Genomic DNA, 57,671 nt, shown 5'->3' with positions numbered 1-57,671 from the left:
CACCCATATGAACGACCGGTATCCTTGTTGAAATTTGAATATACATATCTGCCGGCTTCCCCATTGATCTCATATGCAGAGCCGTCTTTGTAAACTAAAGGGGGAAAAGGGTCTTTTCTTCCCCACTGATACATTAGTCCGGCAGATTTATTCCAATCGTTACCTAAAAATTCTGCATTGGTCGCTCCCAGATTTCTGTTCATCCATTGAAATGTATAGGGCGAGCCATCTCTGTTTGTTAAATTATTAAACAAATATGGATTGAGAGTTGCAGTGGTAAAAGTTGTTAAATTGGCAGGAAGTAATCCTAATTCATACCCTTGTCTGTAAGTTGAACCTCCGGCTTCAACATCATCGGTTACCCAAATGTGCCAACTCCAATATATAGGGTCAGTAGAGTTTCCGTTGTTTCCTATGTGAAAAGTAACTACGGCATTTCCTTTTCCTTTTGCTTTATCTATTAAAATCTTAATTTTTGACAGGTCTGGTGTTGCTCCAGAGACAATGTCCAGTTTATAAGAATTTGGCTGAGGGGTTTTGATCAAGCCGGAATTATCCTCCCAATATACATATGCAGATGCTTGTCCTCCTGAAATGGGAGTCCCTAATGATAAAATATTATCAGTGGTATTTGCCCACATGGCATAAGCTTTTCCTACGGGAATGTATAACCCGTCATTGTTTTTTGAGGGGTCAAAAATATAACTATTTGGAGCTTTGGTCCAATCTTTTACAGTATTGTCCGGTTGCGCCCCAGTATTGATCACAATACAATTGCTTGCACAATCGGTGGGATCATATGCTGTAGAGTTTCCAAAAACCCCCACATATTTGATGAATTTCCTAACCTGAGCTTCTATCTCGGACAAAGGTCTGGAAGTCCCATTCCAACTTGCTGTTACTTGTCTGTTTCTGATAGCGCCAACTCCATATAATGAAGCTTTGGAAGTGTTACTTAAAAAGAAATTTTCAGAACCAGGTCCTCTGTCTTTTCCATAGAGAGGGGGATAACCATAATCATTCACGGTATTGTAATTGCTTAAGGCATCAATTGTTACATAGCTTCCGTTAGCCTTATAAACTCTCAATCCTGTTACCTTACTGATAACTATTACAACAGGCTCCTGGTCTGTGATGACATCGGTCAGTTTATTGCTGATATAGTTATAAAGGTTGTAATATCTGTTAACTAATGCATTGGGGTTTTTAAAATCCAAATATCCTCTTCCCCAACCTTCTCCTCCTTCTTCCGGAGGCAAAAACCAATTGCTGAAATTAATGAAGAAACCTGCGCTGGAGAATTTGCCGGCAAACATATAAACAGGATCATGATAAGAGTATTCAAAAGGACTGGTATCACTTCCTTGATATATGTATTTTTGAGAACTTGCTATTGTTTCGAGATTATTAGGATTCTCGATTTTGATTGCAGGTGAATTTATATCAGTATTATCAATTGTGCCGTTTCCCTGGATTGATAGAACGATATTGTCCAGTTTTTTGTTTAAATGTTGGGATGTGACTCTATCCTTTACTCCAGAGACTGTTCCGTCAGGGTTTAATAAAACTGTTCCATTTTTCTTGGGAGTGAATAGAATTGTATATTCATTTTCATCCAATTCACAGTTGTTCGAGCTATAATCAGACTGTTTGTAATGACTTACTTGTTTATCCCAAGAGATGGATTGCCAGTTTGTAAGATTGGTATTGGAACTTAATTCTATCTTCATATTTCGCAAGCTCACGGTAGATGCTGGTAACTCAAAAGTAGCCGTAAGGTCTTGATTGTATTGGATATTTGCAGTGAATGACTTGCACCATATTCCTATCCAATTTCCTTGCGCATTTTTGTATTTGATGGTAACTTTTACATCATCCGTAGTAATTGGTTTGGTAAACTTTCCTTTAATTACGACTGCTCCGTTCTGGTTGATGACTTGATTGACTTCAATGTTTGAATCTAGGTCTACTGTGCTTTGGGCATTAATAGGTATCTGTATTAGACTCAAAAATAGAAATAAGAATTTTAAAAAAGATTTTTTTTCCATTTTTTCATGTTTTTGTTGATTGTGTTTATGCGTTCTATTCTTCTTTCTAATGATTTTTCATATTTTTTTTCTTAATTATTTGTTTGCTAATTAATATGTTTGGTATTACTTTGTAGTTATGTTATTATATTTTATGCAAATATTAATATTATAGAATAATTTCACAATAAGTAAATAAAATATGACTACCAAAAACACACTTGATGATTTAGAAATTTGCCCTATGCAAAAACTTTTGAAACTATTTTCCGGTAAACTAAAGCCTGAGATATTTTTTCTGGCAACAAAATCTACTTTAAGATTTAATAGTCTGTTACGCGAACTGGAAGGTTCAAATAAACAGTCACTATCAATTGCTTTAAGGGATTTGACAGAAGCGGAATTACTCAAGAAAATTATTATTAGTAAAAAACCTTTACATATAGAATATCATCTTACAGAAAAAGGAAGGTCTTTAATTCCTGTCTTTGATCAGTTGGAAGGGCTATTTTAAATTAACTTCCTTTTAGAACTCATTATACCCGTTTTTTTTAGAAATGGGTTTATTGATGTTGTATGTCGATAAAAAGACAGATTGTAAAATAATTTTTTACCAACTTATTCAAAAATAAAAAAAACAGGAGAAAGAATTGATTTTTTGAAGAACAATTAAATGTTAATACGAGATTTCAAAAAATATATTCTCTGTGATAGATATGAAAATATTATAAAACAATTATATTTGCATTCATTTTTAACAAAAAATATTTATAGACAAATGAAAGAGCTAATCGAAAAGATCAATGCAGAGTTTGATGCATTCTCAAAAGAAGCGGAACAACAATCAGAAAAAGGAAACAAAGCAGCTGGGACAAGAGCCAGAAAGTCAGCTTTGGAACTTACAAAGCTTTTTAAAGAATTCAGAAAAGTTTCTGTGGAAGAATCTAAAAAATAATTCTTATTCTAACAGGATAAGTTTTTTATTTGTAGACAATTAAAGCCCTTTAATTTATATTAGAGGGCTTTTTTGTTTGAAATAATGTAACTGATTTAAAAGTATTTATAATTTAGATGTATATTTAAATAATCCAATACACATATTGAATGAAAAATAATTCTCAGATCAATTCTAGAAGTAAAGAAATTACAACCAAATATTTCCAATTTTTAGATCAGCATATCAATGATGTTGTCAATGGAAGAGTTTTGGAGTTCATGGAGCTTAATCAAATTGCATCCGAGTTGGCGATTTCCCATCAACATTTGACAGATACGATACGAAAAGAAACAGGAGAACATCCATGCCATTTTTATGATGAAAAAATAATTCTTATGGCAAAAGAACTTTTAAAAGACAAAAAAGTCTCTATTGCAAATGTTTCTTTATCATTAACTTACGACCCTTCTAATTTTTCCAAATTCTTTAAGAAATGGACGGGAATGACACCTGGTGAATTTCGGAAAAAGATGTAATAATTTCCGAAATTCTTCTATATTCCGAAAAGTTCACCATGTAATTGTGATTTTCATTGTTGACTTTTGTATGATTAACATTTAAAAAAATTATAAGAATGTCAACACAAGATGTAAAAGGTAAAGTTGTTTTAATTGCCGGGGGCGGGAAAAACCTTGGTGGATTATTAAGTAAAGATTTTGCTGCAAAAGGAGCTAAATTGGCGATACACTACAACAGCGAAAGTTCTAAAGCGGAAAGTGAGAAAACCTTAGCAGAAGTTCAGGCTTTGGGAGCAGAGGCATTTTTGTTTCAAGGAGACTTGACCAAGGTAGAAAATATCACCAAATTCTTTGATGAGACTATTGCTAGGTTCGGAGGTATCGATATCGCTATTAATACTGTTGGGATGGTACTTAAGAAGCCATTTACAGAGACTACTGAAGCAGAATATGATACCATGTTCGGGGTTAATTCCAAGTCAGCCTATTTCTTTTTGCAAGAAGCTGGGAAAAAACTGAACGACAATGGTAAGATCTGTACGATTGTAACTTCTTTATTGGCGGCTTATACAGGACTTTATTCTACCTATGCCGGTGCAAAAGCCCCTGTAGAGCATTTCACAAGAGCGGCTTCTAAAGAATTTGGAAGCAGAGGGATTTCCGTAACGGCGGTTGCGCCTGGTCCTATGGATACACCTTTTTTCTATGGTCAGGAAAGCGACGATGCTGTAGCTTATCATAAATCTGCAGCAGCTTTAGGAGGTTTGACAGACATCAAGGATATTGCCCCGTTGGTAGAGTTCTTGGTAACAGAAGGTTGGTGGATCACTGGTCAAACGATCTTTGCTAATGGTGGTTACACTACCAGGTAATAATTGATTTTTCAAAATTAATGTAGAATGGATAATTGTGATTTAATATTAAATTCGGTTATCCATTCTTTTTACTATAAAGAACTATTATATGATACTGAAAATCATTAACTCTATATTGATTCTTGTCGCACTGTTCATGGGAGTTAAGCAAGGGTTCGCTATGTTCTCTGGTAAAGCGGAGATGATGGAGATGTTCAGCAAATGGGGATTTTCCAGGACGGGATTGGCTGTTAACGGTGCTGTTACAATGATTGCTGCTATTATGCTGATTTTCCCGAAAACATTTGTCTGGGGCAATTTTATCATGGCTGCCGGGATTCTCTTGATTATCTGCTTCCACCTGATAGATAAAGATCTGAAAGGAGTAATGATCGAATTACCATTTTTATTACTGAATCTGATCATCATCTACCTGCAACACCCTTTCAAAGATGGCTTTTTATCATGAGACTTTTATCTTTTATGCTGATAATAGGTTTTACCATTTCGACATGTGCGCAAAAAACTGAAAAAACAATTGCAAATCAAAAACAACAAATAATGGACTACAACAAAATAACAAATGAGACTGTAAAAAAAGCCGTTGAAGCTTTAGAAAACGGAGACAAAAGCTGGTACTCTTACTTTACGGAAAATCCTACAATGACCGATGATGGTAATAAGGTTGATTTCAAATCATTCTTCGCAAAAGCTTTGGGAGAGGAAAAATTTCTTAGCATTGATAAAGTTGAGAATGATGGTAAAGATGTCTATGGAAATTTCAAAGCTGGAAAATGGGGTACATTTAAGGTTTTCTTTAAGTTTCATCAGAATACTGAGGGAAAATTCGATCGCTTAGATATTGGCCAAGCTAATTAATCTTTAAAAATACAGATGATGAATAATTATCAAACCATATTCGACCAACAAAAAGAGTTTTTTTATACAGATGTTTCCAAAACTTACGAATGGAGGATCGATCAGCTTGACAGATTGGAAAAAATGCTTACGGATAATCAGGAGGTTTTTTGCCAAGCACTGAAGGCAGATTTTAACAAGCCTCCGTTTGAACAACTTTTCGAGATCACTGTTCCGTTAGGTAATATAAAGTATTATAGAGAAAATTTAAAAAGCCTGATGTCTCCTGAACAAGTGGCAATACCTAGAGGATTGGAAGAAACGGGCAACAAAGGAATCATATATAAAGAGCCTTACGGTGTTACATTGGTCATAGGACCATTCAACGCGCCTATATTGTTGTTATTAGATCCGGCTATTGCAGCATTGGCGGCGGGGAATCCTGTCATTCTCAAACCTGCAAATACGACGCCTACCGTTGCCGCTCTCTTTCAGGAGCTGATTCCTAAATACTTTGAACCGGAAGCTGTTAATATAGTTACTGGCGGAAGAGAGGAGATCACAGAGTTGTTGCAGCTTCCTTTTGATTTTATTTTTTTCACCGGGAGCTCTGCGGTCGGCAAGGTTGTAATGCGTGCAGCTGCCGAAAATCTTACACCTGTCATTCTGGAACTAGGGGGACAGAACCCAACTGTGGTAGATGAGACAGCCAACCTGGATATTGCTGCAGACCGTATTGCTTGGGGGCATATGGCTATTTCAGGGCAATGGTGCATTGCTCCGGGCTATGTTTACGTTCATGAGAATATTGCCGGTCAGTTTCTTGATAAGCTGAAAGCGGCCGTCGCAAAAATGTATGGTACAGATCCACAACAAAGTCCCGATTTTGCAAGGATGATCAGCGAGCATGATACAGAAAGGGTCGCTTCATATATCATTCCTGAGAAAGTAGTTCTGGGAGGGCGATATGATATAAAAGACAGATATGTGGAACCTACTATTTTATATCCTAGTACTTGGGATGACCCGGCCATGCAGCAAGAGATCTTTGGTCCTGTATTTCCTGTTTTGGTTTATAATGATCTGAAAGAAATAGTCGAGATAATTAAGCGTAAGCCGAAGTCTTTGGCTGCATATTTCTTTAGTAAAGATCAATCCAATATAGATTATTTTCTGAATTCGGTGTCTTTTGGAGGAGGCTGTATCAATCAAACCAATCTGCATTGCTGGATAGATAGCCTGCCATTTGGGGGTGTAGGCTATGCTGGAATGGGGAAATACTATGGAAAAGCTGGGTTTGATGCTTTAAGCAATACCAAAGCGATGCTAATAGGCAATCCCGACCTGGAGCTGGATGTTTTCCCTCCTTATGCAGGAAAAGATATTGCTAAAAATCTAAGTGTTTTTGGATAGTTACTGATTGTATGAGCAGAGTGGTATTAGATCGTCTGAGTAAAAGAAAGTACGAGCTATTGCTTTTAGCATTGATACAACATCTATTTGTAGGGATTTTCCTTACGGACCTAGATTTTTATACACGGGTCATATGGCCGGTCAATATGTTGTTATTGGGGTTGGGAAGTATTTTTATATTTACGGGAAAGATGGGGTGGCGTCATTGGTTTCGCAATATTCATTTTATAATTGTATTGTTGTTGCCTATAGGAATTCCTTTTTTCAAAGATATACCTTGGTATTTTACTTTTCTTAATATTAATTATGTCATATTTTTTGTATTTCTGTTTTTAGAGTTACTTCGTTTTTTGTTAAGGCCCGGATACATTAATAGCGATATTATTTCTGCATCGGTATGTGGTTATTTTTTATTGATAGAAATTTCAACATTCTTATTACAAACCTTTGAATATCATAATCCCCAGTCTTTTAAAGGAATTGACACTTCATCACCTGCCAGCATTTTCATTGATTTGGTATATTTTTGTTCTATAACCTTCACCAGCATCGGTTTTGGAGATATTACTCCGAATATGCATATTACTAAATTAATAACAGCTTTTATCGGCATAAGCGGACAATTTTACACAGTTGTGCTGGTTGGGATTTTAATTAGTAAATTTTCATCCAAAAATTAATTTTATATGAATATAAGTTCTCACTATAAACTTCAGCATTTTATTCCCTGGACAAGGGTTAAGATATATAAAATGCTTATTCTTAGTATCATCCCGACTCTTTTGTTTTATTTCCTTGACTGGAAGTGGCTTGCTATTCCTTGGGTGCCGGTTGCGTTGTTGGGAACTGCTACAGCTTTCATTTCAGGGTTTAAAAATACACAGACCTATAACAGGACTTGGGAAGCGAGGCAGATCTACGGTGCGATCATCAACAACAGCCGGGCTTTTGGTATAATGGTGAAGGATTTTGTGAGAGAGGACGATGAACATCAGGCTAAGATCCATCAAGAGATCATCTATCGTCATTTTGCTTGGCTTACTGCGCTGAGGTTTCAGTTAAGAGAGGTCAAGAGCTGGGAAAATGTAAAAACGAAAAGCTATAATCTGGAATATCTCAAACACTACAAAGTTCCTGAATGGGAAAGTACTCTGGATGAAGAGTTGAAGACTTTTCTTAATGAGGAAGAAAGACAATATATCCTATCAACAAAAAATAGGGCTACACAGATCATAGCTATACAATCTTCACAGCTCAGAAAACTGAATCAAGAAGGTAAGATATCAGATTATAATTATGTGGCTCTGGAAAATCAGTTGAAAGAACTTTATGATCAGCAAGGGAAATGTGAGCGTATCAAAAATTTCCCTTATCCAAGACAGTTCTCAAGCATCAATCTCTATTTTACCAATGCACTTTGTTTATTGTTACCTCTGGGTTTTATAGGAGAGATTTCAAAAATGATAGAAAAGTTTGGTGAGAATATCATTTGGCTTGTAGTTCCTTTCAGTGTATTGCTGGGCTGGGTTTTTCTTGTATTGGAACAGATAGGGGAGAGCACAGAAAATCCATTTGAGGGAAGTGCCAACGATATTCCGATCACACAGATCAGCCGAAATATAGAAATAGACTTGCGCGAAATGCTTGGAGAGAAAGAGTTACCTCCGGCAATACAACCAAATAATAATATTTTAATGTAAGTAAAAAAACACAAACAAAATTATGAGTATAGAATCTGTTAGAAAATGGTATCCACAAGCATTAACGTCTATTGATACCGTGAATCGTCTTTTAGATACAATCGAAAAACATTTAGGTCTTAAACCATATCAGCTCATGCATGCAGATAGTATGTGTTGCGATGATGTGAATGCCATACAATATCCGCCAAGGGCATATGAGATGCTGGGACCTTTTCATTTGGGAGGTTTGGACGGATACCCATTTGCAGGTATCACGGGGATGAATGCCTTTGCCCATCATGTTCCGGAAGACGGAGCGGTGATCATATTTTATGCACCACATATCGGAATTACCAAAGATGGAACTATTGGTGAGATAAGCAGAATAGGACAATCCGATAATTCTGCGTGTTGCGGCGCTGCGAAAGGTGCATTAGGAAAACTGGCAAATGATCAAATCATTGAGGGGAATATAACCTCTCTTGATTTCCAGATGAATACCATAGAGCAGATCTTCCTTCATCAGAAAAATCGTATCATGACTGCTGAAAACCAAATATTTGAAGCTACAGAGGTAATGTATGAAGCTATAGATGACAGGATAGAGGTTCTGGTACGAGAAACAAATTACCCTTGTAAATATGTGATTCTGGTAGGGGCTATCTTTATCAATGGTGATAAAGATATGGGATCTTTCTGCCAGTATAAGAAATTCGAGTATATAGATCTGGAGACAAAGGAGAGGAGAAGTCTGATGGATGAATATTATCAGTAAAAAAATGGTTCAAATTATTATTTGAACCATTTTTTTTATATTAATACGTTTTCATAGATTGGTATTTTTAAAAAACTTTTATAAAATGTTATCATCAAAGTGATATTGTTTTCAGAATAGATCTCTAGCTTAGCAGTAGAAAGTAAGTTTGTTTTTCTGACATATATGTCTTCTTCATTTTTTTTAAACCCCTTTTTGTACAAAATCAGATCGGTTTCTTCTCTTGTTTTGCCAATAAGTTCTTTCAAGGTCATTTTGATATTGGATTTGTATCTTTTTGATGTGTACATGTGTTGGTAGTTTTTTTAGTGAATAAAGACTGTCTATGAAACCATAAACAGCCTTTATTCCAATTAGATAAAATGAAGAAGGATTTTTTTACTCTTTGATAACCTTAAAGGATTGAGCGCTTTCATCAGAAAAGATAACAGAAACAATATAGTTACCGGTTTTCAGTGTAGAAAGGTTTATGTCCCCGGATTTGTTATTAAATGATAAATTATTCATGACAATTTTACCATCCAAAGAATATATTGCTAATGATCTGATGTTCTTTTCAGACGAGATCTTCAATATATCTTTAATAGGATTTGGATAATATCTAAGAGTCGATTTATTGGATTCATCAGTAACAGACATGGTGGCACAATTGAGGTCGGAATAGGTCGCCTCCAGAACTCCAAGGTCTTGTGGCAATGATCCGGATACTACTTCTGTAGTTCCGTTAGAAACTGTGTAAACAGGTGTGTTATCTCCAAATGTTCCCATAGATTCTATATAAAATGTGAGTGGGCCTTCTGCCAATGCAGTTTGTGTGTCATCGTATCCTGCACCATATCCTCCTCCGGAAAGTACAACATCTCCAGCACTGTTTTTCAAGGACCAGCTCACTTCGTCCCCCATTCCTAAGAAGTCAAAAACATGTACTGTCCATTGGCAACCAGGAATATCCGAACAACTAACGGATTTTGATCTTGTATCAGAAGAGTAGGTACAGTTATCCGCAAGATTAAGCTGAAATCTAATAATTTGGTCAGTGGTAGCAGATATGGTCACAGAGCCAGTACCATACTTGATAACCTCTGTTCCGGTTTCATTGGCAATTGTTATAAAATCGGTACTTACAGAGCTTGTAAAAGTGTATTTTTTGCCTGCCGTCAACTGTACCAGAGAATATTCTCCCGTAAGGGCAGAAGAAGTAATGGTTTCTGTTGTTCCATTGCAGGACGGTGTATATAGAACCGAAGGATTGATTCCATTAGGACTGCTGAGACAACCTGGTGCATAAGGAAGTTCATCAAGATGTACAACCCAGCCTGCCGCAAACAATGTGGGAGCAGTATTGTCGAATCCGCAAATGTATTTGCCATCAGGAGAGACGCCCATTCCTGTTCCTAATCTTCCATCGAATGTAGTGATATTCACACCTTTTAGAGCTAAATAATCTTTTAGAAGTATAGGTTCGTTCATTCCTTCATGATATACGATAACATTACGGCTTCCAAGGCTTCCTTCGTAACCTATTGCTAGACCATTTTCTGAAATACTTGTAAAAATAGGGTTGGTTATAGTAGTTGTGGATCCGAAAGTTTTATAGGTATTTGTATTAATATTATATATGAATGCTTTATTACCTATATATCCTACAATTTGCCCTGCATTGTTTATATCTGCTGCTTCGCCTTGGCCATATTCAGATGCAGATGTATCAATATCAATATAATGCAATGTGCCGTTTGGTTCAAAATAAGCCGGAACCCAATATGTACCCGAGTTAAAAAGATCTTCTCTGTCTACAAACCCAGAGACGTACCCTGCATCATTGATGCCCTGGCCTCTTCCATATTCCCAAAGATTATCTCCATCAGTAAGTTTAGTAAGCGTATTGGTTTCTGTATTATATATAAAAGGATAAGATCCGGAAGCCCCTACGGAGATCTGGCCGGTTACATATTTGCTGTTTTCTGAAATGGCAGTTGCATTTCCAAACCAGCTGTTTCCTGGTACATCTCCAGGAAAATAGCCAATAGCCGTCCATATGCCATTTTTCCTATAGGCAGCCTGGTCCAGGTTAGATCCGTCTGTAGCAGAATAGGGCATTTTGCCAGCTACATTTCCTGTATTGTTCAGTCGATTGGTAGCAGAAGCACCAGTTTCTATTGAACTGCTGACATTGCTGGTATAATCATAATAACCACCCGGGTGAACACCAATACCGTTACTATTGATATCGTACAAACGGGTTCCCCAGCCATCAAGTACCCTCAAACTAGTTTGAGCATTTGCACCACTTAGAAATAGGCAGGCAGAGAGCAAGTAAATTTTTTTCATAATATTTTTCATAATAAAAGTTTAATACTCTACCAAAATTGCGGTATTTGGACTGTCTACAAAATCATGTCATGCAAGGAATTCCGAAATTATCTTTCAAAAATAATGAAACTTATAACTCTGTTTCTTTGGAGTCATTTTTTAATTGAGAGATGAAATAGGATGGGGTTACGCCTGTTTCTTTTTTAAACACGACAGCAAAGACCTCTCTTGAAGCGAATCCACAATCTTCTGCCAAGAAGCTGATCTTATATTCCCTATACACAGGATTATTGTAAAGCATTTCTGTAATGTACTGGATTCTTAGCCCGTTGATGTAATTGTTAAAATTCTTTCCCCTGTATTCCTTTATGATGTCAGAAAGATATCGTGTATTGGTATTGAGGTAATTGGCCACATAAACACGACTGACTTCTTTTTTGAGAAATTTTTTAGAACTTTCAAATTTTGCTAATTTTTCCAGCAGATTTTTTGTCGTAGCATCTGTGATTGCAATTCCTTTATCTTGGATGGGATCTTGGGACTTTGATTTGCTTTTTTCCTCTACCTTGATCTCATTTATGATCGCCCTATATTTTTTATGAAGGATACTTTTATTTTTTTTCCATAAAAATAATCCGCCCAATATCATGATAAGAGCCAATGCACTTGAGAATAAGATGATCTTTTGAAGGTTGCTATTGTAATTTTCCTCTCTTTTTATATTTGTTTTTTTGATGAGATTGTTGCTCCCTTGACTTTTGAAATGAGTAATACTGTCACTGATATTAGTGTATAAAGCCATATACTTTATTAAAGAATCTTTACGATTTAAACCCTCATAAGAATTAGTTAGCACCATGTAGGCTACCATTCTATCATTTGGGGATTTTTGTTTTTTTTCTAGCTTTAGAACTTCATAGGCGTGCTCTATGGCGTTACTGTATTTTTCCTGCTCTACATAAAATCTACCCAATGCATTTAGAATTGGTATTTTATTGATTTTAATTTTTGTGAATTTTCTATTATTGATAATGCTTAGAGATTTTTTGAGATACTGCTCTGCAAGGTCTAACCTTTGTGGTTTATGGACACCGGCATAGAACATTCCTATATCCATATTGAGATAGGATATCATGTCGTATTTTTTATCTGGATGTATATTGTCTATGCTTTCGTCTATTTGTTCAGCCTCCCACAAACTTTTTTTAAGGTATGTCAAGATAGTATCCTGGGGTGCTTTGATCGGAGCATAATAACAACTTACCAGACTTTCATATACAGATGACATATGATAATGCTGCTTATCCTTTTCAGGATATTTTTTTATTGTTTCTATGGCTTTCTGAAACTCTTTATAGCTCTCGTCAAAATGGTTCAGATAGGAAAATGATATACCTCTTTGTATGTAAGCGCCCGCAAGATATTCTGTGTCAGTGGGTTTTGTTGCTATTTTTTCTGTCTCGTAGCTATATTCTATCGTTTTCTCATCTTCTCCTTTTTCATGGAAAATACGCATCAGAAATCCATTGCTTTGCAAAATGCCTTTTTTGTAATCAATTTTTTTGGAGGCATTATGTGCTTTTAAGAAAAGTTTTAGTGATTTATCCGAGTTGGTCAAATAGATTTTTTCAGCGGACTCCAAAATGGCATCTATCGTTTTTTGTGTTGTCAGTTTTTCATCGGTTTGGGTGTAATAAAATCCGAAAATCAAACAAGAAAATATAAGAATAATTTTTTTCATAATTGCACGGTATTTGAGGGCGCAAATAAACTGCTAAATTTAAAAACTGGTATATGACTTATTGTGATATTTTCCTACTTTATCTTGTGTTTATTATTGTGTAATTATTTGGTTTTTAAGTAGATTGACTGTATTTAATTCTTTTTTTTATTAATATGTTTTTTTAAGAAAATCACAATTATTGATATACGTTGTAGCCTTTTTTGCCGAAATATAAAACAATTTAAAAATATAAATTTATATGTCTTATTTGATTTTTACGTGCGATTCTAATAATATAAAATTTTATGAATGAAGTTTTGATATTTATATAGCAAATGTATTTCCAATATGTTATTTAAATGCTTTTTTTATCCATTTTTTTTGTTAAAAATTGCAAAAATAGTAATTATGGTAGTTTTACAAAGTTTCCAGAATTAATAATTAATCATATTATTTCTTAGTCAACCAATACGCTGCCTTATAAATGTGTATATGTTTTAATAGGTAATTATTTAGATTGGATTAGGTAATATTTTACCTGTGAAGGAAATTTGGCTTTGCTTTTTCTTGGCGGCATTTTAAAGACAAATACCCAAATATTAAAAATGAATTAATAGCCTTTATTAATCGGATTTTCTAACTGTCTTTATAGAAGATATATTCCGAATATCTAACTCCAAATTCTTTTTATGTATCATAATATCATATAATATTGTAGAAAATTATTAAGGCCAATTATTAAGGTCTTTAAAATTTTTCACACAAATGATGAACATAAAAGCAATCACTGAGGTATTATATGTCTTCCAGAGGAAGATAACCTTTGTGATTGTTTTTTTTGCAGCGGCAACATTGCTATTTGCCGCTGGTTCGGAGAGGTCTATAAACGATGATGAGGTCTCACAAAGCTCAGAAAAAGATACAATTAATATTCCGGATACTTCCAAGGTAGAAGTATTTGTGAAAAATGGAACAACTATCATCAATATTGATAGCATTAAAGGTAATTTGAGCATTACTTACGAAAAAGCACTTGAAAGTACAACAAAAAATAAGATTGCCAAAAAAAGTTTTCGGTTAGAAGGTAAGAAAATAGCCAAGGAATATGTGAAGATTCCAACTAAGCAATTTAAAGTAAAAGTATCCGCAGGTAGTCCCCATTCTTTGTTCGCTCTTTCTCTTTACATTGGAAATAATTTTGTGATTCCATCTTCACAAACACAAATAAAAGCTATTTCTTATGAAGGGAATTATAAAAATACATTTTTTACAATACCAAAGGCGGTTACAATAAACTTTGATTTTGTAAATGCTTTTGTGACAGAATACCATTCTGGTTATTTCTTTTCAAGACCTCCTCCGTCAATATCCTGAATTTTTTAACGAACATTTTCTTCTAGTTGGTCTTAAGTCCGGACCAATCAGGGATTCTTATACCCATTAATTCAGATATTCTGCAAAGTCGGAATACATAAAAATAAATTCACAATGAAAAAAAATATAATTCTTTTAGGAGCTATCGCTATTAGTTCCCTTGCATTTTCACAGGTAGGAATCAATACAGAGACTCCTCAAGCTACACTTGATGTTGCCATAAAAACAACAGGGGCCAGCCTTCCGGAAGGTATCATTGCTCCAAGATTGACCGGAGATGAGATCAAATCAAGAGATACATTATACGATACCCCACAAAAAGGAGCTATTGTGTACGCAACAGCACCCGTAGGAACAGCATCTACAAAAACGGCTAATATAACAGCAGAGGGCTATTATTATTTTGATGGGAGTGTTTGGACAAAGTTTGGTAGTGGGACTGGGACTTCTACACCAGAACCTTGGTACATACAAAATACAACTACTCCGGCATCTGCAAATACCCAGAACATTTATCAAAATGGTAAAGTAGCCGTTGGTTTCAGCAATACTGATGCAGTATCCGGGAAGCAATTCGATGTAAAAGGGGATTTAAAAGCAGCTGTAAACAATGCAGGTACATATAGTGTTTTAGAAACCAATAATACTGCTTTTGGATTTCCTGTTAATATGATGTTTTTGTCTGATAATCCAGACCTAATTGCCGCAACAAAGGCTTCAATAGTATCAACGAGTATTAATGATGCTTCGCTAAGTGTACAAGGGGTCGATGGTAATTCAGCTTTGGGTTCTACGATTATTCCCTCTGTGGGGTTAAAGGCAGAAATGTCAGTAGGAAATACCACTACAAATATAGTTAACAAAATTATTGTAGGAACCAACGGTGAAACTGAACAGGTTGATAAGATTATATTACGCAGTGAAAATTCCCTTGCACATACGGCAACCAGACTACTTGTTGATAAAGCAGACGGAATAACCTTTAAACATGGAAATATAGGTTCACCAACAGGTAACTACACCTTCCCGCACAACAACGGGGCACCTGGTCAAGTGTTGGTAACCAATGGTGCTGCATCTACACTGATGACGGGGGCACAACTTTCGTGGCAAAATGTTTCAGACCTTGCACCGGAACCATGGAGAATTCAGGGGACAACCAACTCCGCTACTTCCAATACGCAGAATATTTACCAGACAGGAAATGTTTCCATTGGTTCTTCTACACCTATTGCACCGTTTACTTCAAATTCAGTGACTGTTACGCCAAAATTATCCGTAACAGGGGACATTGCCTCTACAGGAGCTTTCTATACCACAACAGGTAAATATGCAGATTATGTATTTGAAGATTATCTAGATGGTGCGTCTACAATCAATAAAGATTACAAATTCAAATCATTGGAAGAAACAGCTGCTTATATTAAAGAAAACAAGCATTTACCGGGAGTTACTTCTATCAGAGATATTCTGAAAACAGAAAATGGCTATACGGTTAACTTATCCGAGCTGTCTATCCAGCAATTGGAAAAGATAGAAGAATTATATCTGCATACCATAGAGCAGCAGCAGGAGATCACTAAGCAAAAAACTGAGATCAATGACCTGATATCCCGTCTCGAAAAGCTGGAGCAGCTTCTTATAAAAGAAAAAAATAACAAGTAATCCAAATTCCTTTAAAAAATGAAAAATAGACATAAAGGAATCAACATAATATTGGCAATGTCAATATGGTGTTGCTCAATCGGTTTGATCTCTGCTCAGGCGGGGCAAACCGGTGTTGGCACCAGAAATCCAAAAGGGGCTCTGCACGTAGACGGAGCAAAGGATAATGATGCTACTGCACCCAATGCGCCTACAACAACACAGGCCGCGAATGATGTGATTGTAGATAAAACAACTGGCTTTGTCGGCGTGGGCGTCTTAGCCCCTGCAGTACCACTCGATATGAGGTCTACTGTAAATACTGATAATGCTTTGGGCCTTGGGACTACCACAATGACAGCCGCAGGCGCAGGTGCAGGTGCGGTGCGATATGATGAAGTAAATGCACCTGTAGGAGCAAAAATTGAGTACTCAGATGGTTCGGTATGGAACAAATTGTATGTGGCCCCCAAAAAAGTGGTTGTAGTAGCCCGTCAGGTTTCAGGACAAAATATAGGAAATACTGCCGCTGATATCGTTAATTGGACCTTAGATTCTCAGGCAAATAATATTGGCTTTGCTCCTGCAACGGGTGTGTTTACAGCTCCTCGTGATGGAAAGTACACTTTCTTGTTCACTTTTAACCTTGCAGCCACTATGATTGATGATGGTACTCGGGTTGAATCTCAGTTTTATAGAACTTCAGGAACACCTGCCGTTTTGGCGAGAGTATATAAAACTTTTGGTCACTCAATGAATAATGAAACTGAGGATGGTCCTTCAGGTTTTAGAATGAAGGATACACAGGCGGGTGGTTCAAGTGTAGCGACATTTACTCTAGCTCAGGGTGCTACAGTTACAGTAAGGATGCTTCATAATCTTACAGGGGGAAATATACCGCTAAGAGTGCCAAATAATTCCCTTCCCGATAATCCGGATGCAGGATTTAATAGTTTAACAATTATAGAACATTAAATAATACAGATTATGAAAAAGAAAGTGAGTATTATATATCAACTGCTGGCTTGTACTCTGATTTTTTCTACCAGTACTATTGCGGCTCAGACAGGAGTGCTTACCCAGAACCCATCTACTACTCTGCATATAGATGCGGCAGATGATAATACAGCTACCATCAGCACTGCTCAGGCAGCAAATGATGTGGTGGTAACTACAGCAGGTAATTTGGGAGTAGGAGTTTTAGCTCCTGTAACCAAGGTCGATCTTCGTTCTGCAGATCAGAAAGGGATTATAGGTTTAGGTACCAATACGCAAACTGCTGCTGCTGCCGGTGCCGGTGCCATACGTTATAATGCGACAACCCTTAAGTTAGAGTATTCTGATGGGGCTAATTGGATTCCTCTGGCACAGACAGCGCCTACCAAGGTAAGCATAAGTGGTACAACAGCATCAGGACAGACTGTTAACAATAACTTCAATACACGTATAGGAAGTTGGACTTTAAGTGGGGATACAGAAAGTACATTTAGTAATATGAATAATGATTTTACTGCACCCCGTGCAGGGTTCTATCTGGTTTCTTTCAGCATTACTTTGGGACCCAATACAGGTGCTGCCGGTAATATAAACAATAGCACCTTTATAGAGACGGCTATAGAAACTAGCGATGCACCTGCTACTACCATTCCTAAATTCATAACGGTAAATTCTTATCCCGCATTTCAGGCCAGTACTATTAGAAATTACATAAGTGGTAACTGCAATGGTATTTTTTACCTCAATCAAGGGTCAAAGATTTTTTTTACTGTTAAGCATACCACAGGCGGAACAAGAACAGTTTTGAATGATGCCACATTAAACAACTTCAGCATCCAAGAATTATAAAAAGCATTACAATGAGAAGATTACAACATAAAATAAAAAATTTTGGATGTGCTTGCTTACCGGTATTGTTTGGAACACAAGTATATGCCCAGATGGGAGTAGGTGAACTTTCACCAGGAAATCCTACTGAAATTGTGACCACTGCAGGTAAAGTAATTGTAGATAATACAGGAAAAATAGGCGTAATGGTCGCCAGTCCTAAAGTAGCTATGGATTTGCGTAGCAGCGGCACCAATCGTTCAGTTGGCATAGGAAATACTGCCCAGACAGCTGCCGTGGCGGGCAAAGGCGCATTGCGATATGTCAACAGTCCTGCAATTGGTGTATTGGGTTATCTGGAATATTCAGATGGCACCAATTGGGTAAGCTTTTTCCCTTATGGCAAACCACGTATTGTGGTAATGGCAAATAAAACGACGCAGAATACTGTGGTATTTGAAGGAGCTGATTCAGGTCCTAAAACGGGTTTAATGCAGCGCCGTTCGTCTTATCTTACGAACTGGACAGAGATATCAGATACCGATTCTGGTGTGGCAACTGGGGTTAATAATTTCAATCCTACTACAGGAGAGTTTGTTGCGCCGAGAGCAGGGGTATATTTTGCCACTTTTACCTATGCGCTTGCAAATCAGGTGGTAGAGGCTGGTGCTAATGTTCAGACAGAAGCAATCTGGGAGGTGAGAAATTCATCTGGGACGATTACGCAAAGGGTAAAAACCAACAATGGTTATGCTTCCAATTCGGGAAGCAACCAACAACCAGTCGGTTCCGCCTGTACAGTAAGTGTTTATTTAAATCAAGGGGATAAGCTAAGACCTTTTTCCTGGATCTCTACCAGGTTTAACGATACTGACCTTAGTCAGTTTGAATCTTCGGGAGTATACAACGCTCTTACAATTGTAGAACAATAGATAATAAGGAGATGGATGATGGCAGAAGCTTATCATCCATCACTTTTGCCTTCAAAGCATAGTAGAGAAAACGAACTGGTTCTCAATTCAATAACCATTAAAATAATTAATCTATGCCCTTTTTAAATTTTGAAAGCCGACATTTCCGATACGGAGAAAAACGGCAATAAGCAAAGCATTGCAGGGTCTGCAACAGCTTTATCAGATAAGATGGTCACTCTGACTCCCAAAAGAGTGCCAACGGTATGACAGTATAAATTTTAAGGTCAGGAACCTTAAAATTTAGGAACTAGACCAAAAAGGACTTGTAAACCTAAATCTAATTTTCTAAAAACCAAAATATGATGAATCTTAACAATTTAAAGCAAAAAGCAAAAAGCTTTTGTAGGCATCTTATGATGCTGATCGCTTTAGCAGGAAACATAGCCGTCTATTCTCAGGATGTGAAGGTATTTCCTACTAATAAAGACATTACCGATGCTACAGGAAAAGTTGCTTGGGTAAATGGAGGACCGACCGGTTTCACAGGAGTAACAGCTCCACCAGTAACAGGATGGGTAAATACGCCTAGGATAGTTGATAGCAATCTTGCAACGACAGATTATGCACAATATTCTTCGAGTGTTCCTTTTACGATTGGCACACAATATACCGCTGCCCCCGTCAGCGTAAGTGATGGCAATATTTACAATACTACACCATTTACAGGGTATTATGTAGGGGTAAATGTCAGCAGAAATACTACAGGTATTGCCGTTGCTAGCCTCGGTGGTATTGTTATAAAGACCTATTTGGGAGCCGATCCTGCTCCGGTAGAAACAAGCACTTCTTTAGGGTGGGCTCTTACAGGAATTACAGATGTTGGTTTCTTCGTTCACAAACCATTTGATAGGGTGGAGGTTCAGCTTGTTTCAACAGCTTCAAATGCAAATCCTGTTGGTACTGCTACACTAAACCAAAGGATACACAATGTCTATCTGCAACGCTACACCCGTACCGGTGGCGGTTTTGATACTGTTGGCGATAAAGTTGCCACCTGTAATGCGCAAATACCGCTTACAGGTAGGGGAGTAACAGCAACAGGGTATGCAGCGGTTGCAATACCGTTACCACCGTTCGTTGTCCTAATTCCTGCAACTTCGTGGCCTGATTTGGTACCTAATCTTGAAGACGAAGATCCAGGTCCTACAAGCCATGGTACAATTCCTTTTATCAGTCTCGGTTTGGCAACTTATAGGGGTACCTTAAAAGACGAAGGCGTGGTCTATCCTGCCGGTACTTTTGGAGGCGGTGTTTATCAGCTGAATGCCGTATCCGGAGGGGTAAATGTGACAAAAAGGCTCAGATTCTATTTAAATGGTAGTCAGCAAGGTTCAGATGTCGTGAATGAGGAATTTCTAAGTGCTTCTGCCAGTGGTGGTCTCCTAACGGTAGGTGCAGTTTCAGACCTTCCGTTTGATACCGTTGAATTTGAAATTCAGATGAATGTAACTGCTGCTGTCGGCACACTAGAAATTTATTACCCTATCGTTCAGCGTTTTTGTGATGCTGCCATTACGTGTGGGGCACCGGTAAGTCTTATTGCCGGAGAGATTACCCCGAATGGTGTACAAAACCACCCGGTCTATACGAGAGCCCTTGGTACCAGTATACTTACTGCTTCTCTTGGAAACCCGGGTATTACCAACGTACAAAATGTGATAGACACAAATTTGAACAATTATGCAGAAATAGGTGCTGCCACAGGTGCATCGCTATTTTCTAACTATGGCATCTCGGTTATTTCACGACAAAAGTCGAATCCTGGTGACCCAGATAATACTACTAACCGTGGTTACCCAGATGGTACTTTTGCCGGTTTCGAAATTCAGGACGACAGTTTTGCAACAGCAAGTGCGGGTAAGAATTTTATCATCAGTACTTATAAAAATGGAATAGAAGTAGATAGATATAGCACCACAAATGTATTAGCAGCTAACCTCTTTACGCCCAATAATGGAAAGTATATTATAGGTTTTAAAAGCCCTGCTTTTGATGAGGTAAGAATTACTGTAGAACTGATAGCGGGTGCGTCTGCTGGCTCCAGTACAAAAGTTTACCGTGCTGTAATAGAAACATTTTGCGCAGCACCTGCTCAGGCTTGTAACACCGTTACAAATCTTAAAAGACCAGTTTATCCTGTGTTTATTGATGCTGCAAACACCGGCGTATCGGGTGTAGCGACAGGGAATACTTATTTTGAGGATTTGGACAATCTTGTAGCAAATACCGATCAGCCAGCTAAATTGTATACTGCCATAGGTGGTATAACCAATGCTTCGGTAGCGGTACAAGATGGTAGTAAAGCAATTGGTGTCCCGGGAGATGCTACTTATGAGTTGTATCCTGCTGGTACTTTTGCCGGTTTTGACGTAGCTTTTCCTACACTTGTTGCAGCAGAATTGGCAGGTAGTACTATAACTATTTCAACTTTAAATGCAGACGGAACAGTTGCAGACTCAGCTGTGATGAATTCAAGTTTCTTCGGTTTACATACATCTATTCTTAATGGGACTGCTAATCGTCAGATATTAGGTTTTGCTTCTGATGCTCCATTTACAGGTGTTAAGCTTACAGTAAATAAAGCTGCAAGTGCCAGTGCGGGTGTTTTGGAGATCTATTCGGCAGTTATTGAAAGATTCTGTGCAACTCCTGTTATTAAGTGTGATGAGATAGAAAACATAAGCGTTCCTAAATATCCATTATATGTAAATGGAGAAAGAACCGGAGTTACTGCTTTTGTAGATGGTAATAGTTCTATCAGTCTTTCTCAGAACGCCATTGATAACGACCCAAACAGCTATGCTACAATGCAGCTTGGTGCTAGTGCACTTTCTGGATTAGGTTTCAGTGTAGCGAATGGTTTTGGTGATTTTCCTAAAGATACTTATATCGGTTTCGACATTGAAACATTAGATGTAGCACAGGCAGGCGCTTTCGAACAAAATAAAATAGAATTGTACCGAAACGGCAATCTGGTACAGACGAGTGCAGGTACCCAGCTTGCTGGCGGATTAAGTACTGCCGTAGTTTCAGGAGGTTTCCAGCGTTTGATAATAGGAACAGTGGCTCACGTACCATTCGATGAGGTGCGTTATGTGATAACTCGTGCTGCGGGCGCTTCTGCTGGTGAGATTAGAATCTATAATGTAGTAGCAAGAGATTTCAGTCCTACTTCCTCTTCTACTTGTCCGCTAGTTTTGCAATGCGATGGTACTTATGTACTTACCGATGGTCCCACGACTACGACTTCTCCTACCATCCCTGCGGTGATAGAATTTGCCAATACTGGATATGAAGGTTTAGCATCAGCAGGATATGGTATTGATAAAGTTTGGAATGCGGTAAGCCCAAGCAAAACAGATTTTGCAACAATACATTTGCCTGCGACAGCTGGTGTTACGGGATCTATCTCTATAGCTGTCCCTAAAGTAACTTTACCGATAGGTACATTTGCGGGATTTATGGTAGATAAACAGAATTTCCCTTTTTCCGGTGCTTTTTTACCCAATGTTAAGGTAACTACATATCTAGATGGTAATTACCAGGAAGAAAGAAGTGGTAATGCTTTAATAGATTTTTCTTTTTTCACCCAATGGTTTGGTACACCTGCAGATATCTATACACCGGGTTTCCAGGCAACAAAACCTTTTGATGAAGTGAAAATTTCTATTGGAAGTGTTGTTTCACTAGGGGATCAAACATTGAAAGTATATTCTGCATATATAGATACAAGAACATCTGTAATAACGGTTCCTGGGGATGGTAACACGCCTATTATCTGTACCAATAACATTTGTTACAAACCTGGCGCTATCACTGGCGGGCCTGTTTTGGACAGCAAATTGGGTATCAGCTCGTTAGATAGAGCGGGGTCTGATGATCCAGATAACTGGCCAATGGAAAGAAAAGGAGCATGGTTGGTTTTAGAAGCAAAAACCAAAGGTTTTGTACCAAACAGATTGGCTTTTGATGCCTCAGGTAATCCTGTAGGAATAGAATCGACCAATTTTGTAGAAGGTATGATGGTCTATGATACGACGAACAAATGCCTGAAAATTTATACCAATAATGGTACTGCCTGGGGATGGTATTGTTTCGGTACGCAAACCTGTCCCGAATAAACAATCTAATGATACAACTCAAAATGAAAATTATGAGCAATCAATTGAAAATATTTTCGATTTTCATCATATAAATAATACAGAATGAAAAATATAATAGTAACAATAATGATGCTCCCTGTCATTGTTATAAAATCTCAAGTAGCAATAGGAAAAGCTATTTTAACCAACAACTCTGTTTCTCTGGAATTCTCGGATGCAGAGAACAGGGGAATGATTCTTCCCTATGTCGAGGATAAAAGCGGCATAGTAGAAGACGGTACAGTGATCTATGATATGGCAGATAAGAAAGTAAAATATCTGAAAGACGGGAATTGGTTTGACCTTAGTGTAGATGCCAATGGTCAGGCAAATGCTATAATCCAAGGACCTGAAAAAATAGAAAAGACCACTGCTAAAACAGCCATTGGAGTCAATGGTGCGACAGACACTACGCAAGGTATCTTGGTGCTGACCGATACGAACAAGGCCATGATCCTACCCAAAGTTGCCAGTCCACATCTCAATATTATCAATCCAAGTACCGGAATGATGGTATATGATACAACCAAAAAACAATTGGCTGTTTACAACGGAACCGTCTGGAGCTTTTGGAAACCGTGAATTTAATTTTCAAAAAAAGCAATGGTTAAGATTATTTAGAAAGGTAATAATGATCAATTAAACTTTAAGCCCTCTATTATTTATAAAATCAGATATACAAATGATGAGAGAGATATTTCTGAAGAGGGCTTAATTTTTTAACTAGAATGATGAAAAAGATAAACAACAAAAAGATTATTGATTTTTATATCAAAATATTGATTGTCATACTGGTACTCCTATCCTTTTTTGGAATTATCATATATATGTTGAAACCAGCATCATTTTACCATTTATTTTTAATGATCTGTATGGTAGGTTTTGTCGTGACTTTTTATACAATTTCAAAACTTAGATTCTTTGAATATGAAAATTCTCAACAGTTTATATCCATAAAGCAACCTTATTTCTGGAAATTAAATCCAGGTGTGACATCTATAGAGTTTCCAATCGATATGTTGGTCGGTTTTAGCATCCGTAATGGATTATTCACCACATCTCTTGTGTTAATTATAAGATCCAAAGAGCAGAAAACAAAAAAACTGTACTGTAAAATAACAGGGCTGAACAAAGGGCAGATATCTGAATTGAAACAGTCACTCCAAAATGCAAAAAAATATTTTGAAGATTAATATTACCCATTTTTTTCGATTTACATAATTTATCCTGTAAAAGGGAAATGGCAAAACTAATATAATGAGTGAATATAAATTCCTTAAACAGCTTTATAAAAATGGATGAAAAAATATACGGTAACGATGGATTTGAGTATTTAGAGGATTTTATTTCATTATTGGAGGATGAGTTATCAGCCTCTGGGATGTTTATCTCTAAGGAGAAAATTCTGGAGATCAGAAAGCACATTGAGACCAGTGATTATTGTGCTCTGCAGTCAGTAATAGATATATTATTTTCAAATTCTGATGCTAAAGAAAATGAAAAAATAATAAAGGTCAGGAATATGATGCTTTTCTGATAGACCAGTAATAAGATAGATATGTTAAGCTATTCTTTTAGAAATTCAAGAGATGAAACACAATACCGGTTTATTGAAAAGAGCTTCCAAATCTGGAAGCTCTTTTTATTAATGGAAGTTAGGATTTATTTTCAGATCGTTCAGGTCAAGCTGTAATTCTGCTTTTCGGATTTCCTCATCGTCATAGTACTTTTCGCGTCTCATTTGGAAGATCTCGAGTCTTTGCTTGTCGTAGATTTCCTTAAGGATTTCGGAGAATTTATCAATCTCCTGTGTTGTACAATTGTTACATTCCAAAAGGTCGAGCTGATTTTCTGTATTCTCGGTTTCAATAGAGATCTGAGTTTGATAATTTTTCAAAAGATTGCTTTTGTCAATGATATCAGAATAATTAGTATTGATATGACTGAGAGCAAGCCGATTCAATCTGATCTGTATCTGAGCCTCCTGTTGTTCCTGCGGCAGGACAACATCCATGGATGGCATATCGAGTTTTTTTACAATAAAAGGTAATGTAAGTCCCTGAATCACCAATGTTATAAAAATTACGATGAATGTTATAAATAGAATCAGGTTTCTATGAGGAAAAGCTGTTCCGTCTGCCAATGTAAAAGGAATAGAAAGTGCAGTTGCAAGTGAAACAACCCCCCTCATTCCTGCCCAGCCGATGACAAGTGGCCCTTTCCAGCCCGGAGATTGTTCTCTTCTCACCGATTTGAAAAGCCATCTCGGAACAAATGCAGCTGGATAGATCCATAAAAAACGAATAGCAATAGCAACAATACTGATGATAACGCCATATTTGATACCTTCTATCAACGATGCCTCTTCCAGACCATGAATGATAGAGGGAAGGGATAGCCCGATAAGAATGAAAACCATGGCGTTCATTACAAAAATAACAGTTGTCCATACCCCCAGCATATTAAGACGGGTATTTCCGTTTTTGAAGATCTCATGGGACCTGTAGGAGATGAAAAGCCCACCCGTAACCACGGCCATCACTCCGGAGAAATGAAATTGCTCCGCACCTAGATACAGCATGTAAGGTGTCATTATCGTCAATGCAGCGTCAATAGCGGATGTTGTAGGTAAAAATCTATGAATAAGATACATAATTCCAGCACCGATCAATCCAACCACAATTCCCATTCCTGCTACCAGAAAAAACTGTCCCACAGCCTCATGCATAGAAAAGCTGCCGGTCAGTATAGCCGCCAAAGCAAATCGGAAAACGATTAGTGATGATGCATCATTGACCAAGCTTTCACCTTCCAGAATACTTACGATTCTCTTTGGGACAGGCAATCCCTTAAGGACGGATGTTGCAGCAACTGCATCTGGTGGAGAAATAATGCCCCCTAATAGAAAACCAAGTGCTAATGTAAACCCCGGAATCATTGCTTGGGAAAGATAAGCGACAATCAAGGAGGTTGCAAAAACCAACCCGAATGCCAATAAGGAAATTGGTCTTTTCCATTTCCAGAAGTCGTTCCAGGAGGTGTACCATGCGGCTTCGTAAAGTAATGGTGGAAGAAAGATCAGGAAGACCAGCTCGGGGTCAAGTTCTATCTCCGGGATTCCAGGCAGAAAACTGATTATTAATCCAGCTAAGACCAAGAAAATAGGATAGGCGATCTTCATTTTTTTTGCTACCATTACCATCATGAAAACAGAAAAAAGTAAAGCAAGTATCAACAATAAATTATGATGCATTGATGAAAGAATTTAATTATGTTTTTACCGTAAAAATAAGGTTCTGATAATTAAAATCCTATACATTCTATAAATTAATTGAAGAAATAGATTTTCTAATCAGAGATTTTATGTAAAGATTTAGTTGTAAGTGGTTTATACTCCTTGCATTAATTTTAAAGATTGTTATTTTTACATTTCATAATGTCTATTTCTATTGTAACAAATCATGATCATAAAAGACATATCAACTTAAATATTATTATCTATAAAATGAAAAAGACCTCATTAAGTGTATTGATGCTGGCATCACTTTCCAGCCTTACTTTTGCACAGACCAAACAACCTGCTTTGGAACTTAATTATATGGATACTTCCATTCGTCCGCAAGATGATTTTTATAATTATGTGAACGGAACTTGGATGAAAACAGCAAAGATTCCTGCGGATAAACCAAGCTGGGGTTCTTTCACACAGCTTAGAGAAACTACAGACAACAATTCTCTGGGGCTTTTGGATAACATCCTGAAAGAAAAATTTGCAACAGGATCAGAGGGGCAGAAGATACAGGCGCTTTATGAGACTTATATGGATATGAACAAACGTAATGCTGATGGACTTAATCCAATAAAAGCAGATCTTGCAAAAATTGATGCCATTAAAAACTTGTCCGATCTTCAAAAATATCTTACCGAAGCGACCAAAAATGGTGAGAATGCGTTTTATGGCTGGGGTGTTGACGGGGATTTGAAGGATTCTAAAATGAATGCGGTCTATCTTGGAGATGCCTCTTTCGGTCTTGGTAGAGATTATTATCAGAAGGAATCCCCGAAAAATGCCGAGACAATTGCAGAGTACAAAAAATATGTAGCCAAGATTCTAACTGAAATAGGATACAAAAATGCCGATGTAGTTGCCGGGCAAATCGTGGATTTTGAAAAGAAAATGGCAAAAACACTATTGACCAATGAACAGATCCGTGATGCCAATCTACAATACAACCCAAAGACATTGCCGGAACTGAAAACTTTGGTGAAAAACATAGACCTTCCAAAATATCTTGCAGAAGCAGGTGTGAAAACTGATAAAGTGATTATTGGGGAGATCAACTATTATAAAAATCTAGATACATTCTTGACTGAAAAGAATATCCCTTTGATCAAAGATTATCTTAAGTTTCATTTGACTTCCGGAAGTGCTGGTTATCTTAATCAAAAATTGGACGATCTCAAGTTTGATTTTTACAGCAAGTATCTACAAGGGCAACAGGAACAAAGAGCACTTAACAAGAGAGCCTTGTCTTTGATCAATGGCGTTCTTGGAGAGGCCTTCGGTAAAGTTTATGTTGATAAATATTTTACCCCGGAAGCAAAAGCTCAGATGCTTACTTATATAGATTATCTTAAGAAAAGTTTTGGTGCTCATATCAACAACTTGACCTGGATGTCTTCTACTACAAAGCAGAAAGCTCTTGATAAGCTTAATAAATTCACTGTGAAGATTGCTTATCCTGACAAATGGAAAGATTATTCCAAATTGACCCTTAGATCTGAAAAGGATGGAGGAACATTATATTCTAACCTGAAAAATGTGGAAAGCTGGCATTACAGCAAAGAGTTGGAAAAAGTAGGCAAACCTGTAGATAAAACAGAGTGGGGTATGTCTCCGCAAACGGTAAATGCTTATTACAATCCGGTTAATAACGAGATTGTTTTCCCAGCTGCGATCCTTCAGCCACCTTTCTTCAATCCAAATGCTGATGCAGCGGTTAACTTCGGAGGAATTGGTGCAGTGATCGGTCATGAGATGACACACGGATTCGATGACAGTGGTGCCCAGTTTGATGGAGATGGTAACCTGAAAGACTGGTGGACTGCGGAAGATAAGGCCAACTTTGAAAAAGCTACAAAAAGTCTTGCTGCACAATATGACAAATATGAACCGGCAAAAGATGTTCATGTGAACGGAACTTTCACAAATGGGGAGAACATTGCCGACCTGGGTGGAGTTAACATTGCTTATGATGCACTACAAATGTATCTTAAAGATAAAGGTAACCCAGGGAAGATCGATGGGTACACCCCAGATCAGAGATTCTTCCTTAGCTGGGCAACAGTTTGGAGAACTTTGTCAACAGAAAAATATCTTACGAACCAAGTTAAGACGGATCCGCACTCTCCGGGATTCTTCAGAAGTTTTGGACCTTTGGTCAACACAGAGGCTTTCTACAAAGCATTTGATGTGAAAGAAGGTGATAAGCTTTACAAAAAGCCGGAAGAGAGAATCAAGATCTGGTAAAATAGATTTTAAAATAATGATTAAAAGATCCTGTGAATTTCACAGGATTTTTTTGATGAAGCTCTTTTGATATTTTATTAATGATATGTTTTAATATTGGAAAATAATATAACTGAAAATAAGCTCTTAGTTCTTTCCAAATAACCTCTTGATGTTTGTCTAAAAAGGTCTCGACGTTTTGCATAAAACGACGGGAGGTTTTCACTAAAAGGTCTCGACGTTTTCACATGTCTCTACATCCCTTTTTTCATGGGCTTTGTAGAGGTCATTCTTTTTATAATGACATAAGGTATTTAATGTAGGTCAAAAAAATTAATTATAGATTTTAGTTTTGAGAAAGAAATGGAAAATAAAAACCCGCTCGATCGAGCGGGTTTGGTATATTATAATTCTAAGAATTATTTCTTAATTGCTTTGAAGGTTTTTACACTTCCGTCTTCCATTTTAAGATTAACGATATACAATCCTGTTTTCAAGCTTGATAGATCAAGTTCTGCAGACGGTGCAAGAGATTTGACCTCTCTTCCTGAAACATCATTAACAGAGATGGATTTCACACCTTTTACATCGGAGATCTTGAGAACATCATGGAATGGGTTTGGATATACAGAGATTCCTTTCTTGTTTACATCAGATACAGCAAGATTATCAAGTACAGTGATTTTGTAATCCTCTACTTCGCCATCATCACCATTCATGCAAGGATTTTCTACATTACCGGAATAATAGAAAGTTCTGACTCTCATTCTTGTATCTCCTAGAGTAGCACTAGAAGGAACGGTGAAGCTGTACGGGCAAGCAGAACTTAATCCACTGGTTACGTTCGTAGCAGTTCCCAGGTCGTATCTCTCAGAATCTTCGAACACTTTATTCTGGTTCCAATCGATCCACGCAATTTGATATTGAGTATAGTCACCATCAGTATTTACAGAAACACTTAGGTTGTAGCTTTTTCCTTTTGCAAGGTCTGCTCCAATTGTGGAAGAGTAATTAGTGTATTCTGACCCGGCAGCAGTAGTGGTCGTATTATTGATATTCTGTGTTTCTCCGTTTAGTGTAACATTTGTAATGCCATCATTAAAGCCAATATTAGTTGGAATTGAAGTACAATAATCTGATGCTCCGGTAACAAAGCTGCTTTCAGAACATCCAGTTGCTTCGCCTATATTATTTAGAGGAACTATTTTTACATAATATGTTGTGTTGGCAGCAGGGCTAGGAATAGTGTAGCTGGTCGCAGTTACGCTTATACCATTTGCTATATTATAATTACCGGTGCTAGTTCCTAGGTATAATTTATAGCCAGTTGCTCCGGATGCGATAGCCCAATTGATTGTCACAGGGTCGTTCGGGTTTGCGCCATTGCTTGGTAAAGTGTAGGTAGTACAGTTGGGAGCAGTAGTTGGAGGAGGGGAGCATATTACAATTTTTGAGTGATCATCAAACCATGTGCTTCCACAATTTGCGCTTGTATGTGTGTAGAAATAGACTTCGCCATTCGCTGTTGGTGAATAGACTAAGGGTCCTTTTCCATAAACCAAGGGTGTTCCTGACGGAGTTGCAATAGTAATGTAGTAATCCGCTTCTGTAGTGATGAATGTATAGATTCTTCCTGCAGTTAAGCTTACGATAGCATACTCACCACTCCAGCTATCGTCGGTAATAATGTTTTCGGTTGTTCCGTCACAGGTTGATATTGCAATTGGTTCTTCGGGATAGGCATATCCATCTACACATTGTGCATTGACAACGTTGGCTATGCACAACATTGAAAAAGAGAATAAAAGTTTTTTCATAATAATTATTTTAATTGTTAACCAAATTAAGAAAAAAAATTAAAAAATACTATGGATTTGTTAATAAATAATCAAAAAGTCCGTGTCGTTTAAACGACACGGACTAAATGTGGCTTTATAATTCTTAGAATTATTTTTTGATTGCTTTGAAAGTTTTTACGCTTCCGTCTTCCATTTGAAGGTTGACGATGTAAAGACCAGCTTTCAGGCTAGATAGGTTAAGTTCTTCTGTAGCGGCAAGGGTTTTAACTTGTCTTCCTGAGATATCGTTCACAGAAACAGATTTCACTCCTTTTACATCAGAGATCTTAAGAACATCTGTGAATGGGTTAGGATATACAGAGATTCCTTTTTTGTTCACGTCTGATACAGCAAGAGCACTTTGGTAATCGATAGTATAATCTTCTACCTGACCATTGATCATAGTTGTACAAGCTGTTTGTAACGGCGTGTTCATTTCAGTGAAAGTTGGTGGTTGGTAGTTGTATTTCACTCTCATCTTTTTCTTACCAAGAGCAGTTCCTCCAGGAACTGTAATATTACCCGTCAAAGTAACTGGGTTAGCAGTTGTTCCGGTAGTATAAACTTTGGTAGCAAAAGTGTTGAAGTATGATTCTCCGGCATCATCAAAGTCTCCATCATTGTTCCAATCTACAAATACTGCTGTTGCCCATCCGTTTACAGCATTACCATTAGTTCCTCCTAATACTGTTATAGGCAGAGTGGTAACATCATCTTTAACAATAAATTCTGTAGATGTGAAATCCTGATGTACTGGGAAAGAGCCGATAGTAGTAGCTGTAGGGTCAGAAGTATTGGTAACCCCTGCAAAAGTAACAGATTTAATCGGTGCAATTGCAGTAGGTGCTGTTGAGGTAATAGGACCGCAATGGCTTATGTTACTATTAGTTGTGAATGTGATCTCTTGACAACCTGTAGCATCACCTACGTTGTTTGTAGGAACTATTTTTGTGTAATAGGTTGTATTAGGAGAAAGTGAAACATTCAATGAAGTAGAAGCTCCTAATACAGTTGTATTTACTACATCAGACGCTCCTGCAGATGTTCCAACAGTTACCTTATAGCTGGAAGCACCTTCTACAGATGGCCATGTGAAACCTACAGTACCAGCAGAAATTGTACTTCCGTTTGTAGGCGATGTAAATGCAGTACAAGCTGGTGCTGTTGTAACTACAGCCTGCTTCACGACAAGGTCATCTATATATAATGCGCCTGTCGTACTTCCTGTTCTTACCATCCAAGTACCGATACCATAGACTTTGCCAGGTTCAAATGTACCGGCTGGGATTGTAGCAGTAACTGTCCCACATGTTGTAACGGCTGGAGCTGTTAATGTAACACCAGTTCCAACTGTATATATGGACCAGGCTCCTGAAGTTTCATTTTGTACGGCATACATGACATATAGCGTTCCGGTGAGGTTTGCAGCTTTTCTATATTTAAAGCTTACATCTATTTTTTGCCCGTTATCTACTTGTCCATAATAATCTCCTACTTCCAATAGATTAGCAAACCAACCTGTTTGTGTTACCGAAGCACTATAAGTAAGTGAACCCGCTACAGCTCCACTACATACATTGGTAGTGGTTGTGCCACCACCACCAAATTGGCCCATACCAATCATGTCTTCTTCAAAACCTTCAGTGAAGTCATACTGAGCATTCACTCCGATACCTAATGCCAAAAGGCAAGAGAATAGAATTTTTTTCATATTTAATAAATTTATTTAAAACTGATACGAATATAAAGTTTTTTTTCTTTTTGAGAAAGCATATTAACATTAAAATGCAATAATGCTTATTAATAACAAAAAGCCACTCTATTGAGTGGCTTTTTGTTATTAATTAGATTAAGAAATTTTTATTTCTTGATTGTTTTGAAAGATTTCACACTTCCGTCTTCCATATGAAGATTAACAATATACAATCCTTGTCTAAGATTGGATAAGTTGATTTCCACAGATGGGGACAATGTTTTAATTTGTCTTCCGGATACGTCATTTATAGAGATAGATTTCACTCCTTTTATATCAGAGATCTTAAGTATATCTGTGAATGGGTTAGGATAAACAGATATGTTTGATTTGCTTAAATCTGACACAGCCATTGTAGGGCCAGTAATGTTGAGTGTGTAATCTTCAACTTCTCCATAAGTAGATGTTCCACAAGGAAGAGCATTGTGACCAGTTGAAGAGTCTGATAAACGAACTCTCATACGTGTAGTCCCTGTTGCTGCATCTGTAGGGATAGTAATGCTACCTGTCCATGGACCAACTCCAATAGCTGATGTCAATACTAATTCTGTAGTATTATCAAAAACGCCATCTTTATTATAATCAATCCATACTAACACAATGTCACTTGTCCAGGCGTTTGCATTTCCAGTAGCTGTGAATGTATAAGCATTACCTTTTGTTACATTACCTGTAACTGAAGTATAGTCTGAATAACCAGTAAATACTGTAGAGCTATTGTTTATATCTGCAAAAGTTACGTTAGCGATTTTCTCAAAAGAAGTGCTGACATTGGTTGCACTTGCAGTACAATAAACTGCTGCACCTGTTGTGAAAGATGTTTCTGTACAACCGGTAGCATCTCCGATACTGTTTGTAGGGACAATTTTCACATAATAAGTTATATTAGAAGCTAAAACTGTGCTGTACGTTGGTGTAGAAACAAGAGTTCCATTTGCAATATCTGTTCCTCCGGACGTGGTTCCGATGTAAAGTTTATAGCCACTTGCTCCTTCAACACCATTCCATGTCAATACGGCTGGGTTTGGAGTCACATTGGTTGCTCCATTAGCTGGAGAGGCAAGCGTTGTACACGTAGGTGCTGTGGTAGGTATTGTTACAGAAATGATGTAATCTTCCACTTGCCCGTTGCCCATATTCGCACAAGGGTCTGATAATGCTGGGGTTATAGCTGTCGTAGAAGAGTTGAAGTTGTATTTTATTCTCATTCTCTTGTTTCCGGCTGTAGTATTAGCAGGGACAAGTATGTTTCCAGCTAAAACATTTGTAGCGATATTATTTCCTACAAAAGGTGAAGTGGTAAAATATTGTTCGCTTGCATCATTAAAATCACCATCGCCATTCCAGTCAACAAATACTGTCATTCCAAATCTGTTTCCAGCAGCTCCTGTTCCTGTTACGGAAATTGGATATGAAGTACCAACAGTTGCGTTGAAAACAGTGCTTGTGTAATCTTCATACGCTGGACCTCCGGTTGTTGCAGCGGATGTTTTTGTGGTGCCGTTAAATGTAACCGATGATATTGGATATACAGTGGATGATGCGGTGATCGGTCCACAATATGAAATTGTACTATTGGTATTGAATGTGATTTCTGTACAACCTGTTGCATCGCCAACTGAATTTGTAGGTGTAACTTTAGCATATAAGGTTGAACTTGGAGGTAAAGATACATTTAAAGAGTTTCCGGCAACTGTAGTACTCAAAACATCAGAACCTCCAGGCGTTGTACCGACTGATAATTTGTAATTTACAGCTGTTGCAACAGTTGGCCATGTAAATACGCTGTTCCCTGCGGAAACTGTAGATTCATTAACAGGAGTGGTTAATGTTGTACAAGCAGGTGCAGTTGTAACTGTAGCTTGTTGGAAATTAATGTCGTCAACATACACGTTTCCACTTCCGGAAGATCTAACAAACCAAACACCAATTGCGGTTGTTTTGTCGGGTTGTAAAGCTCCTGACGGAATTGTAGCGCTTAATGTGGAGCAGGTTGTAACCGCTGCACTTGTTAATGATGCTGCAGTTCCTACTGGATAAACTGACCAGGTTGAAGTTGCAGGGTCTTGTACCATATATGCGATGCTTAACGTTCCAACGGCTCCAGCGGCTTTTTTATAACCGGCTGTTACAGTTACAGCTTGTCCGTTATTTGTTTGTCCCGTAATATTATTCAATATTACCATATAACCTGTTTGGGCATATGTGGCGCTAATGGCTAACTGTCCGCCATAGGCTCCGTTACATGCGGCCGCAGCTGTTCTGGACCCTCCACCAAACTGTCCATACAGCGTAGTTGAGTAACCGGGAGTTCCTGCATCTTCAAAATCTGCATTGTAGGTAATTTGAGCATTTGCTCCAATACCAAGTGCTAGGCAGCACGAAAGTAAAAATTTCTTCATAATTATTTAATTATTTAACTTATCGCAAAACTAATGATTATTTTTAATAAATTTTACTTATATGTTGTGTTTTTTTTATTCAATTAACTATATGTGTATAATTACGATAAATTTATTGGGTTTCATTAATAAAAAAACCGCTCGAATGAGCGGTTTAAGTATAAAGTGATTTAAAAATTATTTTTTGATTGCCTTGAAAGTTTTTACGCTTCCATCTTCCATTTTAAGGTTTACAATGTATAATCCTGCTTTCAAGTTAGAAAGATTAAGTTCAGCTGCCGGAGCAAGTGACTTAACTTCTCTTCCTGATACGTCATTTATAGAAACTGATTTCACGCCTTTCACATCAGAAATTTTAAGGACATCAGTGAACGGGTTTGGATATACTGTCACTCCTCCTTTGTTTACATCTGAAACAGCCATTACTGGGCCAGCAATATTTAAAGTGTAATCTTCAACTTGTCCATAAGTGGCAGTTCCGCAACCTGTTGTGGCTAAAGTTGAAGCGAACGTTGCAGTACTGTCATAAATCAGTACTCTCATACGTGTTGTTCCTTCTGTTGCTGTTGCAGGAATAGCAATATTAGTAGTTGCACTAGTGTATGTGGTTGAATTTGCTGTAACGTTGATCGTAGCGACTAATTCTCCAGCATCACCAAAAGTTCCATTATTATTGTAATCTATGAATGCACGGATAACATCCCCGGCATAAACTCTATCCGATTTCACAACAAGACCATAGGTACTTTCCTTATTTACATTACCAACAACAGAAGTAAAGTCTTCGTATCCTGGAGGGTAAGGCGTTGTGCTTCCTGGAGAGGTGTTGTTGATGTTGGCAAAGGTGACATTGGTTATTTTGTCGTATTGTGCGCTTGCAGGTCCGCTGGCTGTACAATATGAAACCGTATTGTTTGTACTGAATGTTATCTCTGTACATCCCGTAGCGTCACCAGATAGGTTAGATGGTACTACTTTGGCATAATATGTTGTATTTACAGTCGCAGGGAAAGCATATGAGGTGCCACTTACTGTTCCATTGAATACTTCACTTCCTCCAGAAGTGGTACCAATTGTTAATTTGTAATCTATTGCAGTAGGTGCCGCTGTCCATGTTATTGATGGTTGCCCAGCTGATATGACAGAGCCATTGGTAGGAGATGTAATAGTTGTACATGAAGGTGCGGTAGTTACAACGTTCTGAACAATTTTATAATCAGCAGTTACAATTGTTGAGCTTCCAGAACTTCTAACAAAGAAATATCCATAAGCATAATCTTTAGAGCCGTCCAGCTTCAGTGTTCCAGCGGGTATTGTTCCTGTTAGAGTTGTACATGTTGTTACTGTACTGGATGTTATTGAAGCACTTGCGATAGTATTAACTCCCCAGGTAGTTCCGCCGGCATCTGTGTCGAAATATACTAGGTATAAAGTACCTGCACCAGTTCCTGTTTTCTTGTAAGAAAGTGTAATCGTAGCAGCTTGTCCGTTGTTAGTTTGCGAAGGATCGCTATCAGTTAGGGTAGTTAGGTTGATACCTGCGCCAATTTGCGTATTGGTGGCATTACCTGTTTGTGAAAGGCCTCCGCCAACACAACCAGTAGTTGTTGTGGGAGTAGCAGCAAAATAAATCAAATTAGCATCCGTAGTAGGGTCTGCTGTGTAGTTGTATTGGGCATTTGCTCCAATTCCAAGTGCTAATGAGCACGAAAGTAAAAATTTCTTCATAATTATTTAATTTTTATAATTGAAACAAATATAGTATTTTATTTGTAATTTTTAGCATTATAATTTGGTTTTAATTTATTTTTTTTCGTCAAATTGTTGTTTTTCCATAATTAACAACTCTTTTCCTTCGAAAAAAAATCTATTTAAAATTAATTAAATAGATTTTTTTTATTGAATTTTTTTCGTGATTAGTGACAATTTCGGTTTAATTCAGAAAAACTTCATAATTATTTATTTGATGGATCACCTCCAAAAGATTTTCATTGATATTGATCTTGTGCTGCATTGATACAACTTCCAAAACAGATTGGTCTTCCGGATTCTTGATAAAGAAATTGAGCTTTTGCTCGCCTTGATTCTGAATGATATTTTCTCTGAAGAATTCAATATCCGTCTTTCTCAGAGAATCTAATGGAACAACAATTGACAAACTTTTCGCAAACCTGTCAAAAGCTTCTTTCAGTTCAAGGACCTCGTTTACGTTTACAAATACGCGTCCATCTTTTCCTTGAGAGTACTTGATCTTCATAATGACAAATCTCTGAACTTCCAATTTGTCTTTCAACCGCATATAATCTCTGTCTCCCAAACGGAAAGAGTAGGAGCCGGTGTAATCTTCCAACATCACGAAGGCTACTTTTTCACCACTTCGGAAACCGTCTGCGACTCTATATTCTGTAATGAGTCCGGCGACGGTATATTCTTTGGTATTGTCTTTTTCATTCATTTTGTCTTTCCAGCTTTTCTTTTCTTCAAAAAGTTCTGGCGTTTTTGTAGGGAAAGCCAAATCCTTGAAAGCCTCCACCTCATCAAGATTCAGGAAGTTGAAATTCCCTTTTGGTTCTACCTTTTTCGTAGACTCTTCGATAATTTCTTCCTCTAATCCCGAATCGTCAGAAACTACAATATCCGGAACTTCTTCGTCTGGATTGCTATCTTTTTCTAAAATTGGCGCGACTTCTTCCAGAACAGGCAGGTCATCTCTTTTTTCTTCCAGAACTGCTTTTTTGGAAAGAACGCCCTGCATAAATTGGAATTGGTATTTAAACTCATCTAATGGATGTGCAGAAAGGTAGAAACCGATGATTTCTTTTTCTTTATTCAGTTTGTGCATATTTGGCCATTCCGCACATGGCGCTAATTTTGGTTGTTCAATCTGAACTTCCTCAGCAAAATCTGCAAAAAGCGAATTTTCCATCTCATTTTTGCTGTCCTGAAAACTTTGCCCATATCTAGAAAGTCTTTCAATATTGGTTCTTCCAGATTGGTCGATGTCGAAATATTGCCCCCTGTGATAAGAATCCAGTTCATCAAAAGCACCAGCAATGATCAAGCTTTCAGCAACTCTTTTATTGACTTGTGAAGGCGGAATCCTTTCAAAGAAATCATAGATGTTTTTATATCTTCCATTTTCTCTGGTTTTGGTAATTGCTTCACTTGGTCCTTCTCCAATTCCTTTGATTGCACCCAGCCCAAAACGGATTTGCCCTTTCTCATTTACAGAAAATTTGTACTGGGATTCATTTACATCGGGTCCCAAAACATCCACACCAATCGCTTTGCAATCTTCCATAAACATTGTGATAGAAGCGGTGTTGTTAATATTGTTGCTCATTACACTTGCCATATATTCAGCGGGATAATTGGCTTTTAAGTAAGCGGTTTGATAAGCGATCCAGGCGTAACAAGTCGAGTGGGATTTGTTGAAAGCATATTCTGCAAAGGCTTTCCAGTCATTCCATATTTTTTCTAATCGTTCTTCGTTGAGGTTGTTCTTCCTTCCACCTTCAATGAATTTCGGGTACATTTTATTAAGGACATCGATCTGTTTTTTACCCATCGCTTTTCTCAAAGTATCGGCTTCACCTTTTGTAAAATTGGCGAGTTTTTGAGACAGAAGCATTACCTGTTCCTGATAAACCGTAATTCCGTAGGTTTCTTCCAGATATTCCTCAAGTTCCGGCAAGTCGTAAATGATTTCCTCAGTTCCGTGTTTTCTATTAATGAAGTTCGGGATATATTTTATAGGACCTGGCCGGTATAATGCGTTCATGGCGATTAGATCGGCAAAAACCGTTGGTTTCAGTTCGCGCATATATTTTTGCATTCCGGGACTTTCATATTGGAAGATCCCGATAGTTCTTCCGTCCTTGAATAATTGATAGGTCTTTGCATCGTCAAGCGGAATTGCATCTGGGTCGATGTCGATTCCGTGACGTTCTTTGACGAGCTTTACAGCGTCTTTTATAATGGTCAAGGTTCTTAATCCCAGGAAATCCATTTTCAAAAGACCGGCATCTTCCGCCACCGAGTTATCGAACTGAGAGACTAAAATATCTGCATCTTTCGCTGCAATTGTAATCGGAACCAGATTGCTCACAGGTTCCGGCGTGATGATCACACCACAAGCATGGATTCCTGTATTCCTGATACAGCCTTCCATTTTCTTGGCACTATCCAAAACCGAAAATCTGGAGTCATTTTGGTCTGCAAGAATGGCTTTCATTTCATCCACCAATTGCTGGTCTTCAGGTTTCAGTTTATCGTATTTTGAAAGGGCTTTGGCAATATTCATTCCCGGGCTTGGCGGAATTAATTTTGCAATCATATTGGTTTCCGGAATCGAAACATCCAGAACCCGCCCAGCGTCTTTAATTGCCGATTTTCCTCCTAAAACTGAATAGGTGATGATCTGTGCCACTTGCTCCTGACCATATTTTTCAACCACCCATTTGATGATCTTATCACGGCCTTCATCATCAAAATCGATATCGATATCAGGCATAGAGACCCTTTCCGGATTCAAGAATCTCTCGAAAAGTAGATCATATTTTATGGGATCGACATTAGTGATTCCGATGCAGTAAGCAACAGCCGAACCTGCCGCCGAACCACGGCCGGGACCGACCCAAACGCCCATTTTCCTGGCCTCGTTACAGAAATCCTGAACGATCAGGAAATAACCCGGATATCCAGTGTTGGCAATAACTTCCAGTTCAAAATCCAAACGTTCTTTTATTTCAGGAGTGATTCCTGTTTCCTTATATCTTTTGTTTGCTCCTTCATAGGTCAAATGCGTTAGATAAGCCATCTCGCCTCGTTTTCCGCCATCGATATCATCTTCCGGATTAATGAATTCTGCAGGAATATCAAACTTAGGAAGCAATACATCACGCTTCAAGGTATAGGGTTTGAATTTTGCCAAAAACTCATCATATGCTTCGAAAGCATCCGGATAAGCGAGAAAAGCAGCTTTCAGTTCTTCCGCATTTTTAATATAATATTCATCAGTAGTCAGACCTTTTCTTTTGCCGAATCCTTTTCCGATAGGCGTTGATAATTTTTCGCCGTCTTTGATGCAAGCTAAAATATCCTGAATATTCGCATCGCTTTTATCTGTATAAAAAGTTTCATTCTGAGCGAGGATCTTTACATTGTACTTGTCCGCAAATTGGAGTAGCACCTCATTCAAATGCTCCTCTTCCGGCAGATTATGATTTTGGATCTGAACGTAAAAATCGTCGCCAAATTCCTCTTTCCACCATTGGAACAATTCTTCCCCCTTTTGTTCTCCGATGTTCAGGATTGTGCTGGGAATGTCGCCATTGATTCCGGATGTCAAAGCAATCAATCCTTCTTTATATTGTGCGATCAACTCTCTGCTGATTCTCGGAACTCCGAAATAAAATCCCTTCTGGAAGCCGATACTTGATAATTTGACCAAATTTTTATAACCGTCGAAATCTTTTGCGAGCAAAACAACCTGTGTCCGTCTGTCCGGATCGTCTTTGGTAAATTGTTTTTGCTCGTATCTGTCCGAAATATAAAATTCTGAACCTACAATTGGAATCAGCTGATTGGAATCTGGCTCTTCTTCATTGAATTCCTCGCCTTTTTCTTCTGCCTCAGCTTTTCTTGCCAAATATTCTTTATGCTTTTTTGTGACTGCTGAATTAGCTGCCTCGACCGCCGTAACAAATTTGAAAGCGCCCATCATATTTCCAATATCAACAATACCTACAGCCGAGAAATTATCATCTTTAGCTTTTTTGATGAGGTCATTGATATTCGTAGTCGCAGTCAAAGTCGAGAAAACACTGTGATTGTCAAAATGGAAATATTTACCCAGATCGATCTCATCAATGTTCGTAATGTCAACTTGCTTCTTTTTATTATTGAAACTCGCGACTTGCCTTCTGATGACAATTCCGAATGGTTTTATCGGATCCGGATGGAGCGATTGAAATTCTCTTAATTGAGCTTCGTTGATTTTCAAAACTTCAGTTGGGATTACGCCAATTCTCATCATTTCGAAGAAAACTTGCGCTGTTGCATTCACATCGGCTGCCGCATTATGCGCTTCATCGAATTTGTGTCCGTAGAGTTTTTCGTAAAGTTCTTCTAGTTTTGGAGATTTATATTTTCCGCCTCGTCCGCCTTCCAGTTTACAATAATCTGTTCCAAGTATCATTGTATCGGCTTTTGGTTTTTCCTGAAGATTATCTTTTATGTTTTTTCGGTAAAATTCTGCGCCAACGATGTTGTAATCAAATTCTACATTGTGTCCGGAAACGACTTTTACATTTTCCAAAGCCTTAGAAAATTCAACCAAAATCTCTTCCAGATCACGGCCTTCCTCGTTTGCGATTTTCGTCGTAATGCCGTGGATTCTTGCAGCATTGAAAGGGATATCATAACCTTCCGGTTTGATGATATAATCTTGATTTTCGATCAGGTTTCCATTATCATCGTGGATCTGCCAGGCGATCTGGACCATTCTCGGCCAATTGTCTGAATCTGAAAGCGGAGCGTTGAAATTTTTGGGTAAACCAGTGGTTTCGGTATCGAAAACTAAATACATCTACATAGAAATTTGCGTAAAGTTAGTGTTTTAAAAAAGATTAAAAAATAGGTTTTAAGTCCTATTTTGTTAATTCTTCATAAAAAAGTTAATGCTGGTTAAATCTATTTTATCAGTTGAAATTAAATTTATTTTTGATGAAAAATAGCCTTTGAAAAAACTTTTACCAGTTACACTTTTATTCATTTCACATTTTATTTTTTCTCAGCTGATCAGGGGAAAGATTATTTCTGATTCTGTATCTGTGAGCCAGGTTTTGGTTATCAATATTAATTCTCAGAAAAAAGCTTATTCTGATATTCAAGGTCAGTTTTTCATTGATGCTGATCCTGGAAATGAAATTAGATTTTTGAAAGACGGTTATGAACGGAAAATGATAACTGTAAAAAATCAAAATGACTTGCTCATTCATATTAATAAACTAGCGATAGAGATAGAAGAAGTAGAGGTCAGAAAAAAATTATCCGGAGATTTGCGCCAAGATTCTAAACTTTTTGATGAAAATAAGAAAAAAACCACTTTGAATAATGATTTGAAGGTCTATTTCAAAGCACCTTCCAGTGAGGAATTACTAAAACCAAGACACGGAGAATTTGTACAACCTGTTGGCGGGGGAATCAGTTTTGGAAAGATTCATGACAAATGGACCTTGACAGATCTTATAGATTGGATCAGGGAAAATTTTAAGGATGATTATTTTATTTCGATGGGATTGGGCTTTTCCGAGATCAATTCGTTCTTGTATTATTCACTTCAGAAGTTCAGGACAGGGCATATCCTGAAATACGGATATTGTAGTGATGATGATATTGGCAATTTGAAACTTCACTTTGAAGAAACTTTTAAAAAATTCAGGAATAAATAGTTATATACTTAAAAATGTATTTCATTTAAGTATTTTTTATCTTTGCAAAAAATAACGATAATGAAAAAAATTTTATTCAGTATAAGTTTTTTGTTCTCTTTTTATTTTTCTAATGCTCAAGATCTTAAATTAAGAAATGAGTTCAGACAACAACGTCTGGAGAATGAAAAAAAATTAGATCAGTATTTTCTGACCAACACAGGAAGATATTCTGATAAAGAAAAAGAAGATCTCAAAAGCAGACTCGCCGGTTTTACAGGAGTTATACCAATATTTTATTCTGCCGAGGAAACCGGAGCCAATGCTACGGCCAATGTTGATGAACTGCAAAATGGAACTATTCCCGGAGTTTCTGCTATTACTGGAAATGGGGTGAAAATTACGGTCTTTGATGAAGGCAGGGTGCATGATACTCATGAGCAATTCACTACAAGTAGAGCTGTAAACAAAGAAGCTTCTACTTTGGCTAAGAGTGCGCATACCACTAATGTAACGGGGGTAATTATAGGCAATGGGACGGCCACCGGAAATTTTACCCAAAATAGTGTTCCTTATCCAAAAGCCAATGCAAAAGGAGTTTTGCCTCAAGCTGCTACAGATAATTATTTGTTCTCAACGACAGCTTTAGGCGATAAGTTTGAAAAATTAACAAGTTTATCAGATCTTAATATTTCAAACCATTCTTATGGTGCGAATAATGGATGGAATAAGCCTGGTGCTGCTAATACATACTATTGGTATGGCAATTACGATTTTAGTCATCTTGATACTTACTCTGGTACTTATGGAACAGATGATTCTAAATTTGATAAGATCGTATATTCCCAACCAAATCAGATCATTATAAAATCTACAGGCAACTATTACGGAATTGGTCCTAATGCATCTTCTGTAAAATATAGATATGATACGGTAGCGGGAAATTGGGTGCAATTTGCTTCAGGTGATGAGCTGCCGCCTGCCAATTGTAGTCTTGGCTATAATTGTGTAGGTTATGGTTCTTTAGCTAAAAATATTATTACTGTAGGTGCTGTAAATCAATTGACTACTACCGGACAAAAATATACGCAATCTTCTGATGTTGTCAAATATTCTTCTGGAAGTGCAGGACCAAGAAAAGATGGTGCTGTAAAACCAGACTTAGTGGCAGTTGGTGTTGATATGATCATGCCAAATTATACCTCTAATAGTGTAAATAATTCTTATTTGGTTTCTCTCGGGACCTCATATTCGGCGGCAGTGGTCAGTGGAGTTGCCGGAGCATTGACCCAGGTTCAAAGGAATTTACAAAGTAACAGTACATTTATTTTCAAGGCAGATGAAATGAAAGCGTTGTTAACGCATACAGCCAACGAAGCAGGAAGGCCCGGGCCTGATGTCTGGTATGGATGGGGGCTTGTGGATGCTAAAAAAGCTGCTCAGGTTTTAGTAAATAAATTAACTGAGGATGCTGTTTTTAGTAGAAATACGTTACAGTCTGGGAATGTATTTACTAAAGAAATACAGGCTACAGGATCTGAGCCACTTAAGGTAAGCATCTCATGGGTAGACCCCGCTGCTGTACCTTTTATAACAGATGATGATATGCAGAATAATCACGCTTCCAGGCTTGTGAATGATCTGGATCTGAGAGTAGTAGAGGTAAGTTCTGGTGCAATTTATTATCCTTGGAGATTGGACATCAATGATCCAAATGCCAATGCCACAAAAGGTGATAATACAGTGGACAATGTGGAACAAGTTGTCATAGACAGCCCGACAGCAGGAGCAATCTATAGAATAGAAGTAGGAAATAAGACTTCTCTTGTGAACCAAGATGGGAATCCAGCGACACAAGATTTTGCTTTGGTTGCAACTGGAACTAAGAAAATAGCTACGATGTCTGTAAATAATTCAATTAAAGACGATGTAAAAATCTACCCGACACGAACAAAAGATGTAGTGAATATCAACCTTCAAAATGAGGCAGAGAGAATTGCTCTTTTTGATATGAATGGGAAAATGTTATTTGAGACAACTGATAAAGCAAAATCTCAAATCATTAACCTAAATAAATTCCCAAGCGCTGTTTATGTCATTACAATAAAAACCAGATCAGGGGCGATTTCTAAAAAGATTATTAAGGAATAATATTCATTGAGTTTTAAACATAAAAAAGGCACTAAATCTACATTTAGTGCCTTTTTTTTATTAAGTATTTCTACATCTCTATCATGATTAGATTGTAGATAATCTCAAAGTATTGGTTTTCCCTCCATTATGAACTGGCATCGCATTCAGATTCACTACGAAATCTCCTTGCTCTACAAAACCATAGTTGTGAGTCAGCATATTGACCTGGATCACAGTTTCGTCAGTAGATTTTTGCATGTCATAATAGAACGCTCTTACCCCCCAAAGAAGATTCAACATGGTGATAACACGCTTGTTGTTGCTGAAAACAATAATGTGAGAAGAAGGTCTGTGTGCGGATATTTGGAAAGCTGTGTAACCAGAGCTTGTTAACGTTACAATTGCTTCAGATCCGGTAGATTTTGCAATGTCAACAGCAGAACGACAAACCTTATCTGTGATGAATCTCTCATCCACACAATTGATCTTTTCCTCGATCACGTGGTTTAATTTTCCATAAAGTGGAGTTTGTTCGATATTCTTTACGATCTTTGCCATGTTTCTTACAACATCTACAGGGTATTTCCCTACGGAAGTTTCTCCGGAAAGCATTACTGCATCAGCTCCGTCTAATACAGAGTTTGCAACGTCATTTACTTCCGCTCTTGTAGGTGTTAAACTGTTGATCATCGTCTCCATCATCTGAGTTGCAATAATCACAGGCTTGGCATATAATCTGGCTTTATTCACCAGGTTTTTCTGGATCACAGGAACTTGCTCCATAGGAACTTCTACTCCCAGGTCTCCTCTCGCAACCATAAGACAATCGCATTCCATCAAGATCTGATCGATGTTCTTAACACCTTCCGGTTTTTCTATCTTAGCGATGATAGGGGTTTTTGTCTTGTTCGTTGGATGTTTTGCCATCAATTCTTTTAGATCGATGATATCCTGTGCGTGACGTACAAATGATAGAGCTATCCAATCAAACTCGTTATCGAGCATGAAGTTAGCATCCTCTATATCTTTTTCTGTAAGTGCAGGTAAGGAAACATTCGTATTTGGAAGGTTTACCCCTTTTTTAGAACTCAAAGGTCCGCCTTGTATCGTTTTGGCTCTTACTGTATCAACATTGTTGGTTTCGATAACTTCAAATACCAATTTTCCATCATCGATAAGGATTCTTTCTCCAACTTTTACATCCTGAGGAAACTTCTCGTAAGTCATATAAACTTTTGTAGCATCTCCTTCCAGTTTTTCATTAGTAAACGTCAAAACATCTCCCGGATTAAGGAATGAACCTTCTTTCACGACACCAACTCTAAGCTTCGGACCTTGCAGATCTCCCAAAATAGAGACGGAGTAGCCATATTCTTTATTGATCTCACGAATCAGATCGATATTTCTTTTTACCAATTCATAATCGGCATGTGAAAAATTTATTCTAAATACATCGCAACCAGCTTGTATCATCTGTATCATTGTTTCCTTGCTAGAAGTAGCAGGTCCCAGTGTTGCAATTATTTTTGTCTTTTTTAGGTTTTTATTCATAGTATTGAATTAATTGATAAAGTTCCTCTTCAGAACTCAATGGATATTCCTGAATATGGAACGCGAAATTTTCCGGGAGCAAAATTAACGAAAAATCCCCAAATATATCAGAATTAGTTAAAAGGTAATCCACATCTTCGTGTAGATTTAGTAAATATTTAATATTTGATTCATCTGAAAAAAGTAGATCTTGCACTTTCTTCTCTACAGCGAGAATCGATTTGTTGGAAATAAAACTATAGCAGTTCTTGGTGGCTCGGTCATAGGCCTGATATCGGGAAAAATAATAGTCAAAATATTCTCCTTTGACAAAGATGTCGCTGATTCTCTTGAATTGGAACTGATTGACCTTATTAATGAAAAAAAACAATTCGTGCTCTGGGATTGGTCTTGTAAGCCTTATCAATCCAATGGAGATCTCTGTATGATCTACTTCAAGCTTAAGATATTGTTTTTTGATTTTCAATAATATTTTCTTTTTTGCTTAGCATATAAAAAGCCCTTTGCGCTGCTTTTTCTTCGGCTTTCTTTTTTGAGGTTTCCACAGCATTTGCAATTTTCTCATTTTGCAGCCATACATGACAGCGAAATACAATTACTTTATTCGGCTGAAATTCCTCACACGTCTCGTATCTGATCGGGATCTTTTTCTTTTGGCTCCATTCCAGCAAAAGACCTTTGTAACTTATGATCTTGTTTTCCAGTTTATTAATGGTAGAAGGTGTAAGAATTCTTTCCAAAACTATTTTCTTACAAAATTCATAGTCTATATCCAAATAGATAGCGCCTATCAATGCTTCCAGAAGATTTCCCGAAATATTCTCACTAAGTATGGTCTGGCTGATATCAGATTGCAGAAGATGACTAAGTTTTAGGTCATCGCCTAATTTGTTAAGATTCTTTCTGTTAACAATCTTGGACTTCATCTGGGTAAGATAACCCTCATTTCCATTAGGATATGTCTGAAAAAGATGACAGGAAATGATGGTTCCTAAAACAGAATCCCCTAAAAACTCTAGACGTTCGTAATTTTTTTTACTCGTGCTTTTCGAAGAAGACTTTAAAGAGAAAGCTTCTTTGAAAATTTCCAAATCATGGACGTTGTAGCCAACTATTTCTGAGATTTTTTTTCGAAAAATAATGTCTTTTTCCGAAAGTTTTATTCTGTTTTTAGGAAGGAATTTAGAAAAATAATTTTTCAACTCCATAAAAACATATTATATTTTTTTGAAAAGTACACAAGCATTATGTCCTCCGAAACCAAAAGTATTACTCATGGCAATATTAACGTCTTTTTCAACAGCTGTGTTGAAAGTGAAATTAAGCCTACTATCGATTTTTTCATCATCGGTAAAATGATTGATGGTTGGCGGAACAATACCGTGGATAATAGTATGCAAAGCTGCAATAGCTTCTATAACACCTGCAGCACCCAAAAGATGTCCGGTCATGGATTTTGTAGAATTTATCTGAATGTCGTAAGCATGCTCTCCGAATAATCTTGCAATTGCATTAGATTCTGCGATGTCTCCTAGTGGAGTAGATGTACCATGCATGTTGATATGATCTACTTCATCAGCAGTTACACCGGCATCCTCCAGGCAATTTTTCATTACCAGATAAGCACCAAGTCCTTCAGGATGTGGAGCGGTCATGTGATGTGCATCTGCGCTCATCCCTCCACCGGCTAATTCTGCATAGATCGTTGCACCTCTCTGTTTTGCGTGCTCATATTCTTCCAGAATGATACATCCGGCACCCTCTCCCAAAACAAATCCATCCCTGTCTTTGTCAAATGGTCTGGAAGCTGTCTTTGGATCATCATTTCTTGTGGAAAGTGCATGCATCGCGTTGAAGCCTCCCATTCCGCTCGCTGTAACAGCAGCTTCCGAACCACCACAGACAATAACATCCGCTTTACCAAGATTGATTAGCATTTTAGCATCAATCAAAGCATTGGCAGAAGAAGCACAAGCAGAAACAGTTGTGTAGTTAGGCCCATGGAAACCATATTCGATAGAAATATTTCCAGGCGTAATGTCTGCGATCATTTTTGGAATAAAGAAAGGATTGAATCTCGGAATACCGTTGGATTCAGCAAAACCTAAAACTTCTGTTTCAAAAGTCTCCAGTCCACCGATTCCTGATCCCCAGATAACACCCACACGGTCTTTATTCACATTATCTTCTATAAGTCTGCTGTGAGCGATAGCTTCTCTTGCGGCAATTTGCCCGAACTGGGAATTTCTATCCATCTTTTTCGCCTCTTTTTTATCGAAATAATTGAGAGGGTCATAGTTTTTTACCTCGCTGGCAAACTTAGTTTTGAAATTAGTGGAATCAAAAAGAGTAATGGGAGCAGCTCCGCTCTCTCCTTTTTTAAGGTTTTCCCAGTATTCTTTCGCATTATTTCCGATTGGTGTAATGGCGCCAAAACCGGTTACAACTACTCTTTTTAATTCCATAAATTTTTTTCTGTCTAGATAATATTATTTATTTACAACTTCTTCGATGTAAGCAATAGCGTGACCTACAGTTGTAATTTTTTCTGCTTGATCATCTGGAATTTGAATGTTGAATTCTTTTTCGAACTCCATGATAAGTTCTACAGTATCCAAAGAATCAGCCCCTAAATCGTTAGTGAAGCTAGCTTCTGGAGTTACTTCTGTTTCTTCAACGTCAAGCTTATCAGCGATGATAGCTTTTACTCTTGATGCAATGTCTGACATAGTATTTATTTTTAATTATGTTAATTTGGTGCAAATATATAAAATTTCAAATCATTTCAATTTTTTTTTAGTTTTTTAAACTTGTTCTAAATCTATCCTTTTTATAATCAAATCTTTATATTTACTCTGGATAGGCTGCAAAATTTTGTTTATTTTTGCGACTTATTATTAAATAATATTATGGAACATTTTCCTAATAATGACGATGATCTGTTCACAGGCAAAGACCACACTCCTTTGAGACCCGATGCTTTTGAACTAAAGCCAGAAGATAAGGTGAAAAAAATAGAAGGTCTTTTTGCAGAGATTATGCATACGCTTGGTTTGGATATGACAGACGATTCTTTGAAAGATTCTCCAAAACGTGTTGCAAAAATGTATGTGAATGAGATTTTCGGTGGTCTTCTCCCAGAGAACAAACCTGGAGTTTCGACATTTAAAAATCAATATAAATACCGTCAGATGCTTGTTGAGAAGGATATTACGGTTTATTCTTTCTGTGAACATCATTTTTTACCAATTATCGGAAAAGCGCATGTAGCTTATATATCTAACGGAGAAGTAATTGGACTGTCAAAAATCAACAGAATTGTTGATTATTATGCAAAACGCCCGCAGGTCCAGGAAAGACTGACCATGCAGATTGTTGATGCTTTGAAAGAAGCCTTAGGAACGAAAAACGTAGCTTGTATCATAGATGCTAAACATCTTTGTGTGAATTGCAGAGGAATCAAGGATACGGCAAGCTCCACAATCACGGCGGAATTAAGCGGGATTTTTAGAACAAACCCGATTACGAGACAGGAATTCTTACATTATGTAGGAAGCCATGCGAAATTTGATTGAAATGATAAAATTTAAAAAATATTCTCATAAGATTTTCATCGCAACCATCATTTGTTGCTGATTTTTTGTGCCCATATTTAATCATTTATCAATTATTTATCATTAATTAAAAATCAATGCAACTAAAAATATACAACTCGCTGTCAGGCGAAAAAGAAGTTTTCAGACCCATATTAGAAGGTAATATCGGAATGTATGTCTGCGGGCCAACGGTTTACAGCAATGTGCATTTGGGTAACGTGAGAACTTTTTTGTCTTTCGATTTCATCTACAGAAGTCTTCAGTTTCTTGGCTACAAAGTCAGATATGTCAGAAATATTACTGATGCAGGACATCTGACAGACGATGGCGATATCAATAATGACCGTTTCATCAAACAATCCAGGTTGGAGAAGCTGGAACCTATGGAAATTGTACAGAAATATACAGTCGATTTTCATGATGTTCTGAAGAAGTTCAATTTGCTTCCGCCAACTATTGAGCCGACAGCAACAGGTCACATCATCGAACAATTGGAACTGACTAAACTTTTGGTAGAAAAAGGTTTTGCCTACGAAAGCAATGGTTCTGTCTATTTCGATGTTTTGGAATATAATGCAAGAGGTCTTAATTATGGCGAGTTGTCCAGAAGAAACATCGAGGAATTATTTGCCAATACAAGAGATCTGGATGGACAGGGCGAGAAAAAGAATCCTCAGGATTTTGCACTTTGGAAAAAAGCATCACCGGAACATATCATGAAATGGCCTTCGCCCTGGGGAGAAGGTTTCCCAGGCTGGCATCTGGAATGTACAGCAATGAGCACCAAATATCTTGGTGACCAATTCGATATTCACGGTGGTGGAATGGATTTGAAATTCCCGCACCACGAATGTGAAATTGCCCAGGGGAAAGCTTGCAACGGGGTAGAACCTGTAAAATATTGGATGCATGCCAATATGCTGACGATGAACGGACAAAGAATGAGTAAATCGACCGGAAATTATATCCTTCCGATGGAATTGATTACCGGGCATAACGACTTTTTTGAGAAAGCGTTTCATCCGAGCGTTTTGAGGTTTTGCTTTTTACAGGCCCATTACAGAAGTGTTCTGGATATTTCCAATGATGCGATGCTGGCGAGCGAAAAAGGTTTTAACCGATTGATGGAAGCTGTGAAAATCCTGAATACGCAAGTTCCTGTAGAAGGCGTGGAAACTTCTTCTTTTGATTATAAAAATTGGAAAGAAAAAGTGTTGGAGGCTTTGTCAGACGATTTCAACAGTCCGATCCTGATTTCCCATTTATTCGAAGCCGTGAAGTTTATTTCAGCTTCAAAATTAGGCAAAGAAAGTATTTCTACAGAAGATTATGAAGATCTGAAACAATTCCTGAATGCGATTGTTTTTGATGTTTTAGGATTAGAAACGATTGAAGAATCCAATAACGATAAGCTCGACCAGACTTTGCAGGTTTTGATCGATCTGAGAAATCAGGCAAGAAAATCCAAGAATTGGGAATTGTCTGACCAGATCCGTGACCAGCTTCTTGAAAAAGGGATCGAGCTGAAGGATGGAAGAGACGGAACAACTTACGTTTTGAATTGATTATTTAAAATAATAATATTAAACCTTTCGTAAAAAGCGGAAGGTTTTTTTGTTGAATGTAACGTTGTATTCTAAAAATAACTAACTTAGTCATAGTAATTTAAAATATCAACTATGAAAAAAACTTTATCTACTTTATTATTGTTATCTGTTAGTACAATGGCTTTTGCTCAGCAAGATATTTTTGCACTGACAGGGAAAGACGTTACAAATATTATTTTTCAGGATTTTCGTTCCTTAGATTCCAAAAAAGGTATTACTGAAAATATTTTGTTGTCAGGTAAGGACCAACCCAGAATTTATTCTACCAAATTAAACAAGGAAGTTTCTGCGGATAATAAATCTTCAGCCAATGCCTTATCCAATCAAATTGCAACTTTGGCTGTGGATGGAAGAGGGAAGTTGGTTTATATGCCGATGTTTTCTTCCAATATCTATATTCTGGATTCAAAAACCAAAGACATCACTTTGTTGGAAAATGATCTTTCTAACCCAACATCTTGTGACATTGGTTCCCAGTTTTCCAGAATGGCAACAGGTAGTGATGGTAATGTTTATGCACTTTCTAATTCTGGTTCTCAGCTTCTGAAAATTTCTAATAAAGATGGTAAATATTCGGTTACAGATCTGGGAATTGTAAAAGATGACTCAGGAAATGGAGAAAATCTGCTGAGTAAGATGCAGACTGGTTTTGGCGGTGATATGATTGCTGATGAGAATAATAATTTCTATGTTTTCTCTGCTTTGGGAAATGTCTTCAAAGTGAAAGATATGAAAGCTAAATTCATCGGAAAGATAAAATCCTTGCCTGAGAATTTTTCCATCAATGGAGCGGCTGTCAATTCTGAAGGAAAAATCATTTTGGCCAGTGCAAAAGGCGGTGTTTTCCATACTTTGAATCTTGAAACATTACAGTCCGAAAAAATGAACAATAATCTTGATATGCCAATCTATGACCTCGGAAGTCCTTATGTTTTGAAATCAAATAAAGCGACTGTTGATAATAATAAAAATGACATTTATCCAACAATAGTTTCCGAAGGTTTTGTGAATGTTAGAATGGCAGACAACCAGAAAGGAAATGCCAATGTGAAAGTTTATAATGTTTCAGGAAATTTGGTTTCCAATCAAACCATTACCAATATTTCCAATTCTGAAAACAGAATTGAATTAGACAAACTAGTTTCCGGTGTTTATGTGGTAAATGTAGAATCCGAAAATGGTAAAACGATTGTTTCTAAGAAAATCATTGTGAAGTAAATTATTTTCAATCATAAATATTTAGAAATACGGTTAATGAAAGTTAAACCGTATTTTTATTTTGATAAAGTAATTTACTTTTGAACAAACAATAGCTTTTGAAAAGACTTTTACAAATCATTTTTCTCGTTTTGGCAGGATTTATTTTTTCTCAGAATATTTCAGGAAACGTAATGTCCGAAGATGAAGTAATGATTTCCAAAGTTCTGATTGTGAATATGACCTCCAACCAAAGAACATACAGCGATGCCTACGGGAAATTTGTGATTGGTGGAAATATTGGCGATGAGATTCGGTTTGCAAAGGAGGGCTACAGACTTGCGAAGACCATCATCACTTCTAATAATTTCCAGGTTGTTCAACTTGAGAAAATTCCACAAGAGATAGAGGAGGTTAGCATGATCAACAAAAGAATTGCGGAATCTCAGGAAGAAAAGCTTAGAAAGGATATCGGATTACCAAAAGGACCGGAAAAACCACGTGAAAAACCGGCTGATGCTGTGGATGATATTGTAAAACCTTTGATCGGCATTCCTCCAATGCTTAATTTTCAGGCGATTTATGATGTTGTCAGTGGGAAGTCGAGAAGATTGCGACGGCTTTACAAATACGAAGATTTACAGGAAGGTTTGGCTTGGGTCAAAAATAATGTAGATTGGGAATATTTTCGTGATGCAGGAATTGAGCCTAAAAATATGAATGATTTTCTGATGTTTGCATTGCAGGACGAAAAAGTCCTGATGTATATGAAAGCCAAAAATATTGGCGGACTTACAGTTTCTTTGGATAATAATATTGGTGCATATTTGGAAAGAATTAGTAAAAAATGATTTTTTTACAGGAATATTATTTATAATTCAATAAATCGTTAAATTGCATCAATATTAATAGACCTTAATAAATGAAACTATACTTTAGTGTTAACTTCGGGACAAAAGTTGGCCAGAGACTCATTTTGCGCCTATTTGACGACAAAAATGAGCATCGTGACTACGACTTAGCTTATTCCGAAAATAATAACTGGACCACAGAAATTGATTATTTTTCTAAATTGATTCTCTACAAATATCTTGTCGTGAAGGAAGATGGGGAGGTTTTGGAGGAAGAGATTCCTTTTCATCAGCTCAATCTTCCGAACAGCTTCAAAGAATTTGTAATTTTTGACCAATGGAATCTCAAAAATTTTCCGGAAAATTATCTCACCAACAAAATCCTTCACAATCGTCTACAAGGTTTTCAGCCTGCGAAACAACCTGTTGTTAAGAAGCATACGCATCTTTTTAGGATAGAAGCACCACTTTATCATCCGAATTGGAAATTGGTTTTGATTGGCAATGTTGATGCTTTGGGAAACTGGGATTATGAAAAGGCAATCGAACTGAATGAAACTGATTACGGTGTTTGGGAAACCGGCGTAGAAATCAATTCTCATCAGACGATTCTTTACAAATACGCCATCAAAGATAAAAATACAGGCCAAGTTTTTTACATAGAACCAAACGAAAATCGTTGGGTTTTTGGAAATCCAAACAAGGATATTCTTTATGTGAAAGCTGACCATTATTTTAAATTCGATAATCATACGCTTTGGCATTCTGCGGGCGTTGCGGTTCCGGTTTTCTCTTTGAGAACAGAAGACGGTTTTGGTGTTGGAGAATTTCCTGACATCAAAAAATTGGGAGATTGGGCCAATGAAACCAAATTGTCTGTGATCCAGATTTTACCGATCAACGATACAACGGCGAATTACAGTTGGACAGATTCTTATCCTTATGCAGCGATTTCGGTTTATGCACTTCATCCGCAATATCTTTCGATTGAAAAATTAGAGTATGCTTTACCAAAAGATTTGGTTGAAGATTATCAAACGAAAAAAGCAGAACTTAATGCTTTATCTCTGATTGATTATGAGCAGATGATTTCCGGAAAATGGAAATATGCAAAAGCTGTTTTCGAGGAAAATCAAGAGGCTATTCTTAAAGATAAAAACTTCAAAAAGTTCATTAAAGATAATGAGGGATGGCTGATGCCTTACTCTGCCTTTTGTGTTTTGAGAGACAAATACAAAACGCCCAACTTTAATGAATGGAAGACTCATAAAAAATATGTTGCTGGAAAAGTAGCGACACTTTATTCGCCAAAACATAAAGAATACTTTCAAGTGATGCTTCACGCTTGGATTCAGTATCAATTGCACTTGCAGTTACAAGACGCTGTGGAATATCTGCACCATTTGGGGATTTCTGTAAAAGGAGATCTGCCGATTGGGATTTACAGGCATTCTGTAGAAGCCTGGACAGAGCCGGAACTGTTCGGAATGGATTTCCAGGCTGGTGCACCGCCAGACCAATTTTCGGATCTGGGACAAAACTGGGAATTCCCGACTTACAATTGGGAAGTGATGAAAGCAGACGGTTACCAATGGTGGAAAAAACGTTTCAAAGTTCTGGAACAGTATTTTGACGCCATGAGAATTGACCATATTCTTGGATTTTTCAGAATCTGGAGAATGCCGATTTCTGCGACTCAAGGTTTGTTGGGCTATTTTTATCCGGCGCTTCCTGTAACTGAGAAAGAATTTGCTGACAGACAGATTCCGTTTAGCTTTGACAGATATGTAAAGCCATTCGTAAATGATCCTATACTTTGGGAAAACTTCGGAGATGTGAAGGATAAAGTTCAGAATCATTTCTTTGAAAATCATCATAATGGAACTTATACTTTCAAACCGGAGTTTGATACTCAGAGAAAATTAACCGATTATTTCAAGAAAGAATCTTGGGATTGGGCGGAAGAAAAATTGATTTCTTTGGCTGGAAATGTTCTATTCTTAACTGAAGAAACAGAAAACGGAGTTGTTTATCATCCGAGATTCAATATTGCCAAAACGACTTCTTATAAATATCTTCCGGATTGGGAAAAAGCAAAACTGAATGATGTTTACAACGATTATTTCTTCAAACGTCAGGATGGGCTTTGGTATCACAAAGCGATGGAAAAATTACCTGCTTTGCTGAATTCTACAACGATGTTGATTTGTGGCGAGGATTTAGGATTGGTTCCGGATTCAGTTCCGGTTGTGATGGATAAATTGGCGATTACCGCTTTGAAAGTTCAAAGAATGCCTTCTGAAAATATCGCTTGGTACGACCCAAAAAATGCAAGCTATCTGAATGTTGTTACAGCTTCTTCTCACGATAGTTCTACATTGAGACAATGGTGGCACGAAGACAGAAATCTGACTCAGAAATATTTTAATAACCAATTAGGACAGTATGGAACTGCGCCTTGGGATTTGGCTCCGGAATTGTCAGAAATGATAATGAAACAGCATCTTTACACAGATGCGATGCTGGCGATTTTCCCGATTCAGGAATTTTTGGCGACTGACCATGAATTGATGAACCCGAATATGGATGAAGAAAGAATCAACAATCCTGCAGTTTTTCCACACTATTGGCGATACAGAATGCATCTTAAATTGGAAGATTTGAAAACCAAAGACAGATTCAATCAGAAAGTTGCAAGTTGGGTTGAAAATAGCGACCGATTTTAATCCGAAAAAATGAATTTTAAGGCCTTTCAAATTTTTGAAGGGCTTTTTTATTGAAAATTATTAGTCTGATTATCAGGCGTAAATTCTGGTTTTGGATTCAATTTTAATTTCTAATCTAACTTTTCGTTTAACTTTTATTATCCGTCAATATCCAAAAGATAGAAAGTTTCATTTCAAGGGAAAAATGGATTTTCGAATTCAATTTTTAAAATAAAAAGTTATGAAAAAGATATTTTTAACACTTGCTATTATTTTTGGTGGATTAGTTTCTGCACAAGATTACTACGACACTTATCCAACCGATTATAACGGATACGAATATTATGATGATTCCTACGATTATCCGGATGATTATTATTACAACTATCCAACGGATTATTATCCCGACCAATATTATCAAGGTTATTACAACGATTACCGAAATGCGGTTTTCTCTGTGAACTGGAATCAATTTTTTGTACAATATCGTTTGAGCCCGTTCCAAATCAATCAGATCATGATTCTGAATAATCGTTTTGCATCTTATGCGGCTTGGAACTCTTATTACAGATGGAATCCGGATAGATGGTACTATGACAGATTTTATGCCCTTCAACACATTTTAGGACCAAGAATCTTCGTCGTTTATCAGAATGTTTATTTCCGTGGAGCAAGTCCGTTCGTATATTACAGAAACCGTTGCGTTAACTTCTATGCTAGACGATATCCGGTAAGACCTGTTTACAGAAATGTGAATATCAATATCTATAAAGTCAACCGAGGAAACTTCAGAGAAGGATTTAGAGAAAATGTAAGAAACCAAGGTATGATAAATCCAATCAGAAATAACGGAATCAGAAATGATGATCCAAGAAGTGGTTCTAATGGAAATAATCGGGGAGGAATCAGAAGCTCTGAAAATAATGAGATAAGAAATTCTGGAGGGACAAGAGAAGGTAACTTTGGAGGAATAAGAAACGGAAGTAACTCTGCCAATGTGAGAAACCAGCCATCGCCAAGTATTAGAAATGAGGGAGGCAGAGTCAGACAAAATCAAAACTCTGAAAGAAAAATCGAGAACAGAAGTAATGAGCGTTCTGACCAAAGAAATTCTGCTCCAAGATCCCAAAATAATGGAAGAGGTTCTGGAACCAGATTTGTCTCAAGATAAAATTTAACAAATTTTATTATTTGAAATTTTAACCTGGATTAAAAATTGACATCAAACTAACAGATAAAATTTATTAATATTAAAATCAATCAAAAAATGAAAAAATTAATTTTAAGCGCAGCATTTCTTGGACTAGGTGTTTTCGGATTTGCTCAAACAACACAAGATAGAAAAGCAAACTTTGAACAAAAGAAAGCAGAACATCTTCAAAAGATGAAACAAGAGTTGAATCTAACGGATGCTCAGGTGGCACAGATCAAAGCATTGCACGAATCCAAGGCTGCTGAAAGAAAACAAGAAATGACAGCTAAAAAAGGAGACAGAATGCAGAAGATGAAAGAAAATGAGGCTGAAATGCAGAAAATCCTGACACCGGAACAATTCAAAAAATTCCAAGAGTTGAAAGCTAAAAAAATGGCAGAAAGAAAAGAAAAGTTCCAAGAAAGAAAAAGTGCTAATTCAGCAGTTGTGAAATAAGTTTTTAGTTAGTGATTAATTTCAGAAAGAGTCGTTATATTTTTAACGGCTCTTTTTTTTATATTTGGGCTTTAAAGTTAAAATTTTATAAAAAATATAAAAAAGTTATGGTTTCAGAGAAAATTATCACATTGGTCAATGAACAAATTACCAAAGAACAATATGCGGCACAATTGTATCTTTCTATGAGCGCCTGGTTTTACGCACAGGATCTGGAAGGTATCGGGAACTATTTTCGTGTACAATCCAAAGAAGAATTGATGCACGCTGACAAAATGTTCGATTATGTGAACGACATCGGAGGACAAATCATTTTGAACGAAGTTCCAAAGCCGCCGCACGAATTCAACAATGCCCAGGAAATCTTTGAAAAAGCGCTTGATCATGAGA

At 37.3% G+C, this 57,671-nt stretch carries 45 protein-coding genes (2 of these 45 only partly in view); 30 read left to right on the top strand and 15 right to left on the bottom strand.

Features of this window, described 5'->3' with window-relative positions; all coding sequences use genetic code 11:
* A protein-coding gene (locus K319_RS0117025; protein WP_027384700.1) for a T9SS type A sorting domain-containing protein crosses the window boundary here: on the bottom strand, positions 1-2,048 show its 5' end (the start). 2,590 nt of this gene lie to the left of the window's left edge; only the first 2,048 of its 4,638 coding nucleotides appear in the window; it begins with the start codon at positions 2,046-2,048; its stop codon lies beyond the left edge, outside the window.
* 181 nt (positions 2,049-2,229) lie between these two features.
* Between K319_RS0117025 and K319_RS0117020 the strand changes: the two genes are divergently transcribed.
* The 10 genes from K319_RS0117020 to K319_RS0116975 all read left to right on the top strand — a co-directional run bounded on the left by K319_RS0117020 (position 2,230) and on the right by K319_RS0116975 (position 9,064).
* Positions 2,230-2,541: a winged helix-turn-helix transcriptional regulator gene (locus K319_RS0117020; protein WP_027384699.1), complete on the top strand. Its 312-nt coding sequence runs from the start codon at positions 2,230-2,232 to the stop codon at positions 2,539-2,541.
* Between the two features lie 264 nt (positions 2,542-2,805).
* A complete protein-coding gene (locus K319_RS21890) occupies positions 2,806-2,982 on the top strand; it encodes a histone H1 (RefSeq protein ID WP_027384698.1) in 177 nt (58 codons plus the stop codon).
* Between the two features lie 149 nt (positions 2,983-3,131).
* Complete coding sequence (locus K319_RS0117010; protein WP_027384697.1) at positions 3,132-3,500, top strand: helix-turn-helix domain-containing protein; 369 nt, start codon at positions 3,132-3,134, stop codon at positions 3,498-3,500.
* A gap of 98 nt (positions 3,501-3,598) precedes the next feature.
* Entirely contained in the window at positions 3,599-4,354 is a 756-nt protein-coding gene (locus tag K319_RS0117005) for an SDR family oxidoreductase (protein WP_027384696.1), read from the top strand.
* Positions 4,355-4,445: 91 nt separating this feature from the next.
* Positions 4,446-4,805 (top strand): DoxX family protein, encoded by a 360-nt coding sequence (locus K319_RS0117000; RefSeq protein ID WP_027384695.1) that lies wholly within the window; start codon positions 4,446-4,448, stop codon positions 4,803-4,805.
* A gap of 92 nt (positions 4,806-4,897) precedes the next feature.
* Positions 4,898-5,215: a hypothetical protein gene (locus K319_RS20690; protein WP_027384694.1), complete on the top strand. Its 318-nt coding sequence runs from the start codon at positions 4,898-4,900 to the stop codon at positions 5,213-5,215.
* A gap of 18 nt (positions 5,216-5,233) precedes the next feature.
* Positions 5,234-6,607 carry an aldehyde dehydrogenase family protein gene (locus K319_RS0116990; protein ID WP_034672022.1) on the top strand — a complete coding sequence of 458 codons (1,374 nt, stop codon included), beginning with the start codon at positions 5,234-5,236 and terminating at the stop codon, positions 6,605-6,607.
* An 11-nt stretch (positions 6,608-6,618) separates the two neighbouring features.
* Complete coding sequence (locus K319_RS0116985) at positions 6,619-7,287, top strand: potassium channel family protein (protein ID WP_034672019.1); 669 nt, start codon at positions 6,619-6,621, stop codon at positions 7,285-7,287.
* A gap of 6 nt (positions 7,288-7,293) precedes the next feature.
* A complete protein-coding gene (locus K319_RS0116980) occupies positions 7,294-8,307 on the top strand; it encodes a bestrophin family protein (protein WP_027384691.1) in 1,014 nt (337 codons plus the stop codon).
* A gap of 22 nt (positions 8,308-8,329) precedes the next feature.
* Positions 8,330-9,064: a hypothetical protein gene (locus K319_RS0116975; RefSeq protein WP_027384690.1), complete on the top strand. Its 735-nt coding sequence runs from the start codon at positions 8,330-8,332 to the stop codon at positions 9,062-9,064.
* Positions 9,065-9,099: 35 nt separating this feature from the next.
* On the opposite strand, the gene K319_RS0116970 is transcribed toward K319_RS0116975, so the two are convergent.
* The 3 genes from K319_RS0116970 to K319_RS21175 form a co-directional block, all read right to left on the bottom strand.
* On the bottom strand, positions 9,100-9,354 hold the full coding sequence (locus tag K319_RS0116970) for a hypothetical protein (RefSeq protein ID WP_027384689.1): 255 nt from the start codon (positions 9,352-9,354) through the stop codon (positions 9,100-9,102).
* A gap of 88 nt (positions 9,355-9,442) precedes the next feature.
* A complete protein-coding gene (locus K319_RS0116965; RefSeq protein ID WP_169712678.1) occupies positions 9,443-11,395 on the bottom strand; it encodes a T9SS type A sorting domain-containing protein in 1,953 nt (650 codons plus the stop codon).
* Positions 11,396-11,507: 112 nt separating this feature from the next.
* The gene (locus K319_RS21175) at positions 11,508-13,118 is read right to left on the bottom strand and encodes a helix-turn-helix transcriptional regulator (RefSeq protein WP_051230772.1); all 1,611 of its coding nucleotides are present in this window, start codon (positions 13,116-13,118) and stop codon (positions 11,508-11,510) included.
* A gap of 747 nt (positions 13,119-13,865) precedes the next feature.
* On the opposite strand from K319_RS21175, the gene K319_RS0116955 reads away from it, so the two are divergent.
* The 9 genes from K319_RS0116955 (at position 13,866) to K319_RS0116915 (ending at position 24,595) form a co-directional block, all read left to right on the top strand.
* Positions 13,866-14,474, top strand: a complete 609-nt coding sequence (locus K319_RS0116955; protein WP_027384687.1) for a hypothetical protein — start codon at positions 13,866-13,868, stop codon at positions 14,472-14,474.
* Positions 14,475-14,588: 114 nt separating this feature from the next.
* Positions 14,589-16,139: a hypothetical protein gene (locus tag K319_RS21170; RefSeq protein WP_051230771.1), complete on the top strand. Its 1,551-nt coding sequence runs from the start codon at positions 14,589-14,591 to the stop codon at positions 16,137-16,139.
* A gap of 18 nt (positions 16,140-16,157) precedes the next feature.
* Positions 16,158-17,093, top strand: coding sequence for a hypothetical protein (locus tag K319_RS0116945; protein WP_027384686.1), 936 nt, complete (start codon positions 16,158-16,160; stop codon positions 17,091-17,093).
* A gap of 96 nt (positions 17,094-17,189) precedes the next feature.
* Positions 17,190-17,963, top strand: a complete 774-nt coding sequence (locus tag K319_RS0116940; RefSeq protein ID WP_235696128.1) for a hypothetical protein — start codon at positions 17,190-17,192, stop codon at positions 17,961-17,963.
* A gap of 92 nt (positions 17,964-18,055) precedes the next feature.
* Positions 18,056-18,874 carry a hypothetical protein gene (locus tag K319_RS0116935; protein WP_156907125.1) on the top strand — a complete coding sequence of 273 codons (819 nt, stop codon included), beginning with the start codon at positions 18,056-18,058 and terminating at the stop codon, positions 18,872-18,874.
* 341 nt (positions 18,875-19,215) lie between these two features.
* Complete coding sequence (locus K319_RS0116930) at positions 19,216-23,037, top strand: hypothetical protein (protein WP_156907124.1); 3,822 nt, start codon at positions 19,216-19,218, stop codon at positions 23,035-23,037.
* 84 nt (positions 23,038-23,121) lie between these two features.
* Positions 23,122-23,640, top strand: coding sequence for a hypothetical protein (locus K319_RS0116925; protein ID WP_027384682.1), 519 nt, complete (start codon positions 23,122-23,124; stop codon positions 23,638-23,640).
* 146 nt (positions 23,641-23,786) lie between these two features.
* Positions 23,787-24,251 carry a hypothetical protein gene (locus K319_RS0116920; protein WP_027384681.1) on the top strand — a complete coding sequence of 155 codons (465 nt, stop codon included), beginning with the start codon at positions 23,787-23,789 and terminating at the stop codon, positions 24,249-24,251.
* 101 nt (positions 24,252-24,352) lie between these two features.
* Complete coding sequence (locus K319_RS0116915; RefSeq protein WP_027384680.1) at positions 24,353-24,595, top strand: hypothetical protein; 243 nt, start codon at positions 24,353-24,355, stop codon at positions 24,593-24,595.
* 108 nt (positions 24,596-24,703) lie between these two features.
* On the opposite strand, the gene K319_RS0116910 is transcribed toward K319_RS0116915, so the two are convergent.
* Positions 24,704-26,311, bottom strand: coding sequence for a Na+/H+ antiporter (locus tag K319_RS0116910; protein WP_027384679.1), 1,608 nt, complete (start codon positions 26,309-26,311; stop codon positions 24,704-24,706).
* Positions 26,312-26,590: 279 nt separating this feature from the next.
* Between K319_RS0116910 and K319_RS0116905 the strand changes: the two genes are divergently transcribed.
* Positions 26,591-28,588: a M13 family metallopeptidase gene (locus K319_RS0116905; protein ID WP_394330697.1), complete on the top strand. Its 1,998-nt coding sequence runs from the start codon at positions 26,591-26,593 to the stop codon at positions 28,586-28,588.
* A gap of 398 nt (positions 28,589-28,986) precedes the next feature.
* On the opposite strand, the gene K319_RS0116895 is transcribed toward K319_RS0116905, so the two are convergent.
* From K319_RS0116895 to dnaE, 5 genes are all read right to left on the bottom strand, one after another.
* Positions 28,987-30,384, bottom strand: coding sequence for a GEVED domain-containing protein (locus K319_RS0116895; protein WP_027384676.1), 1,398 nt, complete (start codon positions 30,382-30,384; stop codon positions 28,987-28,989).
* 130 nt (positions 30,385-30,514) lie between these two features.
* Complete coding sequence (locus tag K319_RS0116890; RefSeq protein WP_027384675.1) at positions 30,515-32,116, bottom strand: T9SS type A sorting domain-containing protein; 1,602 nt, start codon at positions 32,114-32,116, stop codon at positions 30,515-30,517.
* 149 nt (positions 32,117-32,265) lie between these two features.
* Positions 32,266-34,560, bottom strand: coding sequence for a GEVED domain-containing protein (locus K319_RS0116885; RefSeq protein WP_027384674.1), 2,295 nt, complete (start codon positions 34,558-34,560; stop codon positions 32,266-32,268).
* Positions 34,561-34,737: 177 nt separating this feature from the next.
* Positions 34,738-36,288, bottom strand: a complete 1,551-nt coding sequence (locus K319_RS0116880) for a GEVED domain-containing protein (protein ID WP_027384673.1) — start codon at positions 36,286-36,288, stop codon at positions 34,738-34,740.
* Positions 36,289-36,493: 205 nt separating this feature from the next.
* Positions 36,494-41,149, bottom strand: coding sequence for a DNA polymerase III subunit alpha (gene dnaE, locus K319_RS0116875; protein WP_027384672.1), 4,656 nt, complete (start codon positions 41,147-41,149; stop codon positions 36,494-36,496).
* A 151-nt stretch (positions 41,150-41,300) separates the two neighbouring features.
* Between dnaE and K319_RS20675 the strand changes: the two genes are divergently transcribed.
* Both K319_RS20675 and K319_RS0116865 read left to right on the top strand, forming a co-directional pair.
* Positions 41,301-42,014 (top strand): hypothetical protein, encoded by a 714-nt coding sequence (locus K319_RS20675; protein ID WP_051230770.1) that lies wholly within the window; start codon positions 41,301-41,303, stop codon positions 42,012-42,014.
* Positions 42,015-42,074: 60 nt separating this feature from the next.
* On the top strand, positions 42,075-44,144 hold the full coding sequence (locus K319_RS0116865; protein WP_027384671.1) for a S8 family peptidase: 2,070 nt from the start codon (positions 42,075-42,077) through the stop codon (positions 44,142-44,144).
* A gap of 87 nt (positions 44,145-44,231) precedes the next feature.
* On the opposite strand, the gene pyk is transcribed toward K319_RS0116865, so the two are convergent.
* Genes pyk through K319_RS0116840 form a run of 5 tightly spaced genes read right to left on the bottom strand, consistent with a single transcriptional unit; the run spans position 44,232 to position 48,406 of the window.
* A complete protein-coding gene (gene pyk, locus K319_RS0116860; protein ID WP_027384670.1) occupies positions 44,232-45,677 on the bottom strand; it encodes a pyruvate kinase in 1,446 nt (481 codons plus the stop codon).
* Positions 45,670-46,143, bottom strand: coding sequence for an IPExxxVDY family protein (locus K319_RS0116855; protein WP_034672016.1), 474 nt, complete (start codon positions 46,141-46,143; stop codon positions 45,670-45,672). The genes pyk and K319_RS0116855 overlap by 8 nt, the downstream gene beginning before the upstream one ends.
* Positions 46,118-46,885, bottom strand: a complete 768-nt coding sequence (rnc, locus tag K319_RS0116850) for a ribonuclease III (RefSeq protein ID WP_027384668.1) — start codon at positions 46,883-46,885, stop codon at positions 46,118-46,120. Before rnc ends, K319_RS0116855 begins: the two co-directional genes overlap by 26 nt.
* A gap of 9 nt (positions 46,886-46,894) precedes the next feature.
* Positions 46,895-48,142: a beta-ketoacyl-ACP synthase II gene (gene fabF / locus K319_RS0116845; RefSeq protein ID WP_027384667.1), complete on the bottom strand. Its 1,248-nt coding sequence runs from the start codon at positions 48,140-48,142 to the stop codon at positions 46,895-46,897.
* 24 nt (positions 48,143-48,166) lie between these two features.
* The gene (locus tag K319_RS0116840) at positions 48,167-48,406 is read right to left on the bottom strand and encodes an acyl carrier protein (RefSeq protein WP_002976354.1); all 240 of its coding nucleotides are present in this window, start codon (positions 48,404-48,406) and stop codon (positions 48,167-48,169) included.
* A 180-nt stretch (positions 48,407-48,586) separates the two neighbouring features.
* Here K319_RS0116840 and folE point away from each other — a divergent pair, with 180 nt between their 5' ends.
* The 8 genes from folE to K319_RS0116800 all read left to right on the top strand — a co-directional run.
* Entirely contained in the window at positions 48,587-49,252 is a 666-nt protein-coding gene (folE, locus tag K319_RS0116835) for a GTP cyclohydrolase I FolE (protein ID WP_027384666.1), read from the top strand.
* Positions 49,253-49,368: 116 nt separating this feature from the next.
* The gene (gene cysS, locus K319_RS0116830; RefSeq protein ID WP_027384665.1) at positions 49,369-50,838 is read left to right on the top strand and encodes a cysteine--tRNA ligase; all 1,470 of its coding nucleotides are present in this window, start codon (positions 49,369-49,371) and stop codon (positions 50,836-50,838) included.
* A 114-nt stretch (positions 50,839-50,952) separates the two neighbouring features.
* Entirely contained in the window at positions 50,953-52,098 is a 1,146-nt protein-coding gene (locus tag K319_RS0116825) for a T9SS type A sorting domain-containing protein (RefSeq protein ID WP_027384664.1), read from the top strand.
* A gap of 98 nt (positions 52,099-52,196) precedes the next feature.
* Positions 52,197-52,928, top strand: coding sequence for a hypothetical protein (locus K319_RS0116820; RefSeq protein WP_027384663.1), 732 nt, complete (start codon positions 52,197-52,199; stop codon positions 52,926-52,928).
* A 71-nt stretch (positions 52,929-52,999) separates the two neighbouring features.
* Positions 53,000-55,654: a 4-alpha-glucanotransferase gene (locus K319_RS0116815; RefSeq protein WP_027384662.1), complete on the top strand. Its 2,655-nt coding sequence runs from the start codon at positions 53,000-53,002 to the stop codon at positions 55,652-55,654.
* Positions 55,655-55,874: 220 nt separating this feature from the next.
* Complete coding sequence (locus K319_RS0116810) at positions 55,875-56,804, top strand: hypothetical protein (RefSeq protein ID WP_027384661.1); 930 nt, start codon at positions 55,875-55,877, stop codon at positions 56,802-56,804.
* 96 nt (positions 56,805-56,900) lie between these two features.
* The gene (locus K319_RS0116805) at positions 56,901-57,281 is read left to right on the top strand and encodes a Spy/CpxP family protein refolding chaperone (protein WP_027384660.1); all 381 of its coding nucleotides are present in this window, start codon (positions 56,901-56,903) and stop codon (positions 57,279-57,281) included.
* A 107-nt stretch (positions 57,282-57,388) separates the two neighbouring features.
* Positions 57,389-57,671, top strand: the 5' portion of a protein-coding gene (locus K319_RS0116800; protein ID WP_027384659.1) for a ferritin. The gene runs 227 nt beyond the window's last position; only the first 283 of its 510 coding nucleotides appear in the window; the start codon lies at positions 57,389-57,391; the stop codon falls past the right edge of the window.

It is taken from the genome of Epilithonimonas caeni DSM 17710, assembly GCF_000426465.1.
Lineage (GTDB): Bacteria > Bacteroidota > Bacteroidia > Flavobacteriales > Weeksellaceae > Epilithonimonas > Epilithonimonas caeni.
The sequence above is the reverse complement of the archived record's forward strand: the minus strand, read 5'-3'. Positions and strand labels throughout refer to the sequence as shown.

Bases quoted from the DNA above. Each gene is read 5' to 3' on its own strand.
- K319_RS0117020 (WP_027384699.1), top strand. From the start codon at position 2,230: ATGACTACCAAAAACACACTTGATGATTTAGAAATTTGCCCTATGCAA.
- K319_RS21890 (WP_027384698.1), top strand. From the start codon at position 2,806: ATGAAAGAGCTAATCGAAAAGATCAATGCAGAGTTTGATGCATTCTCA.
- K319_RS0117010 (WP_027384697.1), top strand. From the start codon at position 3,132: ATGAAAAATAATTCTCAGATCAATTCTAGAAGTAAAGAAATTACAACC.
- K319_RS0117005 (WP_027384696.1), top strand. From the start codon at position 3,599: ATGTCAACACAAGATGTAAAAGGTAAAGTTGTTTTAATTGCCGGGGGC.
- K319_RS0117000 (WP_027384695.1), top strand. From the start codon at position 4,446: ATGATACTGAAAATCATTAACTCTATATTGATTCTTGTCGCACTGTTC.
- K319_RS20690 (WP_027384694.1), top strand. From the start codon at position 4,898: ATGGACTACAACAAAATAACAAATGAGACTGTAAAAAAAGCCGTTGAA.
- K319_RS0116990 (WP_034672022.1), top strand. From the start codon at position 5,234: ATGAATAATTATCAAACCATATTCGACCAACAAAAAGAGTTTTTTTAT.
- K319_RS0116985 (WP_034672019.1), top strand. From the start codon at position 6,619: ATGAGCAGAGTGGTATTAGATCGTCTGAGTAAAAGAAAGTACGAGCTA.
- K319_RS0116980 (WP_027384691.1), top strand. From the start codon at position 7,294: ATGAATATAAGTTCTCACTATAAACTTCAGCATTTTATTCCCTGGACA.
- K319_RS0116975 (WP_027384690.1), top strand. From the start codon at position 8,330: ATGAGTATAGAATCTGTTAGAAAATGGTATCCACAAGCATTAACGTCT.
- K319_RS0116970 (WP_027384689.1), bottom strand. From the start codon at position 9,354: ATGTACACATCAAAAAGATACAAATCCAATATCAAAATGACCTTGAAA.
- K319_RS0116965 (WP_169712678.1), bottom strand. From the start codon at position 11,395: ATGAAAAAAATTTACTTGCTCTCTGCCTGCCTATTTCTAAGTGGTGCA.
- K319_RS21175 (WP_051230772.1), bottom strand. From the start codon at position 13,118: ATGAAAAAAATTATTCTTATATTTTCTTGTTTGATTTTCGGATTTTAT.
- K319_RS0116955 (WP_027384687.1), top strand. From the start codon at position 13,866: ATGATGAACATAAAAGCAATCACTGAGGTATTATATGTCTTCCAGAGG.
- K319_RS21170 (WP_051230771.1), top strand. From the start codon at position 14,589: ATGAAAAAAAATATAATTCTTTTAGGAGCTATCGCTATTAGTTCCCTT.
- K319_RS0116945 (WP_027384686.1), top strand. From the start codon at position 16,158: ATGAAAAATAGACATAAAGGAATCAACATAATATTGGCAATGTCAATA.
- K319_RS0116935 (WP_156907125.1), top strand. From the start codon at position 18,056: ATGGGAGTAGGTGAACTTTCACCAGGAAATCCTACTGAAATTGTGACC.
- K319_RS0116930 (WP_156907124.1), top strand. From the start codon at position 19,216: ATGATGAATCTTAACAATTTAAAGCAAAAAGCAAAAAGCTTTTGTAGG.
- K319_RS0116925 (WP_027384682.1), top strand. From the start codon at position 23,122: ATGAAAAATATAATAGTAACAATAATGATGCTCCCTGTCATTGTTATA.
- K319_RS0116920 (WP_027384681.1), top strand. From the start codon at position 23,787: ATGATGAAAAAGATAAACAACAAAAAGATTATTGATTTTTATATCAAA.
- K319_RS0116915 (WP_027384680.1), top strand. From the start codon at position 24,353: ATGGATGAAAAAATATACGGTAACGATGGATTTGAGTATTTAGAGGAT.
- K319_RS0116910 (WP_027384679.1), bottom strand. From the start codon at position 26,311: ATGCATCATAATTTATTGTTGATACTTGCTTTACTTTTTTCTGTTTTC.
- K319_RS0116905 (WP_394330697.1), top strand. From the start codon at position 26,591: ATGCTGGCATCACTTTCCAGCCTTACTTTTGCACAGACCAAACAACCT.
- K319_RS0116895 (WP_027384676.1), bottom strand. From the start codon at position 30,384: ATGAAAAAACTTTTATTCTCTTTTTCAATGTTGTGCATAGCCAACGTT.
- K319_RS0116890 (WP_027384675.1), bottom strand. From the start codon at position 32,116: ATGAAAAAAATTCTATTCTCTTGCCTTTTGGCATTAGGTATCGGAGTG.
- K319_RS0116885 (WP_027384674.1), bottom strand. From the start codon at position 34,560: ATGAAGAAATTTTTACTTTCGTGCTGCCTAGCACTTGGTATTGGAGCA.
- K319_RS0116880 (WP_027384673.1), bottom strand. From the start codon at position 36,288: ATGAAGAAATTTTTACTTTCGTGCTCATTAGCACTTGGAATTGGAGCA.
- dnaE (WP_027384672.1), bottom strand. From the start codon at position 41,149: ATGTATTTAGTTTTCGATACCGAAACCACTGGTTTACCCAAAAATTTC.
- K319_RS0116865 (WP_027384671.1), top strand. From the start codon at position 42,075: ATGAAAAAAATTTTATTCAGTATAAGTTTTTTGTTCTCTTTTTATTTT.
- pyk (WP_027384670.1), bottom strand. From the start codon at position 45,677: ATGAATAAAAACCTAAAAAAGACAAAAATAATTGCAACACTGGGACCT.
- rnc (WP_027384668.1), bottom strand. From the start codon at position 46,885: ATGGAGTTGAAAAATTATTTTTCTAAATTCCTTCCTAAAAACAGAATA.
- fabF (WP_027384667.1), bottom strand. From the start codon at position 48,142: ATGGAATTAAAAAGAGTAGTTGTAACCGGTTTTGGCGCCATTACACCA.
- K319_RS0116840 (WP_002976354.1), bottom strand. From the start codon at position 48,406: ATGTCAGACATTGCATCAAGAGTAAAAGCTATCATCGCTGATAAGCTT.
- folE (WP_027384666.1), top strand. From the start codon at position 48,587: ATGGAACATTTTCCTAATAATGACGATGATCTGTTCACAGGCAAAGAC.
- cysS (WP_027384665.1), top strand. From the start codon at position 49,369: ATGCAACTAAAAATATACAACTCGCTGTCAGGCGAAAAAGAAGTTTTC.
- K319_RS0116825 (WP_027384664.1), top strand. From the start codon at position 50,953: ATGAAAAAAACTTTATCTACTTTATTATTGTTATCTGTTAGTACAATG.
- K319_RS0116815 (WP_027384662.1), top strand. From the start codon at position 53,000: ATGAAACTATACTTTAGTGTTAACTTCGGGACAAAAGTTGGCCAGAGA.
- K319_RS0116810 (WP_027384661.1), top strand. From the start codon at position 55,875: ATGAAAAAGATATTTTTAACACTTGCTATTATTTTTGGTGGATTAGTT.
- K319_RS0116805 (WP_027384660.1), top strand. From the start codon at position 56,901: ATGAAAAAATTAATTTTAAGCGCAGCATTTCTTGGACTAGGTGTTTTC.